The sequence below is a fragment of the Streptomyces cyslabdanicus genome, from assembly GCF_052663305.1.
Genome location: NZ_JBQRUW010000074.1, coordinates 1 through 55,403, shown reverse-complemented (window position 1 = coordinate 55,403; position 55,403 = coordinate 1). Strand labels below are relative to the sequence as shown.

Annotated in this window: 57 protein-coding genes and 6 pseudogenes (1 of these 63 running past the window's edge); 34 read left to right on the top strand and 29 right to left on the bottom strand. The window is 69.9% G+C overall.

Features of this window, described 5'->3' with window-relative positions; all coding sequences use genetic code 11:
- Window positions 1-1,369, top strand: the 3' portion of a protein-coding gene (locus ACTYVM_RS35320) for an amino acid permease (protein ID WP_445529870.1). Its footprint begins 152 nt before the window's first position; the window shows 1,369 of its 1,521 coding nt (coding positions 153-1,521); its start codon lies off the left edge, out of view; the stop codon is at window positions 1,367-1,369.
- A 186-nt stretch (window positions 1,370-1,555) separates the two neighbouring features.
- Here the strand turns inward: ACTYVM_RS35320 and ACTYVM_RS35315 are convergent, their stop codons facing one another.
- Window positions 1,556-2,893, bottom strand: coding sequence for a phosphatase PAP2 family protein (locus tag ACTYVM_RS35315; RefSeq protein ID WP_445529869.1), 1,338 nt, complete (start codon window positions 2,891-2,893; stop codon window positions 1,556-1,558).
- Between the two features lie 504 nt (window positions 2,894-3,397).
- Between ACTYVM_RS35315 and ACTYVM_RS35310 the strand changes: the two genes are divergently transcribed.
- A complete protein-coding gene (locus tag ACTYVM_RS35310; protein ID WP_445529868.1) occupies window positions 3,398-6,385 on the top strand; it encodes an aminotransferase in 2,988 nt (995 codons plus the stop codon).
- A 92-nt stretch (window positions 6,386-6,477) separates the two neighbouring features.
- On the opposite strand, the gene ACTYVM_RS35305 is transcribed toward ACTYVM_RS35310, so the two are convergent.
- Entirely contained in the window at window positions 6,478-6,822 is a 345-nt protein-coding gene (locus ACTYVM_RS35305) for a zinc-binding metallopeptidase family protein (RefSeq protein ID WP_445529867.1), read from the bottom strand.
- A 255-nt stretch (window positions 6,823-7,077) separates the two neighbouring features.
- Between ACTYVM_RS35305 and ACTYVM_RS35300 the strand changes: the two genes are divergently transcribed.
- Together ACTYVM_RS35300 and ACTYVM_RS35295 are read left to right on the top strand one after the other, a co-directional pair.
- Entirely contained in the window at window positions 7,078-7,518 is a 441-nt protein-coding gene (locus ACTYVM_RS35300) for a DUF6010 family protein (RefSeq protein WP_445529866.1), read from the top strand.
- A 167-nt stretch (window positions 7,519-7,685) separates the two neighbouring features.
- Window positions 7,686-8,276, top strand: coding sequence for a TetR/AcrR family transcriptional regulator (locus tag ACTYVM_RS35295; protein ID WP_445529865.1), 591 nt, complete (start codon window positions 7,686-7,688; stop codon window positions 8,274-8,276).
- Between the two features lie 91 nt (window positions 8,277-8,367).
- Here the strand turns inward: ACTYVM_RS35295 and ACTYVM_RS35290 are convergent, their stop codons facing one another.
- Together ACTYVM_RS35290 and ACTYVM_RS35285 are read right to left on the bottom strand one after the other, a co-directional pair.
- A complete protein-coding gene (locus tag ACTYVM_RS35290) occupies window positions 8,368-8,745 on the bottom strand; it encodes a hypothetical protein (RefSeq protein WP_445529864.1) in 378 nt (125 codons plus the stop codon).
- Window positions 8,746-8,903: 158 nt separating this feature from the next.
- Complete coding sequence (locus tag ACTYVM_RS35285) at window positions 8,904-9,806, bottom strand: EamA family transporter (protein WP_445529863.1); 903 nt, start codon at window positions 9,804-9,806, stop codon at window positions 8,904-8,906.
- A gap of 68 nt (window positions 9,807-9,874) precedes the next feature.
- On the opposite strand from ACTYVM_RS35285, the gene ACTYVM_RS35280 reads away from it, so the two are divergent.
- The 4 genes from ACTYVM_RS35280 to ACTYVM_RS35265 all read left to right on the top strand — a co-directional run bounded on the left by ACTYVM_RS35280 (window position 9,875) and on the right by ACTYVM_RS35265 (window position 13,327).
- Entirely contained in the window at window positions 9,875-10,729 is an 855-nt protein-coding gene (locus ACTYVM_RS35280) for a LysR family transcriptional regulator (RefSeq protein ID WP_445529862.1), read from the top strand.
- A 116-nt stretch (window positions 10,730-10,845) separates the two neighbouring features.
- Window positions 10,846-11,694, top strand: a complete 849-nt coding sequence (locus tag ACTYVM_RS35275) for a transporter substrate-binding domain-containing protein (protein ID WP_445529877.1) — start codon at window positions 10,846-10,848, stop codon at window positions 11,692-11,694.
- A complete protein-coding gene (locus ACTYVM_RS35270; protein WP_445529861.1) occupies window positions 11,691-12,545 on the top strand; it encodes an amino acid ABC transporter permease in 855 nt (284 codons plus the stop codon). The genes ACTYVM_RS35275 and ACTYVM_RS35270 overlap by 4 nt, the downstream gene beginning before the upstream one ends.
- The gene (locus ACTYVM_RS35265; RefSeq protein ID WP_445529860.1) at window positions 12,542-13,327 is read left to right on the top strand and encodes an amino acid ABC transporter ATP-binding protein; all 786 of its coding nucleotides are present in this window, start codon (window positions 12,542-12,544) and stop codon (window positions 13,325-13,327) included. Before ACTYVM_RS35270 ends, ACTYVM_RS35265 begins: the two co-directional genes overlap by 4 nt.
- 49 nt (window positions 13,328-13,376) lie before the next feature.
- Here ACTYVM_RS35265 and ACTYVM_RS35260 read toward each other — a convergent pair whose 3' ends face one another.
- Entirely contained in the window at window positions 13,377-13,850 is a 474-nt protein-coding gene (locus ACTYVM_RS35260; protein WP_445529859.1) for a hemerythrin domain-containing protein, read from the bottom strand.
- A 565-nt stretch (window positions 13,851-14,415) separates the two neighbouring features.
- Here ACTYVM_RS35260 and ACTYVM_RS35255 point away from each other — a divergent pair.
- The 4 genes and pseudogenes from ACTYVM_RS35255 to ACTYVM_RS35240 all read left to right on the top strand — a co-directional run bounded on the left by ACTYVM_RS35255 (window position 14,416) and on the right by ACTYVM_RS35240 (window position 16,125).
- A complete protein-coding gene (locus ACTYVM_RS35255; RefSeq protein WP_445529858.1) occupies window positions 14,416-14,898 on the top strand; it encodes a GNAT family N-acetyltransferase in 483 nt (160 codons plus the stop codon).
- Between the two features lie 106 nt (window positions 14,899-15,004).
- Window positions 15,005-15,553 carry a GNAT family N-acetyltransferase gene (locus ACTYVM_RS35250; RefSeq protein WP_445529857.1) on the top strand — a complete coding sequence of 183 codons (549 nt, stop codon included), beginning with the start codon at window positions 15,005-15,007 and terminating at the stop codon, window positions 15,551-15,553.
- A gap of 10 nt (window positions 15,554-15,563) precedes the next feature.
- Window positions 15,564-15,674 (top strand): annotated as a pseudogene (locus tag ACTYVM_RS35245) (helix-turn-helix domain-containing protein); the annotation flags it as partial.
- 157 nt (window positions 15,675-15,831) lie between these two features.
- Window positions 15,832-16,125, top strand: coding sequence for a hypothetical protein (locus ACTYVM_RS35240; RefSeq protein ID WP_445529856.1), 294 nt, complete (start codon window positions 15,832-15,834; stop codon window positions 16,123-16,125).
- An 88-nt stretch (window positions 16,126-16,213) separates the two neighbouring features.
- Here ACTYVM_RS35240 and ACTYVM_RS35235 read toward each other — a convergent pair whose 3' ends face one another.
- The 7 genes from ACTYVM_RS35235 to ACTYVM_RS35205 form a co-directional block, all read right to left on the bottom strand.
- A complete protein-coding gene (locus tag ACTYVM_RS35235; RefSeq protein ID WP_445529855.1) occupies window positions 16,214-16,894 on the bottom strand; it encodes a TetR/AcrR family transcriptional regulator in 681 nt (226 codons plus the stop codon).
- Window positions 16,861-18,873, bottom strand: a complete 2,013-nt coding sequence (locus tag ACTYVM_RS35230) for a CocE/NonD family hydrolase (protein WP_445529854.1) — start codon at window positions 18,871-18,873, stop codon at window positions 16,861-16,863. Before ACTYVM_RS35230 ends, ACTYVM_RS35235 begins: the two co-directional genes overlap by 34 nt.
- Entirely contained in the window at window positions 18,870-20,624 is a 1,755-nt protein-coding gene (locus tag ACTYVM_RS35225; protein WP_445529853.1) for a dipeptide ABC transporter ATP-binding protein, read from the bottom strand. Before ACTYVM_RS35225 ends, ACTYVM_RS35230 begins: the two co-directional genes overlap by 4 nt.
- Entirely contained in the window at window positions 20,624-21,517 is an 894-nt protein-coding gene (locus ACTYVM_RS35220; protein WP_445529852.1) for an ABC transporter permease, read from the bottom strand. Before ACTYVM_RS35220 ends, ACTYVM_RS35225 begins: the two co-directional genes overlap by 1 nt.
- Window positions 21,514-22,470, bottom strand: coding sequence for an ABC transporter permease (locus tag ACTYVM_RS35215; RefSeq protein ID WP_445529851.1), 957 nt, complete (start codon window positions 22,468-22,470; stop codon window positions 21,514-21,516). Before ACTYVM_RS35215 ends, ACTYVM_RS35220 begins: the two co-directional genes overlap by 4 nt.
- A gap of 2 nt (window positions 22,471-22,472) precedes the next feature.
- The gene (locus tag ACTYVM_RS35210; RefSeq protein ID WP_445529850.1) at window positions 22,473-24,047 is read right to left on the bottom strand and encodes an ABC transporter substrate-binding protein; all 1,575 of its coding nucleotides are present in this window, start codon (window positions 24,045-24,047) and stop codon (window positions 22,473-22,475) included.
- A 233-nt stretch (window positions 24,048-24,280) separates the two neighbouring features.
- Entirely contained in the window at window positions 24,281-25,693 is a 1,413-nt protein-coding gene (locus tag ACTYVM_RS35205; RefSeq protein ID WP_445529849.1) for an aminopeptidase P family protein, read from the bottom strand.
- A 145-nt stretch (window positions 25,694-25,838) separates the two neighbouring features.
- Here ACTYVM_RS35205 and ACTYVM_RS35200 point away from each other — a divergent pair, with 145 nt between their 5' ends.
- Window positions 25,839-26,822 (top strand): LuxR family transcriptional regulator, encoded by a 984-nt coding sequence (locus ACTYVM_RS35200; RefSeq protein WP_445529848.1) that lies wholly within the window; start codon window positions 25,839-25,841, stop codon window positions 26,820-26,822.
- A gap of 55 nt (window positions 26,823-26,877) precedes the next feature.
- Here ACTYVM_RS35200 and ACTYVM_RS35195 read toward each other — a convergent pair whose 3' ends face one another.
- From ACTYVM_RS35195 to ACTYVM_RS35180, 4 genes are all read right to left on the bottom strand, one after another.
- Window positions 26,878-28,200, bottom strand: a complete 1,323-nt coding sequence (locus tag ACTYVM_RS35195; RefSeq protein WP_445529847.1) for an MFS transporter — start codon at window positions 28,198-28,200, stop codon at window positions 26,878-26,880.
- 262 nt (window positions 28,201-28,462) lie between these two features.
- Window positions 28,463-28,840, bottom strand: a complete 378-nt coding sequence (locus ACTYVM_RS35190) for a fic family toxin-antitoxin system, toxin component (RefSeq protein ID WP_445529846.1) — start codon at window positions 28,838-28,840, stop codon at window positions 28,463-28,465.
- Window positions 28,840-29,079 (bottom strand): hypothetical protein, encoded by a 240-nt coding sequence (locus ACTYVM_RS35185; RefSeq protein WP_400036762.1) that lies wholly within the window; start codon window positions 29,077-29,079, stop codon window positions 28,840-28,842. Before ACTYVM_RS35185 ends, ACTYVM_RS35190 begins: the two co-directional genes overlap by 1 nt.
- Window positions 29,080-29,134: 55 nt before the next feature.
- Entirely contained in the window at window positions 29,135-30,427 is a 1,293-nt protein-coding gene (locus tag ACTYVM_RS35180) for a PP2C family protein-serine/threonine phosphatase (protein WP_445529845.1), read from the bottom strand.
- A gap of 262 nt (window positions 30,428-30,689) precedes the next feature.
- Between ACTYVM_RS35180 and ACTYVM_RS35175 the strand changes: the two genes are divergently transcribed.
- The 4 genes from ACTYVM_RS35175 to ACTYVM_RS35160 all read left to right on the top strand — a co-directional run bounded on the left by ACTYVM_RS35175 (window position 30,690) and on the right by ACTYVM_RS35160 (window position 33,160).
- Window positions 30,690-31,346, top strand: coding sequence for a class I SAM-dependent methyltransferase (locus tag ACTYVM_RS35175; RefSeq protein WP_445529844.1), 657 nt, complete (start codon window positions 30,690-30,692; stop codon window positions 31,344-31,346).
- The gene (locus tag ACTYVM_RS35170) at window positions 31,343-31,513 is read left to right on the top strand and encodes a hypothetical protein (RefSeq protein WP_445529878.1); all 171 of its coding nucleotides are present in this window, start codon (window positions 31,343-31,345) and stop codon (window positions 31,511-31,513) included. The genes ACTYVM_RS35175 and ACTYVM_RS35170 overlap by 4 nt, the downstream gene beginning before the upstream one ends.
- Before the next feature lie 345 nt (window positions 31,514-31,858).
- A complete protein-coding gene (locus ACTYVM_RS35165) occupies window positions 31,859-32,386 on the top strand; it encodes a DinB family protein (RefSeq protein ID WP_445529843.1) in 528 nt (175 codons plus the stop codon).
- Between the two features lie 234 nt (window positions 32,387-32,620).
- The gene (locus tag ACTYVM_RS35160) at window positions 32,621-33,160 is read left to right on the top strand and encodes a 2'-5' RNA ligase family protein (RefSeq protein ID WP_445529842.1); all 540 of its coding nucleotides are present in this window, start codon (window positions 32,621-32,623) and stop codon (window positions 33,158-33,160) included.
- A gap of 60 nt (window positions 33,161-33,220) precedes the next feature.
- Here ACTYVM_RS35160 and ACTYVM_RS35155 read toward each other — a convergent pair.
- Window positions 33,221-33,364, bottom strand: a pseudogene (locus ACTYVM_RS35155) (IS21-like element helper ATPase IstB); the annotation flags it as partial.
- A 49-nt stretch (window positions 33,365-33,413) separates the two neighbouring features.
- Window positions 33,414-33,509: pseudogene (locus ACTYVM_RS35150) on the bottom strand (transposase); the annotation flags it as partial.
- Between the two features lie 207 nt (window positions 33,510-33,716).
- Here ACTYVM_RS35150 and ACTYVM_RS35145 point away from each other — a divergent pair.
- The 3 genes and pseudogenes from ACTYVM_RS35145 to ACTYVM_RS35135 form a co-directional block, all read left to right on the top strand.
- Window positions 33,717-34,250 carry a VOC family protein gene (locus ACTYVM_RS35145; protein ID WP_445529876.1) on the top strand — a complete coding sequence of 178 codons (534 nt, stop codon included), beginning with the start codon at window positions 33,717-33,719 and terminating at the stop codon, window positions 34,248-34,250.
- Window positions 34,251-34,403: 153 nt separating this feature from the next.
- Window positions 34,404-34,601 (top strand): helix-turn-helix domain-containing protein, encoded by a 198-nt coding sequence (locus ACTYVM_RS35140; protein ID WP_445529841.1) that lies wholly within the window; start codon window positions 34,404-34,406, stop codon window positions 34,599-34,601.
- A gap of 114 nt (window positions 34,602-34,715) precedes the next feature.
- A pseudogene (locus ACTYVM_RS35135) lies at window positions 34,716-34,898 on the top strand (IS5/IS1182 family transposase); the annotation flags it as partial.
- 171 nt (window positions 34,899-35,069) lie between these two features.
- Here the strand turns inward: ACTYVM_RS35135 and ACTYVM_RS35130 are convergent.
- The gene (locus tag ACTYVM_RS35130) at window positions 35,070-35,603 is read right to left on the bottom strand and encodes a GNAT family N-acetyltransferase (RefSeq protein ID WP_445529840.1); all 534 of its coding nucleotides are present in this window, start codon (window positions 35,601-35,603) and stop codon (window positions 35,070-35,072) included.
- An 815-nt stretch (window positions 35,604-36,418) separates the two neighbouring features.
- On the opposite strand from ACTYVM_RS35130, the pseudogene ACTYVM_RS35125 reads away from it, so the two are divergent.
- Window positions 36,419-36,625 (top strand): annotated as a pseudogene (locus ACTYVM_RS35125) (IS5/IS1182 family transposase); the annotation flags it as partial.
- 22 nt (window positions 36,626-36,647) lie between these two features.
- Here the strand turns inward: ACTYVM_RS35125 and ACTYVM_RS35120 are convergent.
- The 3 genes from ACTYVM_RS35120 to ACTYVM_RS35110 all read right to left on the bottom strand — a co-directional run bounded on the left by ACTYVM_RS35120 (window position 36,648) and on the right by ACTYVM_RS35110 (window position 38,036).
- The gene (locus ACTYVM_RS35120; protein ID WP_445529839.1) at window positions 36,648-37,043 is read right to left on the bottom strand and encodes a VOC family protein; all 396 of its coding nucleotides are present in this window, start codon (window positions 37,041-37,043) and stop codon (window positions 36,648-36,650) included.
- 50 nt (window positions 37,044-37,093) lie between these two features.
- Entirely contained in the window at window positions 37,094-37,279 is a 186-nt protein-coding gene (locus tag ACTYVM_RS35115) for a hypothetical protein (protein WP_445529838.1), read from the bottom strand.
- 190 nt (window positions 37,280-37,469) lie between these two features.
- Window positions 37,470-38,036: a GNAT family N-acetyltransferase gene (locus ACTYVM_RS35110; protein ID WP_445529837.1), complete on the bottom strand. Its 567-nt coding sequence runs from the start codon at window positions 38,034-38,036 to the stop codon at window positions 37,470-37,472.
- Window positions 38,037-38,365: 329 nt separating this feature from the next.
- Between ACTYVM_RS35110 and ACTYVM_RS35105 the strand changes: the two genes are divergently transcribed.
- Window positions 38,366-38,968: a sugar O-acetyltransferase gene (locus tag ACTYVM_RS35105; protein WP_445529836.1), complete on the top strand. Its 603-nt coding sequence runs from the start codon at window positions 38,366-38,368 to the stop codon at window positions 38,966-38,968.
- Between the two features lie 117 nt (window positions 38,969-39,085).
- Here ACTYVM_RS35105 and ACTYVM_RS35100 read toward each other — a convergent pair whose 3' ends face one another.
- From ACTYVM_RS35100 to ACTYVM_RS35090, 3 genes are all read right to left on the bottom strand, one after another.
- Complete coding sequence (locus tag ACTYVM_RS35100) at window positions 39,086-39,871, bottom strand: 3-oxoacyl-ACP reductase (RefSeq protein ID WP_445529835.1); 786 nt, start codon at window positions 39,869-39,871, stop codon at window positions 39,086-39,088.
- Between the two features lie 6 nt (window positions 39,872-39,877).
- The gene (locus tag ACTYVM_RS35095; RefSeq protein ID WP_445529875.1) at window positions 39,878-41,275 is read right to left on the bottom strand and encodes an aldehyde dehydrogenase family protein; all 1,398 of its coding nucleotides are present in this window, start codon (window positions 41,273-41,275) and stop codon (window positions 39,878-39,880) included.
- A gap of 64 nt (window positions 41,276-41,339) precedes the next feature.
- A complete protein-coding gene (locus ACTYVM_RS35090; RefSeq protein WP_445529834.1) occupies window positions 41,340-42,704 on the bottom strand; it encodes a glutamine synthetase family protein in 1,365 nt (454 codons plus the stop codon).
- A gap of 75 nt (window positions 42,705-42,779) precedes the next feature.
- Between ACTYVM_RS35090 and ACTYVM_RS35085 the strand changes: the two genes are divergently transcribed.
- Window positions 42,780-43,523, top strand: coding sequence for a FadR/GntR family transcriptional regulator (locus ACTYVM_RS35085; protein ID WP_445529833.1), 744 nt, complete (start codon window positions 42,780-42,782; stop codon window positions 43,521-43,523).
- Window positions 43,524-43,674: 151 nt separating this feature from the next.
- Window positions 43,675-44,361, top strand: a complete 687-nt coding sequence (locus ACTYVM_RS35080) for a gamma-glutamyl-gamma-aminobutyrate hydrolase family protein (protein ID WP_445529832.1) — start codon at window positions 43,675-43,677, stop codon at window positions 44,359-44,361.
- Window positions 44,362-44,537: 176 nt separating this feature from the next.
- Here ACTYVM_RS35080 and ACTYVM_RS35075 read toward each other — a convergent pair whose 3' ends face one another.
- The gene (locus ACTYVM_RS35075; protein ID WP_445529831.1) at window positions 44,538-44,888 is read right to left on the bottom strand and encodes a DoxX family protein; all 351 of its coding nucleotides are present in this window, start codon (window positions 44,886-44,888) and stop codon (window positions 44,538-44,540) included.
- 34 nt (window positions 44,889-44,922) lie between these two features.
- Complete coding sequence (locus ACTYVM_RS35070) at window positions 44,923-45,177, bottom strand: SDR family oxidoreductase (protein WP_445529874.1); 255 nt, start codon at window positions 45,175-45,177, stop codon at window positions 44,923-44,925.
- A gap of 39 nt (window positions 45,178-45,216) precedes the next feature.
- Between ACTYVM_RS35070 and eno the strand changes: the two are divergent.
- A pseudogene (gene eno, locus ACTYVM_RS35065) lies at window positions 45,217-45,471 on the top strand (phosphopyruvate hydratase); the annotation flags it as partial.
- Between the two features lie 233 nt (window positions 45,472-45,704).
- The gene (locus ACTYVM_RS35060; protein WP_445529830.1) at window positions 45,705-45,965 is read left to right on the top strand and encodes a hypothetical protein; all 261 of its coding nucleotides are present in this window, start codon (window positions 45,705-45,707) and stop codon (window positions 45,963-45,965) included.
- 106 nt (window positions 45,966-46,071) lie between these two features.
- Here the strand turns inward: ACTYVM_RS35060 and ACTYVM_RS35055 are convergent, their stop codons facing one another.
- On the bottom strand, window positions 46,072-46,710 hold the full coding sequence (locus ACTYVM_RS35055) for a TetR/AcrR family transcriptional regulator (protein WP_445529829.1): 639 nt from the start codon (window positions 46,708-46,710) through the stop codon (window positions 46,072-46,074).
- A 92-nt stretch (window positions 46,711-46,802) separates the two neighbouring features.
- On the opposite strand from ACTYVM_RS35055, the gene ACTYVM_RS35050 reads away from it, so the two are divergent.
- A complete protein-coding gene (locus ACTYVM_RS35050) occupies window positions 46,803-47,216 on the top strand; it encodes a DUF4345 domain-containing protein (RefSeq protein ID WP_445529828.1) in 414 nt (137 codons plus the stop codon).
- 37 nt (window positions 47,217-47,253) lie between these two features.
- On the opposite strand, the gene ACTYVM_RS35045 is transcribed toward ACTYVM_RS35050, so the two are convergent.
- On the bottom strand, window positions 47,254-48,000 hold the full coding sequence (locus tag ACTYVM_RS35045; RefSeq protein WP_445529827.1) for an isocitrate lyase/PEP mutase family protein: 747 nt from the start codon (window positions 47,998-48,000) through the stop codon (window positions 47,254-47,256).
- 234 nt (window positions 48,001-48,234) lie between these two features.
- Here ACTYVM_RS35045 and ACTYVM_RS35040 point away from each other — a divergent pair, with 234 nt between their 5' ends.
- From ACTYVM_RS35040 to ACTYVM_RS35010, 7 genes are all read left to right on the top strand, one after another.
- Window positions 48,235-49,278 (top strand): zinc-dependent alcohol dehydrogenase family protein, encoded by a 1,044-nt coding sequence (locus ACTYVM_RS35040; protein ID WP_445529873.1) that lies wholly within the window; start codon window positions 48,235-48,237, stop codon window positions 49,276-49,278.
- Between the two features lie 257 nt (window positions 49,279-49,535).
- A complete protein-coding gene (locus ACTYVM_RS35035) occupies window positions 49,536-50,738 on the top strand; it encodes a sodium:calcium antiporter (protein ID WP_445529826.1) in 1,203 nt (400 codons plus the stop codon).
- Window positions 50,739-50,807: 69 nt separating this feature from the next.
- Window positions 50,808-51,359, top strand: coding sequence for an EF-hand domain-containing protein (locus tag ACTYVM_RS35030; RefSeq protein WP_510187053.1), 552 nt, complete (start codon window positions 50,808-50,810; stop codon window positions 51,357-51,359).
- A gap of 96 nt (window positions 51,360-51,455) precedes the next feature.
- A complete protein-coding gene (locus ACTYVM_RS35025; protein ID WP_445529824.1) occupies window positions 51,456-52,106 on the top strand; it encodes an HAD family hydrolase in 651 nt (216 codons plus the stop codon).
- A 725-nt stretch (window positions 52,107-52,831) separates the two neighbouring features.
- The gene (locus ACTYVM_RS35020) at window positions 52,832-53,395 is read left to right on the top strand and encodes a hypothetical protein (RefSeq protein WP_445529823.1); all 564 of its coding nucleotides are present in this window, start codon (window positions 52,832-52,834) and stop codon (window positions 53,393-53,395) included.
- A 762-nt stretch (window positions 53,396-54,157) separates the two neighbouring features.
- Complete coding sequence (locus ACTYVM_RS35015) at window positions 54,158-54,733, top strand: hypothetical protein (protein WP_445529822.1); 576 nt, start codon at window positions 54,158-54,160, stop codon at window positions 54,731-54,733.
- 249 nt (window positions 54,734-54,982) lie between these two features.
- Window positions 54,983-55,403 (top strand): hypothetical protein (locus ACTYVM_RS35010; RefSeq protein ID WP_445529821.1); only part of this gene is annotated, 421 nt, incomplete at its 3' end.

Here is a 55,403-nt window from a genome sequence, read left to right as displayed (position 1 = left end):
CTGCATCACGTCGTACGGGATCGCGCTGAAGTCGGGTGGTCCGTCGACCATCGTGCTCGGCTGGGCGGTGGTCGGTGTCTTCGTGACATGTGTGGCGCTGGCCATGGCCGAGGTGTGTTCGCGCTACCCCACTGCGGGAGGTCTCTACTTCTGGGCCGGTGAGCTTGCCAGGAACAACAAGCGTGCCTGGGCCTGGTTCGTGGGCTGGTTCAACTTCATGGGCGAGGTCGCCGTGACCGCCGCGATCGACTTCGGGTGCGCCACGACCTGGATGGCGTTCATGAACCTCGTCTGGGGCACCGAGGTCACTGCCGGCGGTACTTTCCTACTGTTCCTCGCGATCATTCTTCTGCACGCGCTGCTCAACACGTTCGGCGTGAAGCTCGTCGCGTTCCTGTCGAACGTCTCCGCCTGGTGGCACGTGGTGGGCGTCCTGGTCATCGTCGCCGTGCTGTGGGCGCTGCCCGAGCACCACCAGTCCGCCGGGTGGACGCTGACCGGCTGGCACAACGCCACCGGCTGGACCTCCGGCATCTACGTCTTCCTCATGGGCCTGCTGATGGCGCAGTACACCTACACCGGGTACGACGCGTCGGCCCATGTGGCGGAGGAGACCAGGGGAGCGGCCCGCAGCGCGCCGCGCGGGATCGTGATGAGCGTGGTGATCTCGGTCATCGGCGGTTTCATCCTGCTCTACTCCATCACCGCCTCGATCCAGGACAAGAGCTCCGCGGGGCTGGACAAGCTGGCCGCGTCGAGTACCGGGCTGCCGCCGGCGCAGGTCTTCCTGGACTCGCTGAACAGTCCGGCCACGGCGAAGTTCCTGCTGTTCATCGTGTGTGCCGCGCAGTTCTTCTGCGGGATGGCCTCGGTGACCGCCAACTCCCGGATGAGCTATGCGTTCTCGCGCGACAACGCCCTTCCGGGGTCGAGGATCTGGGCGAAGGTCAACCCGCGTACCGGGACGCCCACGAACTCGATCTGGTTCTGCGTGACGCTCTCGGCGATCCTGACGCTGCCGGCGCTGTTCAACACCACGGCATACCTGGCGGTGACCTCGATCGCGGTGATCGGCCTGTACATCGCCTATGTCACGCCGGTGCTGCTGCGTCGTCTGCGCGGCGACGAGTTCGTTCCGGGACCGTGGCACCTGGGCAAGTGGAGCGGCGTGATCGGCTGGGTCGCGGTCGTGTGGGTGGTGGTCATCTGCGTGCTGTTCGTGCTGCCGCCGACCCGCCCGGTCAACGTCGACAGCTTCAACTACGCGCCGATCGCGGTCGCCGTGGTCGGTCTGTTCGCGCTGGTGTCGTGGTACGCGGGCGGCCGCAAGCACTTCATGACCAGCCGTGACAACCTGGACGAGCTATGACGTCGTGACACCTGCGGCCCCCGTTGGTCGAGCGGGTGGTCGGTGGCATCCACAGGTGGCCTCCGGATCGGGCCGCCCATGCGCCGACCGGCCGGTGGGCCGGAGGCGGTCGGCCCGGTCCACCCGGTCGACCCGGAACGTCCGCCGCCGGCCCCGCGCCACGCTCGGCGCCGCCTGTGGGGGCCGTCAAACCCGGGTTCCAGCCGCAGACCGAACGCCGGCGGGTGCTGCTGGACCCCGCGGGGTGGCCCTCGGTTCCCACGCCGTGGTGGTCCGTACGTAGCCGTAGACCACTGAGGTCATCGCCAGCAGGAGCAGTGGTCCGTACACCCACGGATGCTCGGCCATCTCCAACGGCAGGAAGCGGTAGGACACCAGGAGCGCGGCGAAGACCGCTGCCCCGTAGGCGACCAGCCGGATCCCTGATCGATCCCAGCCGCGGTCGAACGACCGCAGAGCCGCCTCGACGGTGAGCGCGAACACCACACCGGCGATGAGGTCCACGCCGTAGTGGTAGCCGAATCCCAGCGTCGCGACGAGGGTGGCGACCAGCCAGAACGTGCCCGCGTAGCGCAGAACGCGTGGGCCCTTGCGGGAATGGACGAAGAGCGCGACAGCCCACGCCGTGTGCAGGCTGGGCATGCAGTTGCGCGGAGTGATCTCGTCGAAGGCCATGGGGAGCGGGACGTCGATCGGCGACGGCGTCTGTGGCCACAGGTCGGCCACCGCCCAGTGCCCGCTGGACGGAATGTCCGGCGACCACAGGCTGACCGTCGCCCAGTAGTCGGTACCGGTGCCGTAGGCGAAGATCGGTCCGACCACCGGGAAGACCATGTAGAAGGCCGGGCCGAGAAGGCCGATCACCAGGAAGGTGCGCACCAGGTGATGGCCCGGGAAGCGGCGCTCGACCGCCACGCCACGCAGTTGGTACAGCGCGACGACGACTGCGGCCACCGCGAGCTGGCCGTAGACGACGTCGAGGACGTTGAAGCCGACGGATCCGGTGGCCGTGACCGCGCGGCCCACCAGCCACGACGGATTGCCCAGCGCGTGATCGGCTGTCGCCACGTACTGGTCGAGCACCGCGGGGCGGGTCTTCGAGGTGATGAGCAGCCAGGTGTCGCCGGTCTTGCGGCCGGTCACCAGCAGCAGGCCCAGTCCGACGCCCTTCAGCAGCAGGACACGTTCCGGGCCGGTGCGGCGGGTGACGGCGATGACCGCGTAGCCCAGGATCACCCACAACGCACCGTTGCCGAAGGGGTGGCCGCCGGTCGTCTCGGCGCCCACCGCCCACCGGACCAGCGAGAAGGCGAGGTCGATGCCTATCGCGGCGGCCGCCGCGACGCATCGTTGCCGCCAGGTGAGGACGACCATCATCAACGCCATGGCGGCGTACAACAGGCCGCCCGACTTGGGAGCGAACACCACCTCGCGCACCTGGTTGGTGATCGGCCCCGGCAGGCCGTAGCGACGCGCGGCGAACTCCAGCACGACGAGGAATCCGAGGGCCGCGACAGCCGCCACGGCCCAGAGTCTCGCCCGTGGTCGGGGCAGGTCCGGTCGGGGTCTGCGCTGGGACGGAGCGTTCGCTTCGTCCATCATCCCGATGCGTCTGCCCATGCCCCGAGACACCTCGTACCCCCTCGGTCCGCCCCTGCACGCCACCCGTGCCCTTGGTGTGCCCTTCAGAGCGGACAGCCACAGTCGACAGCGGTGCCCCCCAGGCCCTCACGGGGAGGGAAGCACATGGGATCTACGCAGGTCAATAGGCGTGTTGGACACACAGGCATCGCCGCTTCCCCACCTGAGAGCCCAGGCACCGTCGCCACGGGGCGGCCGTCGCGACTGCGCGCGGAGATGCGCCCACCGCCCGGGGTCTGCCGTCAGGCGCCGTGGAGCACTCACGACAGCCCAGACCCTGCGGCGCGCTCGATTCGATCGTTGGCACAGTTGATTCGATCGTATCGATCCGGCATCATGCCTGGAACAGCTGCACGGCTTGCCGTTCACGCAGGAGAGAGATACTTCATGGACGCGATCGACCCGGCCATGCTGCGGATGCCGCACGCCGAGCACCGCACGATCGACTTCTTCACCGAGGACGCCCTTCCCGCACCTCGGATGGCGCCGGCCGAGGCCGAGCGCGTCGCCGCTCAACACCTCGGGATCGACGCGCGTGCTCAGGCGCTGGGAAGCCAGCAGGACGCCAACTTCCTGCTGCGATCCGAGGACGGCACGGCCTCAGCGATTCTGAAGATCGCCAACCCGGCCTTCGGCGCCATGGAGGTCGAAGCCCAGGACACGGCGGCCGACCTGATCGCCTCGGCCCACCCGGAACTGCGCGTCGCCACCGTCCTGCGCCGCCCCGACGGCTCCCCGCGCTGCGCGACGGTGGACACCGAGAGCGGGTCGGCCGTCGCGCGGCTGCTGCGCTACCTGCCCGGTGGCCCACTGTCGGGACCACGGCACCTGTCCCCGGGCACGGTGGCGGCCATGGGCACGATCGCCGGAAAGGTCAGCACCGCCCTGCGCGACTTCCGGCACCCGGGGCTCGAGCGCGTTCTCCAGTGGGACCTGCGGCATGCCGACCGCGTCGTCGCCAAGCTCGCCGCGTACATCGACGAGCCCGACCGGCGCGCCGCCGTCCGGGCCGCGACCGCCGACGCCTGGGCACGCGTCCAGAAGCTTGCCGCCGTGCTGCCGTCGCAGGCGGTGCACCTGGACCTCACCGACGACAATCTGATCCGCTGCCCCGACGGCCGCCTGCCCATGCCCGACGGCGTCATCGACTTCGGTGACCTGACCATGACCTGGGCGGTCGGCGAACTCGCCGTGTCGCTCTCCTCGATGCTCCACCACGACGGGGTCGAGCCCCATCACGTGCTGCCCGCCGTCCGCGCCTTCCACGCCGTGCGGCCGCTGTCCCGGGACGAGGCGGAGGCGTTGTGGCCGCTCGTGGTCCTGCGCGCCGCCGGCCTGGTCGCCAGCGGGCGGCACCAGGCCGCCGTCGACGAGGACAACGCCTACGCCAAGGCCGCGCTCGACCGGGAATGGCGCATCTTCGAGCAGGCCACCCACCTGCCCCTTCCGGTGATGATCCACCTCGTCAAGGACGCGACCGGCCTCGCCGACGCGCCTGCTCGGGCCGACGCACCGGCGCACGGCCTGCTGCGCGATCTCGCGGGCGACGACATCACCGTCCTCGACCTGTCCGCCGACGCCGACTCCCTGGACCACGGGGCCTGGCTCGAAGCCGCCGCCGAGGACCGGCTGGCGGCCTCCGCGCTCACGGGCGGGGCAGCCGCGGTCGCCACCCGGTACGCCCAGGCACGGCTCACTCGGGCGCAGGCGTTGTCCGCCGTCTCCCCCGCCACGGTGCCCACCGGCGTCGACCTGCGGCTCGGCCGGGCCGCGCTGATGCAGGCCCCCGCCGCCGGGAAGGTCCTCGCCGCGGCACCGGGCCGTGTGGAGATCACCTGCGGCCCGCAGGTGCTGACGCTGTCCTTCCCCCACGCGGTCCACCCGGTGGTCACCACCGGGGCGACGGTCCAGGCGGGCCAGGACATCGCCCACCTCCCCTCCGGAGTCTCGGTCCACATCGCACTGCACACCGCCGACAGCCCCGCCGTGCCTCCCCTGGTCCGCCCCGAGTACGCCGCCGGATGGCTCGCGCTCACCGCCGACCCCGCTCCGCTCCTCGGCCTCCCGGCCTCCGGCCGTACACCTCACGGGAACCTGCTCGACCGGCGTGACGCCGTGTTCGCGACCGTGCAGGAGCACTACTACGCCGACCCTCCCCGCATCGAGCGCGGTTGGCGTCACCATCTCCTGTCCACCGACGGTCGTTCGTACCTCGACATCGTCAACAACGTCACCCCGTTGGGACACGCCCACCCCCGCGTCGAGCAGGCGGTCTCCCGGCAGTTGCGGCGGCTCAACACCAACTCGCGGTTCCACTACGCCTCGGTGGTGGAGTTCACCGAGCGCCTCGCCGCCCTCCTTCCCGAGCCTCTGGACACGGTGTTCCTGGTCAACTCCGGCTCCGAGGCGGTGGATCTGGGCCTCCGGCTGGCCATCGGGGCCTCCGGCCGGCATGACGTCGTCGCACTGCGCGAGGCGTACCACGGCTGGACGTACGCCTCCGACGCGGTCTCCACCTCGCTCCAGGACAACCCGAACGCCCTGGCGACCCGGCCGGGTTGGGTGCACACCGTGGACTCGCCCAACTCCTATCGCGGCCGGCACCGCGGCGCGGATGCCGCGCGCTATGCGCCCGAGGCCGTCGCCGTGATCGACGAACTGGCCGCCTCCGGCCGACCGGCCGGAGCGTTCATCGGCGAGACCTTCTACGGGAACGCCGGAGGAATCGCCCTGCCCGACGGCTATCTCGCCGAGGTGTACGCGGCGGTCCGCCGCCACGGCGGTCTGGCCGTCGCCGACGAGGTCCAGGTCGGCTACGGCCGCCTGGGACACTGGTTCTGGGGCTTCGAGCAGCAGCAGGTCGTCCCTGACGTCGTCTGTGTCGCCAAGGCCATGGGCAACGGTCACCCCCTCGGCGCCGTCATCACGTCCAAGTCGGTGGCGGACCGGTACCGCGACCAGGGCTACTTCTTCTCCTCCACCGGCGGCAGCCCGGTCTCCAGCGTCGTGGGCCTCACCGTCCTGGACACCCTGCGCGACGAGGACCTCCAGGGCAACGCGGTGCGCGTCGGTGGCCGTCTGAAGAGCCGACTCGAAGCGCTGGCCGACCGCTACGGCATCGTCGGCGCCGTCCACGGCTCGGGCCTCTACCTCGGCCTGGAACTCGTCCGGGACCACGTCAGCCTGGAACCCGCCACGGAAGAGACCGCCGAACTCTGCGACCGCATGCTCGACCTCGGCGTCATCGTCCAGCCCACCGGAGACCACCTCAACATCCTGAAGATCAAGCCGCCGTTGTGCCTCGACGCCAGCGCGGCCGACTTCTTCGTCGACATGCTGGACCGCGCCCTCGGCCAACTCGGCCACTGCCGCTGACGTCGGGCATCCGAAGGCCGGGGACGACGGCGTGCGCGGCATCCGTCCGAGCCGCTGCACGCCGGCGCCCAGGCCCGCCGGTGACCGACCCGTCATGCGAGGAAGCGGGAGAACATCCGGTACATGAACGCGGTTCCCCGCCGCAGCGCCTCGACGTAGATCCGTTCGTTGTTTCCGTGCATCGTGATGAGCTGGTCGTTGTCGAGTACGTACGGGTAGACCCCGTATCCGGGGATGCCGCGCTCGCGCCACGGCGCCAGGCTGGTGCCCGCCTCGAACAGGGCCGGCGTGAACACGGCGCCGGGGTAGGTCTCGCCGGCGGCGCCGGCCAGAGCGCGGAACAGTGAAGTGTCGATGGCGGCCGGCGGCGTCGCCCAGACCTTGTCGAGCTCGTCGAGGTACTGCTGCTCGGTCTCTGGTTGACATTCGAGCCTCACGATCACGCCGGTACAGGGTCAATCAGCAAGGGGCGTCGCAGTCGACGAGCGGTATCCACTCTGCGGCGAACGGTGCTCGCCGGACTTCATCTCCGCTCAGTTTCGGCTCGCCCACCGCCTTCCGCGACCGCTTCAAGAGGACCACCGGGTCAGCATTCGCACCGGCCGTCGCACCTTCGGCTCTGGCGGGATCCCGTCGACGCCTGGCACTGCAGCCGCTGTCACGGCCGCGAACAGCGCATTAGCGTCTGGCCCGTGACTGTTCTCGCTCCGATACTGATCGGCACCGTGTACGCGTTCCTCATGTCGCTGCTCCGGGAACCCGCCAGGCGGCGACTCAACGCCGTCATGGTCGCCGGGGCCGGTGCCGCCTATCTCAGCAGCGGCAGCTTCGGGCCCTGGGAGTTCGTCTTCACCGCCGCGATCACCTACTGCGCCTACCGCGGCCTCGACTCGTACGGCTGGATCGGCATCGCCTGGCTGCTCCACGCGGCCTGGGACGTCCTGCACCATCTGCGAGGCGCTCCGATCATCCCGTTCGCGTCGCACTCGTCGCTCGGCTGCGCGATCTGCGACCCGGTGATCGCCCTCTGGTGTCTGCGGGGCGGGCCTTCCCTGCCGGGCCTGATCAGTTCCTGCTTCTCGCAGGGTCCCCCGTCCACGACGGCGGCCGGATCCGACGCCACGGGGGCTTAGGCGGGCGCAGGGCGGTGGCCGCCGCCAGGTGGTACCGCAGGCCGGGGTGGCGACGCGCGGCTTGGTCGCCGGTTCCCTGGTCTGCCATCATGAGCGAAGCGGAACCTCGCTCCGCCAATGGTGCGGAACGACGTTCCGCTGGTGAGCCTCAGGGAAGGAGCGTCGCAGTGAACGACCGCGACCGGAGCACGGAAAGCCCGGACGGACCCAAGCGCAAGGACGCCCGACGCAACCAGCAGACCCTGCTGGACGCGGCCGCCACGGTCTTCGCCACCTCGGGCGTGGAAGCACCGGTGCGCGACATCGCGGCGAAGGCCGGCGTCGGGATGGGCACGGTCTACCGCCACTTCCCCACCAGGGCGGACCTCGTCATCGCCGTCTTCCGCCACCAGGTCGACGCTTGCGCCGAAGCCGGGCCGGCCTTGCTGACGACCAGCCCGACCCCTCACGCCGCCCTCGAACGATGGGTCGACCTCTTCGTCGACTTCCTGGTCACCAAGCACGGCCTCGCGGGCGCGCTGCAGACGGACAACGCCGGCTTCGAGACGCTGCACGCCTACTTCCTCGACCGCCTCCTGCCGGTGTGCACCCAACTCCTCGATGCTGCCGCCGCCTCCGGTGAGATCCACTCCGGCCTCGACGCCTACCAGTTCATGCGCGGCATCGGAAACCTCTGCATAGGCGCCGACAGCGATCCTCGCTACGACGCGCGTCGACTGGTCGCGCTCCTCGTCGCGGGACTGCGCCGGCCGTGCTGACCGTGGAACCCGCGGAGAGCGTGGAGGGCAGGGTCCTCGCCTGAACGACCCTTTCCCCGCGGCCCCGCGGCCCCGCGGCACGGAGTGGAACTCACTGGCCCGCGCCGGTCGGTCTTCCGGGAACGTCGATCCAGCGGGCGGCCGCGGCGAAGGTGTCGGCCGCGGTGCTGTTGAACGCGATCGCCGCGTCGGGAGCGTGTCGTCGAATCAGATTGAGCACCTGCTCGAACAGCTCGAGTTGGTCCTCCGGCTTTCGCACACCGCCGCCGACGACGACGCACTCCCAAGGTCGCGCAGCCAAGGCGGCGCTGACGACCGCCTCCACGTCGTCGCTGCCGTCGAGGCCGAACAGACACGTCTCCACGCCGACGCCGTGCTCGGCGAATCCGGCGATTCCCACCTGGATCGCGTCGGCTACCGGCTGGGGGTCCCAAGGCCCGGGAACCCGATACGGGTCGAGTCCGATCACGAGGACGCGAGGTGTCAGGGCCGTTGTGTCCACGCCTGGACCCTACGTCGCAGTGGCCGCAAGGCATAGTCAGGACCTGGATCCGTGTGTCACGCGGTGTGAGCGCCACCTCCTGATGCGCGTGCTGCTCGGGTCGCTCACCTGGATCCCTCTTCGTATCAGCCGCGCCCTGCGAGGACGCTGAGGGTGTTGGCGGCCACGATGGCACCGATGCTCGTCCATTCCGTCCAGCCCAGGTTCTGGCCCAGACCGATCCAGCCGACGAGGGCGGCCAGGAGCGGGTTGACGCTCATGAAGAGCCCGAACGCCTGGGCGGGTACGCGGCGCAGGGTGAACAGGTCGGCGAGGTAGGGCACCGCCGAGGACAGCACGCCGGCCGCGACGGCACACCCGACGGCCGTGGCGGTCGGCGGCCGGTGCAGGACGAGGACGATGCCGACGGGCAGGAACATCAGCGCGGAGATCCCGGTCGCGGTGGCGGAGCCCTGCGCGCCCGGGATGCGGCGGCCGACGGTGCGGTTGAGGAGGATGTACGACGCCCAGCAGCACGCGGCCAGCAGGCCCAGGCCCATTCCCACGTAGTCGGCCGACGGCTGGGGGCGCATCAAGGCGACGACGCCCGTCGCGGCGATCACCGCACAGGCGGCGTCGACGCGGCGGCGTGCGGCGGCCAACGCGATGGTGAGCGGGCCGAGGAACTCCAGGGTGACCGCCAGGCCGAGGCCGATGCGGTCGATGGCCGTGTAGAGGGACAGGTTCATGGTCCCGAACACCGCGGCCAGCCCCAGCACCGGCCACCACTGCGCCCGGCTGAAGTCCTGCGGGCGCGGCCGGCCGACGGCGAAGAGGACGATCGCGGCGACGTACTGGCGGACCGCGACGACACCCACCGGGCCGAGAACGGGGAAGGCATGGGAGCCGATCGCGGCGCCGACCTGGTTCGACAGGCCGCTGCCGGCCATCGTGACCACCCCAGCCAGCCGCTCACCGGACGGCGCAGGGGTCGAGGGACCGGCGGAGGGGGCGGACGACAGGGCCGCCGTGACGGGTGCGTTGCGCATGACGTGATGGTGCGGCTCGGCGGTGCATGCACAAAATGCGTCGACGGCGGGATCCATACGCTTGAGTCATGAATGTGGAGCTGCGACAGTTGCGCTGTCTGGTGGCCATCGTGGACGAGGGCACCTTCACCGATGCCGCCGTGGTCCTGGGTGTCTCGCAGGCGGCGGTTTCCAGGACGCTGGCCTCGCTCGAACGTGCCCTGGGGGTGAGGCTGCTGCGGCGCACCTCGCGCGAAGTGGCACCGACCGCGACCGGGTTGCGGGTGGTCGCGCAGGCCCGGCGGGTGCTCGGTGGGGTGGAGGACCTGGTGCGGGAGGCCACCTCGGGCCACAGCACCCTGCGGATCGGCTACGCCTGGTCGGCGGTCGGCCGCCACACTCCCGCCTTCCAGCGCCGCTGGGCTCGGACGCACCCCGACACGGAGCTGCGCCTGATCCGTGTCAACTCCGCGACCGCCGGCCTGGCGGAGGGCGCCTGCGACCTCTCCGTCGTACGCAATCCCCTGGACGACCGCCGCTTCGACGGAGCCATCGTCGGCCTGGAACGACGCCTGTGTGCCCTGTCCGCCGAGGACCCGTTGGCCGCACGCCGGTCCCTGCGCCTGGCCGACCTCAGTGAGCGCACCCTGCTGATCGACCGGCGCACCGGTACCACCACCCCCGAGTTGTGGCCGCCCGGCTCCCGCCCGGCCACGGAGGAGACCGGTGACATCGACGACTGGCTGACCGTGATCTCCAGTGGCCGCGGCGTCGGCATGACGGCGGAGTCCACCGCGCACCAGTACCCCCGGCCGGGCATCGTCTACCGGCCGGTCCGCGATGCCGAGCCGATCGCCGTACGCCTCGCCTGGTGGCGGGACGACCCGCATCCGGCGGCCCAGGCGGCGATCGAACTGCTCACCGCCCTCTACCGAGGCGACTGATCCGTCACGTCGGAAAGGGTACGGGCCCGGAATCACGTGCGTCTCAGGTTTGTTTTGAGGGAGTCAAAGATCTTCTTATAATCTGCATCCGCATGTCCCCCACAGAGAGGTCCCCCGTGAACACGCTCCTCGGACGCCGGGTCCGCTTCCTGGCCGCCATCACCGCGACGGCCGGGGCGGTGCTCGTGGCAGGTTGCACGTCGAGCGGCAGCGGCGGCACGGTCAAGTCAGCCGACGGCGGGGTCGACCTCGTCAAGGCGGGCCGGCTCACGACCTGCACCCATCTGCCGTACCCGCCCTTCCAGTCGGAGATCGACGGCAAGGTCCAGGGCTTCGACGTCTCCCTGATCGACCTGGCCGCCAAGGACCTCGGGGTGAAGCAGCAGATCCTCGACACGCCCTTCGAGAACTTCAAGACCGGCGCGTTCCTCAACTCCGGCCAGTGCGATCTGGCCGCCGCGGGCATGACCATCACCGCCGAGCGCAAGAAGAACGTCGACTTCTCCGACCCGTACTTCGACGCCACCCAGGCCGTGCTGGTCGACAAGAAAAGCGGCATCACGTCCCTGGACGAGGTGAAGGCCAAGGGCAGGAAGCTCGGTGCCCAGGCGCAGACCACCGGGGAGGACTACGTGCGGGGTCAGGGCTTCGACCCCGTCTCCTTCGAGTCCTCCGACGCCGTCCTCAACGGCCTGCGCACCGGACAGGTCCAGGCGGTCGTCATCGACTACCCGGTGGTCCAGGGCTGGCTCAAGGACAAGGCCAACGCCGACGCCTTCAAGGTGGTCGGCAACCTCGACACCGGTGAGCAGTACGGCTTCACGGTGAAGAAGGGCAACTCCGAGCTCCTCGCCGCGGTCGACAAGGCGATCAAGGAAGCGAAGGCCGACGGCACCTACCAGAAGCTGTACGAGCAGTGGATCGGCCCGTACACCCCGTCCGCCGCCTCGCCGTCCGCCTCATGAGCGACACCACCGGTACCGCCGACACCACCGGCGCCGAAGTCCGGCCCCACGGAAGGCGTCTGACGCGGAGCCGGCGGCGCGCGCTCTCGCGCGGCGTCCAGTACGCCGTCTTCGTCGCCGCCGTGCTCGCCTTCGCGGCCACGGCCGACTGGGGCCGGCTGCGAAACCAGTTCGCGCAGGCGGACATCGCGCGGCAGATGTTCCCGGACGTCATCACCCTGGCATTGAAGAACACCGTGCTGTTCACCGTGACCGGCTTCGTCGTCGGCCTGGTCCTCGGCATGGTCATCGCGCTGATGCGGCTGTCGTCGGTGGGCCCCTACCGCTGGGTCGCCGGGATCTACATCGAGATCTTCCGCGGTCTGCCTGCCCTGCTGATCTTCATCTTCGTCGGTGTGGCCGTGCCGCTGGCCTTCCCCGGCACGGAGATCATCGGGGGAACGTACGGCAAGGTGGCCCTCGCGCTCGGACTGGTCTCGGCCGCGTACATGGCGGAGACGATCCGCGCGGGCATCCAGGCCGTGCCCAGGGGACAGATGGAGGCGGCCCGTTCGCTGGGCTTCTCGCCCGCCCGGGCCATGATCTCCATCATCGTTCCACAGGCGTTCCGGATCATCCTCCCGCCGCTCACCAACGAACTGGTCCTGCTCTTCAAGGACTCCTCGCTGGTGCTGTTCCTCGGCGTCACGCTTCAGGAGCGCGAACTGTCCAAGTTCGGCCGGGACCTGGCCAGCCAGACCGCCAACTCGACCCCGATCCTGGTCGCGGGCCTGTGCTATCTGCTGGTCACGATCCCGCTCGGATTCGTGGTCCGCCGTATGGAGGCCAAGGCCCAGGGAGCCGTCAAGTGAGCACTGTCCCCGAGATACTCGTCCGCGGCCTGCACAAGTCCTTCGGGGACAACAAGGTGCTGCGCGGCATCGACCTGGAGATCGCCCAGGGCGAGGTGGTCTGTGTCATCGGCCCCTCCGGCTCCGGCAAGTCGACCCTGCTGCGCTGTGTGAACCTCCTGGAGGAGCCCACCGAGGGACAGGTCTTCGTCGGCGGCACCGAGGTGACCGACCCCGATGTGGACATCGACGCCGTACGCCGCCGTATCGGCATGGTGTTCCAGCAGTTCAACCTCTTCCCGCACCTCACGGTGACCGAGAACCTCACCCTGCCGCAGCGCCGGGTCCTCGGTCGGGGCAAGGCGCGGGCCGCGGAGATCGCCGCGGAGAACCTGGAGCGCGTCGGCCTGTCCGAGAAGGCGGGCGCCCATCCCTCCTCCCTCTCCGGCGGTCAGCAGCAGCGCGTCGCCATCGCCCGCGCGCTCGCCATGGGCCCCGAGGTGATGCTCTTCGACGAGCCGACCTCCGCGCTCGACCCCGAACTGGTGGGCGACGTCCTCGCCGTGATGCGCATGCTCGCCGACGAGGGTATGACGATGATGGTCGTCACCCATGAGATGAGCTTCGCGCGGGAGGTCGCCGACCGGGTCGTCTTCATGGACGGCGGGGTGATCGTCGAGGACGGCACACCGGACCGGGTCATCGGCAACCCCGCCCATGAACGCACCCGGCACTTTCTGTCCCGGCTCCTGAACCCCGCGAAAGCGCAGGTCGAGGAGGAGAGGGCGAGCCGGAGCGGGTAGCACCGGACCGAGGTGCGGTGCCTGAACGAGCGCGCGGTGCCGCACCAGGTCAGGGGGACGGGGACGACATACGGGTGCCTGTGCGGGCGCGGAGCGCCTCCACGGCCTCCCACTGCTCGGTGGTCAGGTAGGCCAGGGCGGCCGGGAAGACGCCGTCCTGCTCCTTGAGGATGTGCTGACGCAGCAGGTCAAGCGTCTCGATCAGCCGCCGCGGCCAGGTGGGATCGGCCAGGAACGGTCCGTCCGCCTCCGCCAGCACGGCGTCAACGCTCCGGTGCTCGCTTCGGAGTTCGGCCATCTGCTCGGGAAAGTCGGCGGCCAGGGCCGGGAACAGGCCCTGCTCCTCGACCTGGGTGTGCGGGCCGAGCAGGGCGGCGATCTCGCGGGCGACCTCCGCCATGCGGGCGATGTTGCCGCCGGCGTGGGCGTCGCGGACATGGCTGATGAGCGTCACGACCCTGTCATGTTCCCGGGTCAGCTCGTCGATCGCTTCCAGCGCCTGGCAGCCACAGTACTCACACATGTTGCCTCCGTCCTTCCTACTCGGTTCGCACGGGCCGCGGGAACCCGGGGAGTGGTGCTGCCGACGGATCACTTGCACACCGCTCATCGCGGCCTGCGTACCGGATACGTACGGATCGTGCGTCCGACCGCCCGGGAGTCAGGGCAGACGTGACGGGCGGTCGGACGGTGACCGGTCCGGTCCGCGCGCGGCGCCCGCCGCGGGGGACGGGGGTGGAAACGGCCGTGCGGGCGCCTTGTTCGGTCGTACACGGGATACCTCCGGATCGGTCGGAAGCCAGCATTCGGCATCGGGCGGTCCTGGTGCAGCGGCCGAAGAGCCCACGGACTTGGGCCGAGAGTCCCTCTCCGTCAAGGGAATTCTTCCTCGCCGTGTTCGTCGTCGGGCACGTGTGGCGCTACCGCCAGGACCAGTTCGGCTGGACCTCCCGCAAGGGGGACGGCGCTTGCCATCGCGGCCGGGCGTGCCGGTCACGCTCCAGGTCGCCTGTGTCGAATACGCTGCGGCGGCAGCTCTTCACGTCGGCCCGGATGGCGCGGTTGCCTGAACCAGGAAGGGGCGCGGCATGAGGTCCCCAGACGTGCGCCTGAGAGAAATCACCGACGGCAACCGGGAGGCCGTTCGCGCCCTCCGCGTCCGCCGGGACCAGAAGCGATTCGTGGCCTCCGTGTCCAGGTCGCTCGAGGACGCGGCGAAGACGGCGGAGGCCAATCCCTGGCTTCGGGCCGTGTATCGCGGCGACGAGCCGGTCGGCTTCGTGATGCTGTCCTGGAAGCCGCCGACCGGGCCTTTCAAAGGGCGGCACTTCCTCTGGCGCCTCCTCGTCGACAAGCGGTACCAGGGTCGAGGGATCGGCCGGGACGCACTCACGCAGATCGCCGACCTGGTTCGCGCGGACGGCGGTACCGAGCTGCTGACCAGCTACGAAACCGGAGAGGGCGAACCGCTGCCGTTCTATCGGAAGTTCGGGTTCGAGCCCACCGGGGAGATCTACGACGGCGAGATCGTCCTGCGGCTCACCTTGCCCACGGACGCCGGGGAGGGGTGAGGCCAAGGATGCTGGTCCGGTGTGCGACCGAGTGGTCGCCGGCCGCGTGTCCTTCCTGCTCCAAAACCGTGTGCGAGCTACCCGGAGGGGTCTCTACCCTCCGTGCATGGACCTTCGCGAAGAACTTCCGAGCGACAGACAGGCCGTGCGGGATGTTCACCTGCAGGCGTTCGGTGACCATGGCCTTGTCGTGGCCGACCTGGTCGATACTCTGCGGGACACCATCGCACCCGAGGACGGTCTCTCGCTGGTCGCCGAGCACGACAGGCAGGTCGTCGGGCATGTCATGTTCACCCGCAGTCTGCTCGATGCCCCTCGGCGGCTCGTTGAGGTGCAAGTCCTCAGTCCGTTGGCCGTGATGCCTGAGTTCCATCAGCGCGGCATCGGCTCGGCCCTGGTCCGACACGGGCTGGGTGTCCTCGCCGAGCGGGCTGTTCCCCTCGTCTTCCTGGAGGGCGATCCGGGCTATTACTCGCGTTTCGGTTTCACGCCCGGTGGTGGCCTGGGCTTCCGAAAGCCGTCCCTGCGTATTCCGGACGCTGCCTTCCAGGCCGTCGGACTCCCGGGGTACGAGCCGTGGATGACGGGGACGCTGGTCTATGCAGAGCCGTTCTGGCGGCATGACGCCGTCGGCCTCCGTGACCCCAACGCGTAGTCACGCGAGCCGGGAGATCAAGAAGATCGCCAAGTCCAGGCCGGCCGAGCACGGCCTGCCGTGCTCGACCTGGAGCCTGTCCAGGCCGGCGGATTTCCTGGTCGCCGAGGGGGTGGTCGACCATGATCGGCCGCTCCGTCATCCGGCGGAACGAACACGCCGCCGACAAACGCCTCCGCGAGGTCGTCACCAGGGCAGACGTTGGCTGATGCGGCACTGGGGTCGGGCCAGGGTCCGATGCGGCGCGCGGTGCTCCTCGCAGTGACAGGATCGGTGCCATGGGCACCGAGACGGACTGGACGTACCGGGTGTTCGAACCGCACGGCTCGGAGGGATGGCGCCCCTACGGCGGCGACCCCGAACGGTGGCGGGGCACGATCACCGTCGACGACGTGAGCGAGGGCCCCCAGTACGCCCTCTCTCTCGTCGTCGCCGACCTGATGTCCGAGTGGAAAGCGCGCGGCCTTCACCGGGCGAACCACGTGCGGGTCTACCTCTGGCGCGACGAGGAGGGCGATCAGGAGGACGCCGACGCCATCGTGGAGATCCGGCCGAGCATCCACGCGGAGTGACCGACCAGTGACCGGTGAGTGACCGGATGCCCGCACCTGAATCGGGTGTGCCGTCGGCCGTGCCAGGTCGCCGTCATCGGCTCGGGCGTCATCGGTTGCTCGGCGTTCGCGCGAGTTCCGTCTCGACGAGACGGTTCAGATGCCGGCGGGCGTCCTCCGTCGTCAGCGGGGGTGTCTGCCGCAGGTGCTGCAGGGCCAGGCCGTCGGCGAGGGCGGCGAAGCGCACCGTGACGCCGTCGAGGTCCTCGCAGGTGAACTCGCCCTCGTCGACGCCCCGTTCGATCAGATGACGGATCTGCTGGTGCCAGGCCTCGTAGCGTTGGGCCTGGCCGCGGGCAAAGGTTTCGTCGCCGCCCTGCTCCCCCGCGTTCCAGTAGTCGAACCACATGTGCCAATGCCGGTCGGTGTCCTCGGTGAACAGGGCGTCGACCATCAGCCGCAGACCCTCGGCACCGCTGGTGGCCCGCTCCGCCGCCTCGCTGAGCGCCGCGTAGTACCGCTCGATGTGCAGGATCATCGCCTCGGAGAGGATCTCCTGGACACTGCCGAAGTGGTACGTGACGGTGCCGACCGACACCCCGGCCGCGGCGGCGACGTCGCGCACCCCCACCGACGCGTAACCCCGTTCGGCGATCAGCGGGACCGCCGCCTCGACGATGAGGCGGCGGCGCACTTCGGTGGGCTGACGGGTGCGGTCCGCGGCGGCGACGGCACGGCGCGGGCTCTTCGCCGCCGTCATCCCGACGTCCTCGGCGTGGTGTGGTGCCATGCGCGTGTGGCCACTGTCTCTCCGTTCGCCCGTGCTTCGATGCGGCTGTCCATGACGAAGTCCGCGGCCGTGACCCGCAGCTCCGTGCGCGCCATGATCTCAGCGTCCCAGTCGTCCCCGCGACGCAACCGGATGTGCCACTCGGAGACGGCCCGTGCGGACAGCGGGTCGTCGTGACGGATGCGGTACGTCTCGCGCGCGCTCTCCTCGTAGCGCAGTCCGTCCGGGTACGTGCGCGATCCCCCGTAGTTGGGGTCGACCTCCAGGGTCCACTCCCCGTTCGCCACGTCGTGCGTGACCAGCCGCTCGGGGCGCGGCTCGGCGGGGGCGTCGTAGGTCACCGGCAGCGGTGGCGCCTGCTCGGGCTCCTCGAAGCGGATCTCCGGCTCGTCCCCGGGCTCGCGCACGGGCAGCAACAGGGCGCTGTCGGCGGGGAGGACGGTCAGTTCGCCGCGTTCGCCGTGCGGCCAGACCCACGGCCAGTACGCGTCGGAGACGGCGACCCGGATGCGGTGGCCGGGCGGGAAGGCGTAGCCGATACCGGTCAGCTCGAACTCGACGTCCTCGTACGTGCCCGGCGTCCACTCGGCCACCCGGTCCCGTCCGTGCCTGCTGAGCAGGTTGAGCACCCCTCGGGTCACGAGCGTCGACGAGCCGTCGGGCGCGACGTCGCAGAGGCGGGCGATCACGTTGGCGCGCGGGGTCGCGCTGTCGAGCCGCAGCCTCAGCCGCGGACGGCCGAGTATCTCGACCCGCTCCTGGAGCACCTCCGAGTCGAAGCAGACGGACCGTCCGTCCTCCTCTCGCTGGTCGGGCGGCAGGTCGCTCGCGTTGCCGAAGGGGAAGAAGCGGCCGGCGTCCACGCCGGTGTGCTGCGGGGAGCGTACGACAACGGGGCCGGGGCCGCTGTCCGTGCCCAGCGGGCGCTCGCTCCAGGCGATCGTCCGCGACGGCCGGTCCGTGTCCCCCACCCAGCGGCCGGGCATGACGTCGTACGAAGTGGCGGGCGGGACCGGGTCGTTGACCCAGGCCCTCAGCAGGGGCTCCGCCATGACACCGGTGTCCTCGTCCTTCAGCCAGTGGTCCCACCAGCGGAGGGTCTCCTGGAGGAAGCCGATCGCGGGGCCGGGCGGCAGTCCGCGATCGGGGTACTGGTGGGACCAGGGACCGACGATGCCGCGGACGCGGTCGGTCGGCAGGTGCTCGACGAGCCGCAGCACGGTGTCGCGGTACGGGTCGTGCCAGCCGCCCACCGCCAGCACCGCCGCCCGCACGGCCCCGTAGTCCTCGCACACGCTCCCGTGCCGCCAGTAGGCGTCCCGCTGCTGGTGGTCCAGCCAGGTGTGCAGGAAGGGTTCGAGGGAGCCGAGGCGTTCGCGCCACATCGGCAGCCAGCGGTCGTCCCCGACGACCTGCGGGTCCGGCGGTCGTGAGGCGAAGGCGAGCATGGTGCCGGCCCAGGCGAGCATGTCGATGCCGAGGACGGCGCCGCCGGTGTAGTGGACGTCGTTGTCGTAGCGGTCGTCGGTCGAGCAGACGGTGACGATCGCCTTGAGGGGTTCGGGGGCGAGGGCCGCGATCTGCAGGGAGTTGAAACCGCCCCAGGAGATGCCGAACATGCCGACCCGGCCGGTGCACCAGGGCTGTGCGGCGAGCCAGTTGACCACGTCGACGCCGTCCGCCAGCTCCCGCGCGTCGTACTCGTCGCCGGGCGTGCCCTCGCTGTCGCCGTGGCCTCGGATGTCGACGCGGACGGAGGCGTAGCCGTGGCCCGCGTACCAGGGGTGGCGCTGGGCGTCACGGGGCGCGGTCCAGTCACTCTTGCGGTAGGGCAGGTATTCGAGCAGCGCGGGGACGGGGTCCGCCTCCGCGTCGGCGGGGCGCCAGATGCGGGCGTGCAGACGGGTGCTTCCGTCGCCCACCGGGATCCAGACGTCCTCGCGCACGACCTGGCGCTCGAACTGCTCGCGGTACCTCACGCGGCTCCTTCCGTGGTCGCCGTGCGCTCCGTCGGCACGGGTCCGTCCGTCGTCACCGGGCGCCAGCGGCGCACCCGGTGACCGTGTCCGTGGTCTGTCCAGACGTTGTCCGGTTCGGCGGCGTCCGCCCAGTGGGCGACGCCCGCGGCGAGCGGCTGTGCGTCCGGGTCGGGCTCGAGGGCGGCTGCCATCAGCTGTCTGGTGTAGGGGTGGCCGGGCTCCGTGAACACGGCCTCCGTCGGGCCTTCCTCCACCACGACTCCGTGCCGCAGGACGACCACCCGGTCCGCGATGCCGCGGACGACGGCCAGGTCGTGGCTGATGAACAGGCAGGCAAGGTCGCGCTCGCGGCGCAGGTCGTCCAGCAGCCGCAGGACGTCGGCCTGGACGGACACGTCGAGGGCGGTGGTGATCTCGTCGGCGATCAGCACGTCCGGTCCGCCCGCGAGCGCGCGGGCGATGCCGATGCGCTGGCGCTGGCCGCCCGAGAGCTGGGCGGGCAGCCGGTCGGCCAGGGCGGGGTCGAGCCGTACGTCGGAGATCAGTTCACGGGCGCGGGCCGCGGCCTCGGTACGCCCCGGGACCGTGCCGAAGAAGCGCAGCGGCCGGCGGACGGCGTCGCCGACCGAGCGGCGCGGGTTGAGGGAGGTGTCGGCGTTCTGGAAGACGAGCTGGACGCGGCGCCGCAGATCGAGGGGGCGTCTGCCCGCCGGGCGCGCGAGGTCGCCGCTCTCGTGGGTCATCGTTCCGCCGGAGGGGGTGCGCAGCCCGGCGAGCGTCCAGGCGAGTGTGGACTTGCCGCTGCCCGACTCCCCGACCAGGGCGAGGACTTCGCCACGCCGGACGTCGAAGGAGACACCGTGCACCGCCCGGGAGGAGCCGTAGTCGATCGTCACGTCCCGCGCGCAGACGGCGACCTCGGCCTCGGGGGACAGCGCCGCCCTGGGCCTGATCTCCCGCTCCCCCGTCTCCCCCACCAGGGCGAGACCCGCGTCGTCCAGGCGCGGCACGCTCGCCAGCAACCTTCTGGTGTACGGGTCCTGGGGCGCGGTGAAGAGCCGTCGGGTCGGCGCCGACTCCACGATCCGGCCCGCGCGCAGCACGGTCACCTCGTCGGCCATGTGCGCGACCACGCCGAGGTCGTGGCTCACCAGCACGGCGGCCAGGCCGAGTTCGTCGCGCAGCGCGCCGATCAGGTCGAGGACGCTGCGCTGGGTGACGACGTCCAGGCCGGTCGTGGGCTCGTCCAGGACGAGGACCTTGGGGCGGGCGGCCATGGCCATGGCGATGGCGACGCGCTGCTGCTGACCGCCGGAGAGTTCGTGCGGGTAGCGGCGGGCGAGTTCGGCCGGGCGGGGCAGCCGGACCTGTTCGAGCAGGTCGTGGACCGGGACGTCGCCGCCCGCCTCCTCGATCTGCCGTCCGATGCGCATGGAGGGTGTCAGCGCGTGGCCGGCGTTCTGCGCGACCATGGCGACGGTGCCGCCGCGCAGCCGCCTGAGCTCCCGTGCGGGAAGGGCGAAGACGTCCTTGCCGTCCACGTGCACCGAGCCGCCCGTGATCCGCGACCCGTGCCGCAGATGGCCGAGCAGCGCGGCCGCGACGGTCGACTTGCCGCTGCCGGACTCGCCGACGAGGGCGAGCGTGTGTCCCTCGGCGACCTCCCAGGACACCTCGTGCACGACGGGTACGTCCCGGCCGCCCGAACGATAGGAGACGGAAAGGGAGTTCACGGAAACGATCGAGGTCATCAGGAGCCCTCCCTGATCCGGTCCACGCCCCACGCCTTGGACAGGCCGTCGGCCGCGAGGTTGAGTCCGACCACCAGCGTGGCCAGGGCGATGATGGGCGCGAGGCTCGCCATCGGGACGACGGTGATGGCGGTGCGGTTCTCGGCGACCATCAGGCCCCAGTCGGGGGTGGGCGGGTCGGCGCCGAAGCCGAGGAAGGACAGCGAGGAGATGAGCAGGACGACCCAGGAGGCCCGCATGGCGAACTCCACGCACACCACGTCGGTGATGTTGGGCAGGATCTCCCGCCGCAGGATCGACCAGGTCCCCTCGCCCCGGGCACGGGCCGCGGTCACATAGTCGGCGGGGACGACGGCGAGCGCCGCACCCCGCACCACCCGGACGACCTGGGGCACGTACACCACGGCGATCGCGAGGACGATGACCGCCGGGCCCGTGCCCAGCGCCGTCACGATGACGAGCAGCGCGAGGATCGACGGCACGGACAGCACCGCGTCGAGCACGCGGCCCAGGACGTCGTCGAACCAGCCTCCGCGCAGTGCGGCCGCGCATCCGACGACGGTGCCCAGCGCGACGGTCAGGACGGTCGCGGCCACCGAGACGCCGAGTGCGTAGCGGCCGCCGTACAGGACGCGGGCGAGGACGTCGCGCCCGTACTGGTCCGTGCCCGCCCAGTGCGCCCAGCTCGGGCCGAGCAGCGCGTGCGAGGCATCGCCCGCGACGGGGTCGTACGAGGTGAGGAGCGGGGCGAGCAGAGCGATCAGCACATGCACGGCGACGATCGTCAGGCCGGCGAGGGCCGTGCGCGAGGAGCGCAGCGTGCGCCAGGCGCGGGCCACCCGCGTCGCGGAGGCGGCCGGCGCGGCCACCGGCGCGGTGTCGAGCGTGGTCATCGGGTCCTCCCTCCGGTACGGAGCTTGGGGTTGAGGGCCATGGCGCCGAGGTCGGCTGCGAGGTTGCAGACGACGTAGACGACGGCGCTGATCAGTGCGATGGCCTGGATGACGGGCAGGTCGCGGTTCTGCACCGAGGAGAGCATCAGCTTGCCGATGCCCGGATAGTTGAAGACGTTCTCGACGACCGCGACGCCTCCGGCGAGCCAGGCGACGTTCAGCGCGATCACATGCAGCGTCGGCAGCAGGGCGCCGGGCAGGGCGTGCCGGGTGACGACCCGCCAGGTGGACAGGCCCTTGAGCCGGGCCGTGGTGACGTATTCGCTCGCCATCACGTCGATGACGGACGTACGGGTCATGCGCACGATGTAGGCGGCCATGACCACGGCGAGCGCGAGCGCCGGGAGCCAGACGGCGGGCAGCAGTTGGCCTACGCTCGCCTCGGGGCCGTACAGAACGACGGCGGGGAACCACGGCAGCGCGATCGAGAAGCAGAGCACCAGCACGGTGGCGACCACGAACTCGGGGACGCTCATGCCGACCAGGCTGACGGTCGAGATCAGGTGGTCGGGCCAGCGGTCCCGGTACAGGCCCGCGAGGATGCCGAGCACGATCGACCCGGTGACGGCGAAGAGCACCGTGACCAGGGCGATGAGCGCCGAGTTGCCGAGGTACGCGGCGACCTCGCCGCCGACGGGCCGGCCGGAGACGAGGGAGGTGCCGAAGTCTCCGTGCAGCGCCCCGCGCATCCAGTGCGCGTACCGCTCCCAGGCGGGCTGGTCGAGTCCGAGCTTTCCGCGCAGGGCGGCGACGGCGTCCGGGGTGGCGTCCTTGCCGAGGATCTGGGTGGCGACGTCGCCGGGCAGGGCCTGGACGGCGAGGAAGACGATCACGGAGGACAGGACGAGCGTGCCGACGGCCGACCCCACGCGACGGGCGACGAACGAGAGCATGGTCAGGCTCCCTTCAGGCCGATGCCGAGGTAGTCGAACTCGAAGCCGTGCTCGTCGTAGCCGCGCACCTGGCGGGAGATGCCGACGAGCCGGTCGGCGAACATCGGGGTCATCGCCCCGCCCCTCTCGATCACCATCGTCTGCGCCTCGCCGTACAGGTCGTGGCGCAACGCGTCGTCGGTCTCGCGTCTGGCCCGGTCGAGGAGCGCGTCGAAGTCCTTGTCGGACCAGGCGGTCTCGTTGTAGGAGGAGCCGCTGCGGAAGATCTGGGTGAAGAGCTGGTCGACGGGCCGGCCGGTGAACCAGTAGGTGGCCATGAGGGGCTTCTTCATCCAGATCTGCGTGTAGTACGAGTCCGCGGACGCGGTCTTGACCCGGACGCGGATGCCGGCCCGCGCGGCCGAGTCCCGGTAGGCGAGGGCCATGGGCGTGAACAGCGGGTCGTACGCGGAGGTGTAGAGATCGACCGCGAGTCCCTCGTGACCCGCCTGCTTCAGCAGATGCCGCGCCTTCTCCGGATCGTGCGCGGGATGCGCGGAGATGTGGACCGGGTCGGAGGGCGGCACCGGGTTGTCCCAGCCGGCGCTGCCCGCGCCCTGCAGTGCCACCTTCACCACGTGCTCGGGGTCGTAGGCGAGCTTCATCGCCTGCCGCACGCGGACGTCGGTGAAGGGCTTCTCCGTGGTCAGCATCGGGAGCACGTACCACTGGGCGTCCTTCACCCGGGCGACGGTGGCCCGGTCGGAGGCGGCGACCACTCGGGCGGTCGCGAAGTCGAGGTTGGTCTGGGAGAGCAGGTCGACCTGGCCCGCCAGCAGGGCGTTCGAGCGGGCCGACATGTCGGCGACCGAGTAGAAGGCGATGGCGTCGAGGACGGGGCGGCCCGCCCAGTGGTCCTGGTACGCGGTGATGCGCCCTGGTCCCGCCGGCGCGAACGACTCCAGCTTGAAGGGGCCCGTGCCGATGCCCGTGCGCCCGATGGACTTCGCGCTGCCGTCGGGGACGACGTAGCAGTTGTAGTGCGTCAGCAGGCTCGGGAACTCCGCGTTCGGGGTCTTCAGCGGGACCACGAGCGTGTGGGGGTCCGGGGTGCGCAGCGTCTCGGGGTCGATGAGCGGGGCGAGGACCGCGGCCTGCGGGGACGCCGTCGCCTTGTCCAGGATGTGGCGCAGGGTGTAGGCCGCGTCGGCGGCGGTGAAGGCGCGCCCGTCGTGGAACGTGACGCCCTTGCGGAGGCGGAAGGTCCAGGTGGCGGCCTTGTCGTCGGGCTCCCAGGACTCGGCGAGGTCGGGGGCGAGCGTGCCGTCCGCGCCGATCCGCACGAGCCGGTTGTAGAGGGCGCCCAGGTATTCGTAGGCCGACAGGGAACTGGCCGGATCCAGCGTCTCGGCATCGGATGCGGGCGGCCGGGCGATCCGCAGCGTGCCGCCGCGGGCGGGCGCGCCCTGGTGCGCGGCGGTGGGCAGGACGGGGGTGGACGCGGCCCCCGAACAGCCGGTCAGCAGCCAGGACGCGCCCAGGGACGCGACGCCCGCGGCGAGGACCGACCGCCGTCCAGGGTGATGGGTGTCGGGCATGAACCGACCGTCCTTCTCGCTATTCGTTCGGCGGAACGATTGAGTGAAGTGCGTGAACGATAACGAGTGGACAGTTTCACGCCAACCCTTGGAGTGCGGAAATTTACTTCGGAGACTCAGTCGTTACGCATCCCCGGGCCGCCGCGCAGCAGCGTGCGCAGCGGCCCGGCCGGTACATACGAGGACAGGGCCGCCCGACGGCGGCCCTGTCCTCGGCTCGGTTCCCTGTGCGCTCAGCCCGCGAAGCGGGCCATCCACGCCTCGACCTCGTCCGCCGACCTCGGCAGGCCCGCCGACAGGTTCTCGTGGCCGTCGGCGGTGACGAGCAGGTCGTCCTCGATGCGTACGCCGATGCCGCGCCATTCCTCAGGCACGGTCAGATCGTCCGGCTGGAAGTACAGGCCGGGCTCGACGGTGAGCACCATGCCCGGCTCCAGTACGCCGTCGACGTACTCCTCGGTCCGTGCCTGCGCGCAGTCGTGGACGTCCAGGCCGAGCATGTGACCCGTACCGGCCATCGTGAATCGGCGCTGGAGGCCCAGCTCGTACGCGCGGTCGGCAGGCCCTTCGATGAAACCCCACTCGACCAGCCGTGCCGCCAGGGAACGCTGGGCCGCCTCGTGGAAGTCCCGATACGCGGCGCCCGGCTTGACGGCCGCCATGCCCGCCTCCTGGGCCTCGTACACCGCGTCGTAGACCCGGCGCTGGACGGGGGTGAAGGTGCCGCTGATCGGCAGAGTGCGCGTGACGTCGGCGGTGTACAGGGTGCGCGACTCCACGCCCGCGTCGAGCAGGAGCAGCTCCCCGGGGCGCACCGGTCCGTCGTTGTCGGTCCAGTGCATGATCGTGGCGTGGTCGCCCGCGGCGCAGATCGTGCCATAGCCGACGGCGTTGCCCTCCAGGCGAGCGCGACGGAAGAAGGTGCCCTCGATCCACCGCTCGGACGACGCGATCGCCCGCGACAGCTCACCGACGACGTCCGTGAATCCGCGCACCGTGGAGTCCACGGCCGAGCGGACCTCCTTGATCTCCCACTCGTCCTTCACGACGCGCAGATCGCTGAGGGCCTCTTCCAGCTCCGCGTCGCGTTCCGCGTCGGTGGTGACGGCGGCCTCCAGGGACGGGTCGACACCGCGGACGACGCGGGTCGGTGTGCCTGCGGCGGCCGCCAGCTCGCCGGCCGCCGTGCGGACGTCCCGGCACGCCAGGCCGAGCACGCGCTCCGCCTCGGCGAGGGAGCGGCGCCGGCCCATCCACAGCTCTGCTGTGGCACCGGTCCAGAACTCGTTGTCGTCCCTGCTGTCCCGCGGAAGTTGGTAGCAGTAGGCGTCGTGGCCGCCGTCCGCACGGGGTTCGAGGACAAGGGCGCCGTCCCGGGCCTGGTCGCCGGTCATGTGCACATAGCCCGAGTACGGCCGGAACGGGTAGGTGTCGTCGTTCGAACGGACCTTGAGGTTCCCCGAGGGGATCACGAGCCGTTCGCCCGGGAAGCGCGCGGAGAGCGCGGCCCGGCGCGCCGCCGCGTACGGGGCCTGCTCATCGAGCGTCAGCTCGCGCCTCTCGGTGTCCGCCCACCCCGTCCGCATCAACGCGGACAGTTCCTCGGAGATCCCTGAGTACACGCCGTTCTTGCGGCCTTCCGCCACTGCGTCCGCCTTCCTGGGGGTCGAGCGCCGCCGCGTGCCGACGGCTCGGCGACGTTATCCCGCGGTGCCCCCGTATGGCGCCCAGTGGTGCCACTGGCACAGATCGGCCACACCTGGCCGGCCGCGGCCGTCGATAATGCGGTTCATGACGAACGCGAGTCTCGGCGACGCACTGCGGCTCCTGGGCATCGGTCACGTGGCGACCCAGGTCTATCTCACCCTGCTGGAACTGGCTCCTGCGCCGATGAGCGAGATCGCCGCCGCGGCCGGCCTGGACGGTCCGGGCCTGGCCACCGCGTACGGCGAACTCGTCGACGCCGGCCTCGCCGGTGCCGCCGAGAGGGACGAGGACGTGGTGGCGCCGGTGGTTCCGGCGGCCGGGCTCGAGATCCTCGCCCGGCGCCGGGCGGCGGAGGTCGAGAAATCCCGCATCGCGGTCGCGGGCGCCTTCGACGCGTTCCGGCGCCGGCGGCTCGCGGCCCCCGACGACCACCTCGTCGAGATCGTCACCGGCGACGCCGTCGGCCCGAGGATGCGGCAGGCCTGGGCCAGCGCCCGCGACCAGATCCGGCAGTTCGAGTCGCCCCCCTACTTCCCTGTGGCGGGTGCCGTCGACGACGCCCTGGCCACGCTGGCCCGCGGGGTCACACAACGCGTCGTGTACTCCCGCGAGTCGCTGGAACGCCCGGACCACCTCAGACAAGTCGTCGAACCGTGTGTCAACGCCGGTGAGCAGGCCAGAGTGCTGCCGTCCGTCCCCGTCAAACTCCTGATCATCGACGAGGCGTACGCCCTGGTGTCCCTGTCGATCAAAGAGGCCGACGTGCACAACACCATGCTGGTCGTGCAGCCGTGCGGTCTGCTCTCCGCCCTGATCGCGCTGTTCGAGCAGTCGTGGCAGCACGCTCTGCCCTTCCACGGCGACACGACCCGCCCGGGCGGTCTGCACCCCGCCGACCGTCGTCTGCTGTGGCTCCTGGCCGGCGGCACGAGCGACGACGTCGTCGCCCGCGAGCTGGGAATCAGCCGCCGCACGCTGTTCCGCCGTCTGCAGGTCCTGATGGCCCGGCTGGGCGCCACGAACCGCTTCCAGCTGGCCCTGCAGGCCCAGCGCAACGGATGGTTGTGACGGCCGGCCCCGGCCCGAGCCCACGCGGACCACCTGTTCGCGGCGACAGAAGCCGTCACGCGGACGGGAACGCAGTCTCCGGCGGGGCGGGAAGCGTCCGTCCCAGGCGGGCGAGTGGGGACAGGGCCATCAGCGCCGGCGACAGCAGCATGCCCGCGGCTGTCGCCAGGAGGGTGGTGCGTGTCCCCCACACGTCCGCGAGGAAGCCGCCGAGCAGCGAGCCGAGCGGGGTCAGGCCCATGCCGACAAAGGTGATCGTCGCGGCCGCGCGGCCTTGCATCCCGGCCGGAGTGACGGTCTGCCGGACGGCCATGACCGTGACGTTCACCAGTTGGCTGAAGGTCCCGAAGACGAAGTTGACCGTGAGGAGCGCGGGAATCGTCACCGCAGCAGTGCCGCGCAGTGCGGGCACGAGCAGGAACACGCCGTCGCCGAGTACTGCCGCGGACACGAGCACAGCGCCGTGTCCGAAACGGCTCGGTAGGCGGGCGGCCAGCAGCGAGCCCAGGAGCGCGCCCGGTCCCGTCGCCGCGAGGGCCAGCCCCACGGCGGTGCCCGACAGGTGCAGGTCCCGTGGCAGGAACAGCAGATAGACGGTCATCACCGCCGCGAAGAAGAACTGGAAGGCAGCCGAGGCGAGACACACAGTCCGCAGCGAGGTGTCGCCGACGACATGGCGGACGCCTTCGTGGATCCGCCGCCAGACCCGAGGAGGACGTTCCGAGCATGGCGAGGCCTGCGAGCGTTCCGGGACGGATTCGCCGTGACCGATCCGTCGGATCGACAGGAACGACAGCGCGAAGAACGCCGCGCCGGAGGCGACGGCGATCGGCGCCGACAGCACGGACACCAGGGCACCGCCGAGGGCGGGGCCGCCGATCTGCGCGGCGGACCGACTGCCCTCGAGCGCACTGTTGCCCCGCACCAACTGATCCTGCCTCACCAGCCGTACGAGGGACGCCTGGTAGGCCACGTCGAAGAACACGGACAGAGCCCCGACGGCGAAGGCAACCACAAGCAGCGCCGGCAGGCCGAGCGCGCCGAGGAGGCCGGCCACCGCGGCGGCGCCCAGTGCCAGGGCCCGACCGGCGTCCGTCAGCACCATCAGCGTGCGGGTCCGCCACCTGTCCACCCACGCGCCGGCGAAGAGCGACAGCAGCAGGATCGGCGCCTGTCCCACCGCGCGCAGGGCACCCAACTGCCCGGCACCGGCGTTGAGCGTCAGGACGGCGAAGAGCGGCAGAACCACCAGACTTGTATGTTCGCCCAGTTGGGAGGCCGTCTGGCCCACCCAGAGCCTGCGGAAGTCGCCGTCCCGCCACAGGCTCGACGGAACAGGCCGACCGGAATCGGATACAGCGGAGGAAGAGGACGGCACGGGGATCCCTCGAATGACCGAAGACGAGACCCGCCAACAGGCGCCATCAGGCGCACAACAGGTGCGCCTGCCAGGTCAGGCAGCGGGAAAGGAAGGCTCGCTGTGCCGCGCGTCAAGGGCAGCACGCGATGACAGGCCGCTCACGGCCTCGAACGTCAACGCGTGCTCGGACGACCGACCATGTCTTCGCTCCTCGTGAGTCACTCGCTGCGCGAATGCTGGCTCGCACTCGGCAGGGCGCGGGCCCGTGGGGCCTCGCCGTTCAGGTGGTGTGCGGCCAGGCGCGCAGCAGGGCGGCGATCTCCTTGGCAGTGCAGCCGGGATCCCTGAGCAGGTCGCGCAGGGCGATGGCGTCCTCACGGGTGGGCTTGACCGCGATGCCGGAGGCCTCCAGGTACATCACGCCCGTCGCGGCGGCCACGGCCATGTTGGAGCGCTCCAGCCAGCGGCAGCGGCCGAGTATGTGCACGAGGGCGGCGGCACGGGCGTAGGGGCCGTCGTAGACGGGCTGCTCGAGCAGTTCGGCGCGGTGGCAGGCGACCGCGGCCACGGGCACCCCGTAGTCGTCGGGGGCAGGGTCTCCTGCCCCTGCGAGTTCGGCGACCTGCAGGATCCAGGGGACGTCGACGTGCAGTTCCATTACGCGGCGTGTGCTCCCCGGTGGTGACGATCGGCCTCTTCCGCCTCGTCGAAGAGACTCTGGTGCTCGTCGAGGAAGCGCCGCGCGGCATCCAGGCCCCGCTGCCGCAGCCCGCTGGTGTCCTCCTGCACAAGGCCGGCGATGTAGTCACCGAGGCTGAGGCCGCGGTCCCTCGCGCGCGCTTCGGCCAGTTCCTTGATCTTCTCATCGACGCGTACGCCCAGCTGTGTCTTCGCCACGGTCCGATGATAACAGCTGTTACCAGACTGGCGCCGTCGAATGGCTGCGTCTCGGTCAGGTGTGGGCCGGGGCGGGTCGCAGGGCGAGCAGGGCGGCGTCGTCGGTGCTGTCGGCGGCCAGTCCACGGAGCAGTTCGTCGCAGAAGATGTCCAGGGGTTCGCGGGACAGCGCGGCGGTGTGCTGGCGCAGCCGGGCGAACCCGCGGTCGAGGGATTCGGCACGGCGCTCGATCAGTCCGTCGGTGTACAGCAGCACGGTCGAGTACGGCGGCAGCTCGTCGACGGCGGTGGGGCGCTGGTGACCGGGGTCGAGGCCGATGAGCAGTCCCGATCCGGTCTCCAGATAGCGGGTGTCGCCGTCGGAGGTGGTCAGCAGCGGTGGCAGGTGTCCGGCGCAGGAGTGATGCAGGCCCCAGGGGCCGTTCTCCGCACGGGGGGCTTTGACGAGGGCGTAGATGCACGTGGCGGTCGCCTCGTGCTGCAGCGTGTGGCTGGCGATGTCCAGGCGGCGCAGGACCTCGCCGGGAGGCTCCTGTCGGTCCACGGCGATTCCGCGCAGCATGTTGCGCAGGGCGCTCATGTCGATGGCCGCTTGCAGGTCGTGGCCGGTGACGTCGCCGATCACCAGGGCGGTGTCCCCCTGCGGCAGGACGAAGGCGTCGTACCAGTCGCCGCCCACCTGTGCGACGGCCTGCGCGGAGGCGTAGCGGGCGGCGATCCGAAGGTCGGGTATGTGCGGCAGCTCGGGCAGCAGGGCGCGCTGGAACCGCTCGGCGATGCGCCTGGTCTGCTGGTACAGCCGGGCGTTGTCCACTTGCACCGCCAGGCCCCGGACGAGGTCCTCGATGAGCGGGAGATCCTCCTCGGTGAACGGATGGTCGGGGTCGGTGCGAGCCACGGTCAAGGCGCCGAGGACCTCCCGTCGGGCCCGTAGCGGGGTGACGACGGCGCTGTGCGCGGCCAGCTGCTCGAACAGTTCCAGCTGCCGCGCGTGCAGCGGGTTCACCGCCCGCTCCGGCGGGGACATGTCGGCGATCAGCAGCGGACCCGCCCCGCGCAGTACGCGCGGCAGCGGCCCGCCCGCATCCTGCGGCACCGCCGGAAGCGGCCCTTCGTAGCCGCCCGGAGCCAGCGCCTCAGGTGTGCGGTGGACGACGACGGCCCGCTCCAGCCGTCCGCATTCGTCGAGCAGGTCGACCACGCACCAGTCGCCCAGCCGTCCGGTCAGCACGCGGCACGCCCGCCGCAGCCCGTCCAGCAGGTTCAGCGTGCTGGCCAGTGCCGCCTCCGCGTCGGCCAGCAACGTCAGACGGTCCAGCCGCGCCTTGCCGTCCTCGTCCTTGCTCATGTCCTACGTCTTCCCCGCCCTCGGCCTGCCACGACAGGAAGCCGTCCCCGGGCGCGAGCACGCTGGTGACCTCGGTGACGGTCTCCGAGGACGGAATGAAGCAGCGCGGACCCATGCGAGCCGGGTTGCGCAGGGTGAGGGGGCGATCCGGTCCCGGTCGGCCCCGCGTTCTGTCTCCACCGCGACAGGACATCCCCTCGGTGAACCCTGTCGTTCGGCCATTGGGATGACAGGGGCACCAAGATCTTGGTGGGGTGACGGTATGACGACACTGCCGCACCGCGTCCTCGGGGCTCTTGAAGAGTTCAATGCCGCCCACCCCTGGGACCACAACGCCCACTACCACCCCTGGATCCTGCGGCACCTCCCCCGCCGCTTCGACAGCGCCCTGGACGTCGGCTCCGGCAGCGGCGACCTGGCCAGGCTCTTGGCCAGGCGCGCAAGCACGGTGCACGGCATCGACTCCGATCCGGGGATCGTCGCCCAGGCACGCGCGCTGACGCCTCCGGCATCTCCTGTCACCTTCACCACCGCGGACGCGCTGACCGGGATCCCGGCTGACTCCTACGACGTCATCACGTGCGTCGCCGCGATCCACCATCTGCCGTTCACCGATGCTCTCACCGTCTTCCGCCGGCACCTGGCGCCCGGAGGAACCCTCGTGGTTCTTGGGCTGTCGCGTCCGACGACCCCAGGCGACCACCTGCTCGGAGCCGCAGCCATCCCCCTCAACGCCGCCACGGGATGGCTCAAGAACAGCGGCCGCACGGCACCTCGTCCCGTCTCGATGACAGCCTTGACCCGACCAGCGGAAATGAGCTTTCCCGACATCGTCCGCGAGGCCCGTTCGATCCTGCCCGGGGCACGACTCCGCCGTCGGCTGTTCTGGCGCTACACGCTCGTATGGAATCGCCGTTGATCGCCTCCCCGGTGCCCGAAGTACAGGGCGTGACGGACACCTGGTGGCGGGGCAGGGACTCGCTCGTCGCCCTGTACCGACGCGAGGCCGTGGGCCTCGGCGCCCCTCAATGCCTTGAAGCTCATGTCTACGGCAGCCTCGACGAGTGGGGCCTCCGCGGCGGCTGACTCGCAGGTGCGCCGGAACGGAGCACCTACCAGGCCGGACGAGCCAACTATCGCGCACAGTCACAGTGGTCGGGGTCGCGACCAGCGCGGTCAGCCTCATGGCCGGGCCTGTGGTCGCCCCCACCACGGCGGTCCGGCCCGGTCCGTGGCGGCACTCGGGCGGGTGATTTTCCTTCGCGTACGCGGGCGCTGTCCTAGCGTTGCGCGTCCAACTTGCCTGTCTCCAGGGGGTACGGAAGACGGGCCCGGCCGACGGCGGCCGGGCCCGTCATGTTCACCGCGCCTTCGGCAGCCTGCCGAGAAGACAGTCGTGCACCGTATATCTGCTCCTGCCAGGGTGGGCTCATGAATACGACACCAGATGGACGACCTATCCCTCCCGCGCATGCGGACGAGCGCGCCATGCTGGAAGCATGGCTGGACTTTCACCGGGCGACTCTCGCCCTGAAGTGTTCGGGCCTCAAAGATGATCAATTGCGGCTTGCTGCAGCGTCACCCTCCTCACTGACACTGCTCGGCCTCGTGCAGCACATGGCTGAGGTGGAACGCAACTGGTTCCAGCATGTTTTCGCAGGTCAAGAATTGCCACCGGTCTTCGGGGAGGGCAACCTCGACGGCTTTGACCTTCAGCCGGAACGGGGGCTTGACGAGGCGGTAACTGCCTGGCAAGGGGAGGTCGCTCGAAGCCGTGAGCTGGTCGCTGAAGCATCGCTGGACGACTCCGGCCGCCTGTCCGAACAGGAAGCGGGTCACGTAGGGGATCAGGGAGTCTCCCTGCGCTGGATCATGGTGCACATGATCGAGGAGTACGCACGTCACAACGGTCATGCCGACCTCATCCGCGAGCAGATCGACGGAGTTACCGGCGCATGAGGTGCTCGCGCGGTCAGAAGGTGACCTGGCTTCGTTCACTCCGACCGACAGCGCTTGTTGACGGGTTTCGGCAGCGCTTGGTGATCGTCGGTCTTCTGGATGTTCACGGGAGATGACGGCAGTCGTGTTCCGGCGCCGTCGGCTTCCCCGCTTGTCCCGTGCGGAGGATCGGTCGTGATCACGGACGCATAATGAGTGCTGCCGTCGGCCTCTGAGGTGGCAGCATGCCGTGTCATGGCAGATGACAGCGCGAGTAGGTTTCAGGCAGGCCAGACGGGACTCATCGTCAGGGTCCCGGATGCGGAGCCGGTCGTCCGCGCATGGCGTGAGTGGTTCGATCCGTCAGCCCAAGCAGGAGTACCAGCGCATGTCACGGTGCTTTTCCCGTTCCTCGACGAGAGCCGAATAGATGCGCGTGTCTGCTCGGCTCTCGCTGACATGCTCGACAGTCATCGTGCCTTTGACCTGCGATTTGAGAGCTGCGGGCGGTTTCCGGGGGTGCTCTATCTCGCTCCTGAGCCCGGCACGCAGTTGCGGCGGCTCACTGAGGCGATCGCTGACCGTTGGCCCGAGGCCCCTCCCTATGGGGGCCAGTTCGCCGAGATTGTGCCCCACCTGACCGTCGCTGACGGTCAGGACGATGCGGTTCTCGATGAGATTGAGGCCGACCTGCTCGGCAGACTCCCCTTCACGTCGCGCATCTCGTCAGTTGACCTCATGGTGCATGACGGTGCGAAGTGGCATGAGCGCGCGTCGTTCGCGCTCCTTGGGTGAACGACCTGTGAGCTGGGCTGGTCCGCCGCAACGGGCAGCGGACCAGTGTGGAGACGTCAGTCAGCTGACTTCGACCTGCTCGGTGCGGGCTCGAGTGCTGGCGAGCCGATAGAAGTCGGTGCCGGTCTCGATGATGGTGCCGTTGAAGGTGAGGCGGTCGACGACTGCCGCGCAGAGTCTGGAATCGGTGAACGTCTTTGTCCAGGTATCTGGGGCTGGCACTTGTTCCCTCGCGGGAGTTGCTGCTGCCCTTGCGATGGTCGCTCCACCGGCCTCCCCGACCGCCCGCAGACGGCAGATGCGGCTCGAGCAGCGACCATTCGCGGTTCGTCAGATCCCCCCGGCCCATGCTCCGACCAACAAGCAACCGGTCGGAAAGCCACATGATCCGCCGGACAGTGAGCCCTTTCCAACCTGGGGCTGGTGTGGTCAGGCCACGCCCTGGAGACGTTCAGTGGGACCGGCCGCGCCCGGCATGCTGATGATCCAGGACGGGATCAGACCTATTTCGTACCTATCCTCGCCGCCGGTAGGCATCATCAGCGAAAGGAACGCCATGCCGGAGCAGACCAACGCCACGCCCGAGGGCTACACCACGATTGCACCCTGGGTCGTGACCGACGACACGGGGGCCTTCCTCGACTTTGTCGCCCAGGCGTTCGACGGAGAGGAGCTCGGGCGGGTGGCGACCGAGGACGGCTTGATCGGTCACGGTGAGACCCGCGTGGGCGACACCGTCGTGTTGGCCTTCGACCGGCGCGCGGACTGGCCCACCATGCCGAGCCTGCTGCGCGTGTTCGTCACCGACGCGGACCAGGCGTTCGCACGGGCCATCGCGGCCGGCGGGCAGGTCGTCACCGCACTGGCGGACAACGCCTTCGGACAACGCGGCGGGCGCATCAAGGACCCCTTCGGCAACATCTGGTGGGTGGTCAGCCACGTGGAGGACGTCGCTGAGGACGAGATGTGGAAGCGGCTGCAGGACCCCGTCTACACCGAGGCCATGCGCGTGGCCCAGGAGACGCTCGACGCTGAACTCAGCGGTCGCCGCCACGGACGCAACAGCGCGCCCGTCAAGACGACCAGCTGATCATTGCCGGTCCGGGCTCCCCTGTGTCAGACCGGTTAGTGATGTGAAGTCCCAAGTGACGCCGGATCGCGGGATCTCGGGTCATGCGCAGAAGTGAAGCTCCTGGTAGACGAGCTCACGACCAAGACCACTTACTCGACGAGGAGCTTCGCCGTGCTTGTCTACCCGTCCGCGATCGACCTGTCCAGCGCGCACCTGCGCCTCCTGACCCGGCGGCTCACGGAGCGCCGCCGACAGGTCGGCACCCGCTCGCGGCGCCTGCCCGCGTCTCGTCAGGCCCTGCTCGTCCTGGCTCACTTGCGCTGCGGTGACACCTACACCCGGGTCGCCGCCCCCTTCGGGTCGACGTAGCCACGGAGCCCATTCCACCCTGCCTCTCGAGTACGGCAGTTGGGCTGACAACGTGGTGAAGCCCCTGGTAGATGGGTTTTCGACCAAGAGAACCGTCTCCACCAGAGGCTTCACGTGCTTGTTTACCCGTCGAGCGTCGACGTGTCCAGCTCTGCCCTCCGTTTCCTCACGCAGCAGTTGCGGCGGCACCGCCGTACGATCGGTTCCCGTTGGCGGCGCCTGAGCGCGGGCCGCCAGGCCCTGCTGACACTCGCCCATCTGCGAGTGGGACACACGTATGCCCAGCTCGCGGCCGGGTGATGAGGATCTCTGAAAATGGCTCTGCCGCAGTTCCGTGAATGCGCAGGTCAGCGAAGGGAAGACACCGTCCACCGTCCTCCCTCTGGGTGTCCGTACCGTCGCGATCAATGCGCTCGGGGACGTGTGGACAGTGCTGGCTGCCTTGTGATGATCGACGGCTTGGCCGGCTCACGCCTGGAACTCGGTGAGATCGATGGCGTGAACGCGCAGCGGGTAGCCGTACACCGGGTGTGTCGTCTCCCGCTCGGGCGCCATGCCGAGCTTGCGGATGACGTTCTCGGAGGCGTTGTCACCCACCCGGTTGATGCTGATGACGCGGTCCAGGCCGCGGTCCTGGAGAGCGAACTCCAGAGTGGCGTGAGCGGCTTCGGACGCGTATCCCTGGCCCCAGAACTGTGAGCCGATCCGCCAGCTGATCGCCACGGCGGGCATCACCTCCGGCAGGAACTCGGGCACGGACAGTCCCGTGAAGCCGATCAGCTCGCCCGAGGCCAGCAACTCGACGGCGAAGAGCCCGAAGCCCTCCTCGTCCCACTCCTCGTCCCACCGCTCGATGTCCTCGGCCGTCTGGTCCAGGTCGCGCACCGAGCCGTCGTCGATCCAGTGCATGACCCGTGGGTCCGCGTTGATGTCCGCCATCGGCGCGAGGTCGTCGTCGTGCCAGGTACGGAGGAGGAGGCGGGGTGTGCGGATCTCGATCATGCGCCCATCCTGCCGAAAGCAAGGGCCTCATCCGTAATCCGGCGCTCGCCCGCGTTGCCGCTGCGAAACCACAAGGCGTCAAGCCGCCTGCACCGCACACCATGACGGGTGAAACATCGGGCCGACGGCCGGGCAGACCACGTGCCACTTCGGCAGCGCGGTCGAGAGGTGAGACCGATTCGGCGGCAGCCTGCCGCAACACCGAGCCAGCATCAACCGGTCCCAGCCTGGCCCGGCGGGCGTAGTAGGTCTCCACCCGCCCCGCGGTGGCCGCGCTCAGCGCACCGCGGGCGCGGGCGAACGCGGCCAGTCGGTCGCCGTGCGCTGCCGCTCCGTCCCGTCGAAGCAGTTGGTCCAGGGCGACGCGGGGAGCGAGGTCTTCCAAGACGAGGAATCGCGCAGCGGTGTCGGCGGCGATGACGCGAGGCGCGAGGTTGATCCCGAGATCCTCGCTGAGGAACTGGAGCGCAGCCAGTTCGTTACGCAGCCGCCGTGGGGAAGTGCGAGCCTCCCGTTGCCCGTCCGGTATCCACTTGACGACGACGGAGCACGGAAGCGCGGAAGTACTTTGGAGCCAGACCCGGGCTACAGCCCACGGCTCCAGTTGCTCCAGGCGGTCGACGGCGACTGGCGAGGCGCAGAGGTCGGCCAAGAGGTTCTGCAGCGCATCGACCCGGAAGATCCCTCTGGGGGCAGCCATCCAATCACCCTACGGCTCGCCCCTTCGCATCGGGCACGCGTGCGAGGAACCAAGACGAGCAAGTCTGGTCGTCCTCCGAGCACCGCCTGGGAATTCCAAGGAGCGCCAACACAGGTTCGGCATCGGAACCACGACGGCCTACCGCTATGCCACTGAGGCTGTCGAGCTCCTGGCCGCTCTCACCCCCAGCCTGGCCGACGCGGTGCGGACCGCGTCGGTGAAGGCATATCTGATCCTGGACGGCACGCTGCTGCCGATCGACCGCATTGCCGCGGACCGGCCGTTCCACTCCGGCAAACACAAAAAGCACGGGATGAACGTGCACCCATGAAAGGGCTCAGTGCCTAGTTCTCCAGCGCCAGGGTGCGAAGGACGCAGAACTCGTTGCCCTCCGGGTCTGCCATGACCACCCAGTTTCGGTCTGAGCCTTGGCCCACATCCGCCTTGGTGGCGCCGAGGCCGAGCAATCTGGTCACCTCGTCCTCGGTGCTGCCGTCGATCGGGCTGACTTCGAGGTGAAGCCGGTTCTTCACAGTCTTGCCCTCGGGCACCTGGATGAACAGCAGGGTGGGCGACATCTGGCGGGCCCGGACATCCTCAACGGTCGGCACCCAGGAGCCGATCTCGACCTTGCCCTCGCTCCGGTCGATCACCTTGAAGCCCAGGACCTCGCACCAGAAGGCCGCGAGTCTCTCCGGATCGCGGCAGTCAACGGCCAACTCGGTGAACCTACTTGTCATGACTCTCCCAGATAGTGCGGACGGGACTCAGAGTATTGGCCGTGAGGCGCTCACGGCGTTGAGATCGCGGAGCAGGTGGAGTAGGAAGCCGGTGCCGTGGTGCGGCCGGTGAACCAGCCGGTCACCCGCCGCACCGTCGGAGGCGGCTGCGGCGGGGCAGCGCGCAGAGAGGCGATGTAGGCGCGAACCATGCCGTACGTGACGGGGGCGTTCTCGGCGAGCAGTTCGCGATGCAACGGGGTGACGCTCGTGCGTCCTGCGGCGAACCGCCGTTACAAGTGGGGCTTGTAGGGGTCCAGCCGGCTGGTCCGGCGACGGGCTCCGTGCTCAACAGGTCGACGGACGGTGCTCATGGCGGCTGGTGTTGATCCCATGGCCGTTCAGCAGCGAACAGAGCTCGCTGCTGAACGGCCATCACGTGACCTGTCAGATCGGCATGGCGAAGCGCCGGTCGACGTGGACCCGGGCGAACTCGCTCCTCAGCCGCTCCTCGTCCGCGAGCGGGGCGTGGCCGAAGACCAGCATGGGCCGCAGACCCGGGCGGGGCTCAGCGATCGCGCGGCCCGGCTCCGCGGGGTCGGTGTAGTAGAAGGCGTAGACGTGCAGGTAGTGGTCGCTTTCGGCGAAGCCCATCGAGCGATACCAGGCAAGGGTGTCCGCGTCGTCCCTGGTCCACGCTTCCAGCGCGATCGCCCCAGCGGAGCAGGCCCACGCGCGGGTCCGCTCCAGCAGCTGCCGTCCCAGCCCCCGCCGCCGGTGGTCGGGGTGGACCGCAACAGTGTCTATGGTCGCCAGCTCGCCCTCGATGCCAGTGTCCATGAGAGCGACCACGGAACCTGTCTCGTCGACCACGACGAGCTCCAGACCGGGCGTAACAGCGGGCTTGGACGGGACGACAGCGTCGTAGAAGGAAGTGTCCAGGAACGCAAGCACCCGGCAGCGCAGCCAGGAGGTCTCGTCAGCCGGCGTGTACTCGCGCATGACGTAGTTCAACGTTGTGATCCTCTGCAGGTTCGAAGGTGTGCGGTCGGCGGCTGCAGAAGGTCGTCATCACAGCGGCGATCATGTCGGCGGCATCGTGGATTGGCAAGCGAGTTTCCGGCGCGGCCTCCGGCTTCATGAACAGCGGCTGTCGGAGCGAGCAAGAGCATCCCCCTGGCTGACATGGGCTGAGGAGAGGCCGCCGCGCCCTTTCGAGCGCCATGTGGCGAGCTGAAAGGGATCACGGCCTCCCCGCGGTGCACCTAGGCTGTGGATGCGTGCGGTCGGCCGGGAGCGCGCCGGGCCTGTGCCCGAGGGGTCGGACGAAGGGGCGTGCCGCTGTGACGCGTGCTCAGGAGGACGAGGTCCTGGCCCGGATCGCCAAGGGGCTCGTCTACACCGAGTCGGAAGCGGCCTTCCAGGGACCTCGGCGCCGCACCGAGCAGATCTTCGAGTACAACCACACACCACCGGGCGAAACGGAGAAGCGTCGATCGCTGCTCGTCTCGATCTTCGGCTCGGTGGGTGAACGCACGGTACTGCTGCCACCGTTCCACGCCGGGTTCGGCAGCAACGTCCACATCGGCGACGACTTCTTCGGGAACGTGAACCTCACGTTCGTCGACGACGTGGACATCCTCATAAGCAACGATGTCATGATCGCGCCCAGCGTGACCCTGACCACGACGGGACACCCGGTGCATCCCTCGCGGCGCGCTGACTTCGGACGGTTCTCGGAACCGATCGTGATCGAGGACAAGGTGTGGATCGGCAGCAACGCGGTGGTCCTGCCCGGCGTTCGCATCGGATACGGGTCGGTCATCGGCGCGGGCAGCGTCGTCAGCCGCAGCATTCCCCCGATGACCGTCGCGGCCGGAACCCCTTGCCGGGTGGTTCGCCCCATCACCGACGAGGACCTCACCACCCGTACCGTCGATCATTAGTGCCGGTGGCGGAGCTCCACCAGGGTGAGGTTCGCGCGGTGGTGGACAGCGTGGCCATGGCCGACGGCCGGGCGCCTTGCGACGCCGGGCGGTCGGGGTGGTGGCCGGAGGGAGGGACTACAGCGGCGTGACGTACGCGCCGGAGATCCCGCCGTCGACGAGGAAGTCGGTGGCGTTGACGAAGGACGAGTCGTCGCTCGCGAGGAACGCGACCGCGGCCGCGATTTCGTCGGCCTCCGCGAACCGCCCCACCGGAATGTGCACGAGGCGTCGCGCCGCGCGCTCCGGGTCCTTCGCGAACAGCTCTTGGAGGAGCGGGGTGTTGACGGGCCCCGGGCAGAGTGCGTTGACGCGGATGCCCTCGCGGGCGAACTGCACGCCCAGCTCGCGCGACATGGCGAGCACGCCGCCCTTGGACGCGGTGTAGGAGATCTGCGAGGTGGCGGCGCCCATGATGGCCACGAACGACGCGGTGTTGATGATGGAACCGCGGCCTTGTCGCCGCATGTAGGGGATGGCGGCCTTGCAGCACAGGTACACCGAGGTCAGGTTGGTCTCCTGGACCCGCTTCCAGGCGTCCAGGCCGGTCTCCAGGATCGAGTCGTCGTCCGGCGGCGAGATGCCCGCGTTGTTGAAGGCGATGTCGACGGAGCCGTAGGTGTCGAACGCGGTCCTGAACAGCGCCTCGACCTGCTCGGCGTCGGTCACGTCCACCTTCACGAAGGTGCCCCCGACCGCCTCGGCGGCGGCCTTGCCCGCGCTGTCGTCGATGTCACCGCAGACGACGTTCGCCCCCTCGGAGGCGAGGCGGCGCGCGGTGGCGAAGCCGATGCCGCTGCCCGCGCCGGTGATGACGGCGCTGCGGCCGACGAGGCGGCGGCAGACGGTGCTGGTGTCGGTCATGAGTGCTCAGCCCTCCGTGGGGGTCGTGCCGGTGGCACCGTTGCTGATGAAGACGTTCTTGGTCTCGGTGAAAGCGGCGAGCGCGTCCGGGCCGAGTTCGCGGCCGAGCCCCGACTGCTTGTAGCCGCCGAACGGGGTCCAGTAGCGAACGCTGGAGTGGGAGTTGACGGAGAGGTTGCCGGCCGCGACGGCGCCGGACACGCGCAGCGCACGGCCCACGTCCCGCGTCCAGATCGACCCGGACAGGCCGTACTCGGTCGCGTTGGCGAGCCGTACCGCGTCGGCCTCGTCCTCGAAGGGCAGAACGACGGCGACCGGGCCGAAGACCTCTTCGGCGGCGACGGACGCGTCCGGGTCGACGTCGGTGACGACGGTCGGGGGGAACCAGAAGCCGGGCCCTTCAGGCGCGTTGCCGCGGATCGTCTTCAGGTCGTCGGAGACATACGACCGTACGCGCTCCAGCTGGACCTTCGAGATCAGTGGGCCCATCTGGGTGCGCTCGTCGTCCGGGTCGCCGACGACGACGGACTCGATGCCGGGCGTGAGCAGGTCCAGGAAGCGGTCGTAGACCGAGCGCTGGACGAGGATGCGGGTGCGGGCGCAGCAGTCCTGCCCCGCGTTGTCGAGGAACGACATGGGCGCGGCAGCGGCGGCGGCCTCGATGTCGGCGTCGGCGAAGACGATGTTGGGGCTCTTACCGCCGAGTTCGAGGGTCACGCGCTTCACGCGCGCGGCACACTTGGTCATGATCGCCTTGCCGACGCGGGTGGATCCCGTGAACACGATCTTGGCGACGCCGGGGTGCTCGACGAGTGCGTCGCCCGCCACGGCGCCCGCGCCGGGCAGCACCTGGAAGAGATGCTCCGGAAGGCCTGACTCCAGGGCGAGTTCGGCGAGCCGGAGGGCGGTCAGCGGGGTCGTCTCCGCGGGTTTGAGGAGGACCGCGTTGCCGGCCGCGAGGGCCGGTGCGGTCCCCCACGCGGCGATCGGCATCGGGAAGTTCCACGGCGCGATGACACCGACCACCCCGAGGGGTTCAAGAATCGTGATGTCGAGTCCGCCGGGGACGGGGATCTGGCGGCCGGACAGACGTTCCACTCCCCCGGCGGCGAAGTCGAGCAGATCGCGGGCGTTTCCCGCCTCCCAGCGCGCGTTGCCGATGACGTGGCCGGCCTCGCGCACCTCCAACCGCGCCAGTTCTTCCAGGTGTTCGTCGACGGTGGCGGCGAAGCGGCGCAGCAGCCTGGCCCGGTCGGCGGGCGCGAGGGCGGCCCAGCGGGTCTGGGCCTGAGCCGCGCGGGTGACGGCCGCGTCGACGTCCTCGCGCGTGGCGGCGGAGACGGTCGCGACGACTTCCTCCGTCGCCGGGTTCAGTACCTGGTGCTCGTGCACGTACGTGTCCATGTCCTCGTGGTCCTCGTGGTCCTCATGGTGCTCGTGGTGCTCGCGCTCGTACGACAAGAGGGCCTCACATGCGCTCGAAGGAGCGGCGGAGCTCCCAGTCGGTCACCGCAGCGTCGAAGGCGTCGAGTTCGACGCGGGCCATGTTGCGGTAGTGCGCGACGACGTCGTCACCGAAGGCGGCCTTGGCGATCGGGCTGTTCTCCCAGAGCTCGGCGGCCTCGCGCAGGGTGGTGGGGACGCGTTCGTAGCGGGAGGCGTAGGCGTTGCCCGCACATGCGTCGGGCAGCTCCAGGCGCTGCTCGACACCGTGGAGACCGGCGGCGATCAGACCCGCGACCGCGAGGTGCGGGTTGACGTCGCCGCCGGGCAGCCGGTTCTCGAAGCGCAGCGAACGGCCGTGGCCGACGACGCGCAGCGCGCAGGTGCGGTTGTCGTATCCCCAGGCGACGGCGGTCGGCGCGAAGGAGCCGGGCTGGAAACGCTTGTAGGAGTTGATGTGGGGGCCGTACAGGAGGGAGAATTCGCGCAGCGCGGCCAACTGGCCGGCGAGGAAGTGCCGCATCACCTGGGACATGCCGCCGGGCCCGTCCCCGGCCATGGCGCTGGCGCCGTCCGCGTCGGCGAGGGAGAGGTGGATGTGGCAGGAGTTCCCCTCGCGCTCGTTGTACTTCGCCATGAAGGTGAGGGCGTAGCCCTCCTGTGCGGCGATCTCCTTGGCGCCGGTCTTGTAGACGGCGTGCTGGTCGCAGGTGACCAGGGCTTCGTCGTAGCGGAACACGATCTCGTGCTGGCCGGGGTTGCACTCGCCCTTCGCGGACTCGACGGTCAGGCCCGCCGCGCTCATCTCGTTGCAGATGCGGTGCAGCAGCGGCTCGATGCGGCCGGTGCCGAGGACCGAGTAGTCGACGTTGTACTGGTTGGCCGGGGTGAGGCCCCGGTACCCGGCGTCCCAGGCCTGTTCGTACGAGTCCTTGAAGACGATGAACTCGAGCTCCGTCCCGACGTGGGCCGTGTAGCCGAGCGCGGCGAGCCGTTCGAGCTGGCGGCGCAGGATCTGCCGGGGCGCGGCCGCGACCGGTGATCCGTCCTCCCATGCGAGGTCCGCCATCACCATCGCGGTGGCCCGGTGCCAGGGCACCCGACGCAGGGTGGCCAGGTCGGGGAGCATGGCGAAATCGCCGTAGCCGCGGTCCCAGGAGGACATCTCGTAGCCTTCGACCGTGTTCATCTCCACGTCGACGGCGAGGAGGTAGTTGCAGCACTCCGTGCCGTGCTGGAGGACTTCGTCAAGGAAGAAGCGCGCGGCGAACCGCTTGCCCTGGAGCCGCCCTTGCATGTCGGGGAAGGCCAGGACAACAGTGTCGATCTCGCCGCTCGCGACGAGGGCGCGAAGCTCCTCGACACTGAGCGGGGGTGTGCGGTCTGCCACGGGATAGCCTCCTTCGGTCAGCCGAGGCCTATAAGGTATTTCTGGAAACCATTGCTTGGGAAGGGGTGCGGCCTGATGTCGCAGACGGACGCGAGCGAGGGTGCCTTCACGGACGACCGGCTCTCTCCGGTGCTGCGGCCGGTGCGGGCGGGGAACGGTTTCGAGGAGGCTCTTGAACAGATACTCCAGGTCGTACGGCTGGGCCTGGTGCCCTGCGGCGAGCGGCTGCCGTCGGAGCGGGAGCTCGCGGACCGGCTCGGCATCAGCCGGGTGACGCTGCGCGAGGTGCTGAAGGTCCTCCAGGACCAGGGTCTGGTGGAGTCCCGGCGCGGCCGCTACGGCGGAACGTTCGTCCTGCCGAGGGCGGCCGCCCCCGACGAGAACGAGCTGCGCCGCCGCATCGACGAGGTCGACGTCGAGGACGTCCTGCGGTTCCGGGAGGTGCTGGAAGTGGGCTCGGCCGGTCTGTGCGCGACGCACGGGCTCTCCGACGAGCAGGCGGAGCGGCTGCGGGACGCGCTCGCCCGCACCCACGACGCGCCGCTCACCGAGTACCGCCGGCTCGACACGCTCCTGCACCTCACACTCGCCGAGCTGTCCGGGTCGCCGACGCTCACCGCGCAGTACGCGGCCGTGCGCGCGACCGTGAACGACCTGCTGGACTGCATCCCGTTGCTGGTGCGGAACCTGGAGCACTCACAGCGCCAGCACACCGCCCTGGTCGAGGCCGTGCTCGACGGGGACGCCGACGGCGCGCGGGAGATGATGCGGGAGCACTGTGCCGGCACGGCCGCGTTGCTGCGCGGCTTCCTGACGTGAGCGGGGCGGTTCACGGCGACGGCGCGCACGGGTCTTGATTTCCTGGCACCGCCGACACAAAGGTATGAATCCGGTCCATGGAGTGCCTCGCAGCGCTCGCCGTGACGGAAGCCGAGTGGGAGCCCGGCCGGGAACCGTGAAGGAGCACACAGTGGGCAAGCCGCTCATCGGCGTCAGCACCTATCTGGAATCCCGGGCGTCCTGGGGAGTCTGGGAACTGCCCGCGGCGCTGCTGCCCGCCGGGTACCCGCGGCTGGTGCAGGCCGCGGGCGGGCTCGCGGCCATGCTGCCGCCGGACGATCCCTCCCACACGGCGTCGGTGATCGCCCGCCTCGACGGGCTGGTCGTCGCGGGCGGCCCGGACGTCGAGCCGGAGCGCTACGGCGTCGTGCGCGAGCCGCGCACCGGGCCGCCCGCGCGGGAGCGTGACGCCTGGGAACTCGCCCTGATCCGGGCGGCGTTGGACTCGGAAACGCCGCTGCTCGGCATCTGCCGGGGCATGCAACTGCTGAACGTCGCGCTCGGCGGCACCCTCGTCCAGCACATCGACGGCCACGCCGAGGACGTCGGCGTCTTCGGCACCCACCCGGTGACCCCCGTGGCGGGCACGCGGTACGCGACCGTGGTGCCGGAGCAGACGTACGTCCCGACGTACCACCACCAGGCGGTGGCCCGCCTGGGCGAGGGTCTGCGCGCCTCGGCCCATGCGGCGGACGGCACGGTGGAGGCGGTCGAACTGCCCGGCGACCCTTTCGCGCTGGGCGTGCAGTGGCACCCGGAGATGGGCGAGGACGTACGGGTGATGGCCGCACTGGTGCGCGCCGCGTCGGGGGGCTGAATCCGGGTGCCGGGGTCAGCCCCTGGTTCCGGCGCGGCGCGGTGGGCACGGGCACGGGCACGCCGGGACGATGTCGGCCCGGCACCCTACGACCTGCTGCGCTGAGGGCGCGGACGGGCTCCCAGTCGGCAGGCGGACGCCGGTTCGGCAGCCGGGTGGGCCGGATTGTGGCGCCTTCACCGCACGACGCCGACGACCTTGGTGGCGGCCGACACGAGCGCGAGCCAGGCCGGGGGGACGAGGGCCCGTGTCGCGTCGCCGGCGCGCCGGTGCGCCAGTACCGCGCCGACGAGCAACGCGACGAGTCCGACGGCCGCGGCCGTGCTCAGCGGGGCCCGGGCGAGCCCGACCAGCAGTCCGGCCGCCGCGGCGACCTCCAGGGAGCCGATGGCCTGGAACGTCGTAACGGTGTAGCCGAGGCGGTCGGCGGCAACGGCCATCCACCGCGCGCGGAGGATCTTGGCCGAGCCGGTGGTGAGGAACACCGCCGCCAGAGCCACCGAGAGACCGACGAATGTGTAGTGCACGACAACTGCCTCCTTGGGGTGGCACGACAGAGGGTCACAGCGAGGCAGCCGCGGACATGCCGCCGTCCACGGTCAGGACGGCGCCGCTGGTGTATGCGGAGCGGCCCGAGGCGAGGAAGGCGATGGTGTCGGCGATCTGGCGGGTGCCGGCGGCGCGGCCGCGCGGGAGTCGGGCGGTGAGTTCGGTGCAGCGGTCGGCATCGCCCAGCCGCGCCTGGGCGAAGCTCCTGAGCAGCGACACGATGCGCTCGGTGTCGACGGGGCCGGGGCTGACGCCGACGACCCGGATGCCGTCGTGCAGGACCGTGCCTGGCGGCGGGCTCGGCCCCTTACCGAGACCCTGGCCACGCGTCGCGACCGCCCACCGCGCCGGCTACACGTCGTCATGTCCCACCGCTCCGGCGAGACCGAGGACACCACGATCGCCGACCTCGCCGTCGCCACCGGCTGCGGCCAGATCAAGTCCGGCTCACTCTCCCGTGTCGACCGCACCGTCAAGTACAACCAACTCGTCCGGATCGAGGAGGAGTTGGGCATGCAGGCCCGATATGCGGGCGCCGCGGACCTGGGACTGCGCCGCTGACACCGAAACAGGCACCGACTCCGGCACCGGCACCACGGAGAGCCAGGTCGGCTGCCAGGACTGACTCATACATATGAATATTTGAGCCAAATGAGAAATCCATTGGCATTTCGTAACAGTCAGTGTTTTTCGGCATGTGCGAGTGTCGCTCGGTGGAGGATCAGTGCGTCTCCGGACGAACCGTCCGGAACGTGGCGGGGCGTCAGCCCCGACTCTCACAGAGAGGCCTGATCATGATCAACGGGTTGAAAAAGGCTGCGGCCCTGGGAGCGGCGACCGTGGCCCTGGCCACCGGCGCGGTCGTCGGCACGGTCGGCACCGCGTCGGCCGCTCCGCAGCACCACCGGCCGCCGGTGGCGTCGCACCACTGCGTGCAGAAGGCGGGCTACTGGTCACGAGTGTGGCACCCGGCATACCGGGACCGTCACCACCACCGGCACGCCGGTTACTGGAGCCGCGTCTGGCACCCCGCCCACCGGGACTGCCGCCGCTGATCCCACAACCGCCGACGCCCACAGACAGGAGCGACGGCGAACCGACCGGCCTCCGGCCACGCCCCACGAAGGCGTGCCGGAGGCCGGCCCGTGACGGGAGATGTCACTACCGCGGTTCTGGCTCGACGCCTGCGAAGTGTGGCGGCCACTCGTGGGTGGGGTCGCCGGCGAGCAAGGGCCGCAGAGCGCCGAGAAGCGCGCCGATGCAGCTGTCGCGGAGTTGCGTGCGGGTGCAGGTCTCGTGGGTGAGCCAGTCGACGCAGAGGACCCGGACAAAGACCAGCCAGCTCTTCAGGACAGCGGAGACGGCCTCGCGGGCGCTGTCGTGTGCGAGCGGGAGTACGGCCAGCAGCCGCGTACGGAGTGCGTCCAGCTCGTTCGTCATGATCGACTGAATCACCGGGTCGCCCGCGAGAACCCGGTTCGCGGCGAGGACGGCGTTGCGGTTGGCCACGAAGTAGTCGAGGTGGACGTCCATACCTTGGACGAGCTGCTCCACCAGGGAGTCGGCCGGGTCGAGCCGGGTGTCGACGAGCAGGTGGTCCGCCGCCTGTTGGTAGACGGCCGCGAAGAGAGCGTGCTTGCTGGGGAAGTGGCGGTAGAGCAGGGCTCGGGAGACGCCGGCCTCCTGGGCGACTTCCTCCATCAACACGTCGTCGTAAGGGTGTTGGGCGAACAGCCGCGCCCCGACGGCAAGGAGCTGGGCATGGCGGTCGGCGGGGCTGAGTCGCTGGCGGGGAGGCACGAACTCAGACTACTTGACATGTGTCCACATACGCGCGGAGTCTAGTAGACGCATGTCAACTAGGGCTCCACCGCAATGGGTTGGGAGGGAGCATGGCAAGGGCGTTGCGCGCGCTCACACAGCTGATGGGCTGGGCCTGCGTGCTGATCGGTGTCTTTCATGTGTTACTCGGCAACGCGGCGATCCCCGGCGCGGGTTCCGCCGGAACCACGGTCGACAGCTGGGGCCGCTTCATGGGGGCGAGCTTCGTCGGCTATGGGCTGGCCTGGCTCTGGGCGGCTCGGCAGCGGCCCGTCCCGGCCCGGGCGGTGCGATGGCTGGCCGGCGTCTTCCTGCTGGGTGGCGCGGGGCGGCTGCTCTCGCTCGCCCTTCACGGCTGGCCGCAATGGTTCCAGATTCCGCTGGCGGCGATCGAACTCGGCCTGCCACCCGTCTTCTTCTGGCTGGCCGACGCGGAGGAACGAGCTCTGCGCGGCAGCCCGGAGACCGTGCCCGCCGGGCGGTGAACGCGATGCCGCGCCATTCCCGCCACTGCCCCGGACGCTACCCGCGGGCGGCTCCCTGGAGCGCCAGTTCCTCCGCCATCCCCCGCACCAGCTCCATCGCGCCGCGCTGCAGCCATGGGCCGAATGTCACTCGGGTCGCGCCGAGTGCGCCCAGTTCGGCGGGGGCGGGGGTGGGGCCGGTGCCTTCGTAGCGGGCGAGGGCGTTGAGAGGGCCCGGAAGCGCGGCGCGCAGGTGAGGCAGGGCGTCGGGCCGGGCGCCGATCGGGTAGACGCAGTCGGCGCCTGCGGCGATGTAGAGGGAGGCGCGTGAGATCGCTTCGGCGGGGTCAAAGACGCCGCGGGCGAAGGTGTCGACCCGCGCGTTGAGGAAGACGGCGCCGCCGGCCGCGTCCCGTACCTCGGCGAGCCAGTCCGCATGCGCACGCGGATCCTTGAGCACGCCGCCCTCGGAGTCCTCGAGGTTGCAGCCGACCGCGCCGGTGTCCAGGAGACGGCCGACGAGTTCGCGGGGCGCGAGTCCGTAGCCGCCCTCCAGGTCCGCGGAGACCGGCACGTCCACGGCCCGTACGATCCGGGCGACCGCGGCGAACATCTCCTGCGCCGGGGTCTCCCCGTCCGCGTAGCCGAGTGAGGCGGCGACGCCGGCACTGGGCACGGCCAGCGCAGGGAACCCGGCCTCCGTGAAGAGGCGAGCGCTCGCCGCGTCCCACGGACCCGGAAGCACGAGCGGATCAGCGGGCGCACGGTCCTGATGGAGCGCGCGGAAGAGAGCAGCCTTGGTCATCGCGCGGCCTCGCACTTCGTTGCGATCATGCCGTCCAGCGTACGGGTGGTGCGCGGCCCCCTTCTCCGAAACCGCTGAAGACTTGCCAGGGCGGAACCAACGGACTGATCACGAGCGGATACGTCTACTGACAGGAGGAGCAGGCCTGCGACGGCTTGAACGATGTCGCTCACGGCGGCCGAGGTGGCGGGCCGGCGCCCCCGCGTGTCGGTTACGCTGCCGAAGGCTACGGGCGTGTGCCGGTCTGCCAGCCCCCCATGTAGTCGAGAACGCGAGGACAGCACGGTGCTGCGAACGATCGTCCGCCGGTTCGGCCGTGCTGCGGAAGTCGTGGAGACCGAGGAGTACGTGCCACCGGCCCCCACAGCGGGGCAGGTCCGGGTAGGGATGCTGCTGGCGAGCGTGAACCCTTCTGACTTGGTGCCGATCGCGGGCGCCTATGCCTCGCGGACCTCGCTGCCCATGGTGCCCGGGTTCGAGGGCGTCGGAGTCGTCGAGCAGGTGGGAGCCGGAGTGGTCGGCCTGGCGCCCGGCCGGCGCGTGCTGCCACTCGGCAGCGCGGGAGCCTGGCAGCAGGTCAAGACCACAGACGCCGCCTGGTGCGTGCCCGTGCCCGACTGGCTGACCGACGAGCAGGCCGCCTGCGCCTACATCAATCCGCTCACCGCCCACAGGATGGTCCAGGCGCATGTTCCCCCGGGTGAGGGGACGACCGTGGTGGTCGACGCGGCGGCATCGGCCATCGGCCTCATGCTGGTACGGATGCTGAACCAGGCGGGCAACCGTGTCGTGGCACTGGTGCGCCACCCACGCGGACGGGAGCAACTCGCCTCTGTTGTACCTGAGTTGGAGCAGGAGGCCGTCCTGTGTACCGCTGACGCGGGGTGGCGAACCCGGCTGCGTGAGCGGACCGGGCCGCGAGGCCACGATGTCGTGCTGGACGCGGTGGGCGGAAGCCTGGGCGCCGAGCTGGCTGCTCTTCTCGCTCCGCAGGGCACGCTCGTCCACTACGGGCTGCTGTCGGGCGAACCCCTGCCGGCCGACCTGCGGACGCGACGCCCGGATGTGAACCTGATCCTGTTCCGGCTTCGCGACTGGGTTCACGCCGTCGACAGGGAGCAGCTCGGCCTCGCCATGCACGGGGCTTTCCGCCTGGTGGCCGACGGGGTGGCGGCCACCGCCGTTGCCGCCGTCCATGATCTGCCCGATGTCCGCCGCGCTCTGGAGGCCGACGCCGCTCGGGGCCGCGCGGGGAAGATCCTCCTGTCCCTGCGCTGAAGAGCACGCCGGTGCCCGGCTGCGCCGCGCCGCCGCTCCGGTCCCCCGGCCGCAGGTGCGCCGGACGCGGACCTCATCGCCGAGGACACCCGCCACACGGTGCGGGCGCAGGGACAGGTGGCGCACTCCCTGGGGCCGGTTTGCTCCAGTGCGCCCCGCTGTGACTCGTCCTGATCCCTGCTAGCTTCCGATTGGCTGTCACTGGCCAGGCCCCGGGGGGCCTGGCCAGTCCGTTCTGCTCAAGGGGGAGCAATCGGATGACGTCCATCCTCATCTTCACCGCCGGAGTGGCGCTGCTGATCTACAGCGCCGAGAAGCTGATCACCTATCTCGTCGGCGCCGCACGCGGCCTGGCGATCTCGCTCTTCCTGCTGGCCATCGTGTTCACCGGGATCGAGTTCGACGACCTTGCCTTCGGTGTGGTGCTCAACGTCGAGGGCCTCGAAGACGTCGCGCTCGGCGTCGTCTTCGGAACCGTCATCTCGCTGTCGGGCCTGGTCCTCGCGATCGCCGCCCTCGTCGCGCCCTGCCGCGTGGAGATCCCGCAGGACTACATCGCGTTGTTCGCGATCGCTCCCTTGGTCCTGATCGGGCCCGCCGTGCTCGGCGAGCTGGGCACCGTCTTCGCGATCGGTCTCGTCCTGCTGTTCGTTCTGTTCGTCGCCTACATCGCCTACCGCGAGTCCCGTCGCGCGGTGCCGACGTTCCGGAGCGCGGAAGTGCTCGAAGCCGTGGAGAGTCCCGACCTCGTCGGCGTCGCCGCCGCCGCCAAGGCCGGGGCCGGTGGGACCGGGGACCGGGACCGTGGCATCGGCGACCTCTACGAGACCGGCCAGGTCGGTGCGGCGAAGTCGAACAACCGGCCGGGGTGGGCACTGTTCCTGCTGGCGGTCCTCGCGTTGATCGGTATCGTCATGGGCGCCTGGATCATGACGAAGGGCACCGAGGGCATCCTGGAGAACTTCGCAGTCAGCGGCACTGTCTTCGGGGCGACGATCGCAACGCTGGTGCTTTCCCTTGAGGACATCTTCCTGACCGCGGAGCCGGCCCGGCGGGGCGCACCAGCGATCGGTGTCGGCAACGTCATCGGCAGCGTCGTGTTCTCGGTGACCGCGAAGGTGGGCATCATCGTCCTGGCCGGCGGCACGCTCGTGATCACCCCGGAGATCTTCAGCTGGCACCTGCCGGCCCTCGTGATGATCAACGGGTTCGCCGCATACGCGCTTCTCACCGGGCACCTGAGGCGCTGGCACGGCGTGGTCCTGCTGGTGGGCTACATCGCCTACTGGGCCATCAGCTTCTCCGTGTTCGGGCTGGTTCCCGTCGACGACGCCCCAGGTTCCGACGACGACGCACGGCGACCGGGCATCCAGGCACCCGCGGTCCCGGGCACCCCCGCGGCAGACCCGAGGGGACACACAGTGACCGACATGTCACGCTCCGGTGTTGAGTCGTTGTAGCGTCTGCACTGACCGGCATACGGCTCGCGCGGCATCCCACTTGAACTCACCACCGGGAAGAACCACACCATGGCCTCTACGGCACCAAAATCGGTCCAGCTCAAGCTTGAACGTGCGTTCGACATGAGGGACGCCGACAAGGACGGCTACGTGGACTGGTCGGACTACCAGGAGCTACTCGACCGATACTTCAGCACCCTCGACCTCGGAAAGAACGATCCACGAGCCGGGGGAATCCACGCCTTCTACCAGATGTACTGGCAGGAACTGCTCCGCCACGCGCAACCAAGCAGGCAGCGACTCTCCAAGGACGAGTTCGTCGAGGCCAACCGCCGTGCGAGCATCGACACCAGCCGACTCAACATCATCGCCGGCTGCGGCCACGCGATCTTCGACTGCATGGATCTCGACGACGACAACGAGGTCAGCAAGGAAGAGTTCGAGAACTTCCTGAAAACAGTCTGGGACACCTCCCAGCCCGACGCGACCGAGATCTTCCACAAGATCGACCTCGACGACGACAACAGCATCTCCCGGCAGGAGTTCATCCGGGCCGCACACGAGTTCTTCTACTCCAACGACCGGAACTCACCCGGAAGCCTCTTCTTCGGGTACGTCTGACCGTCACAGGCAGTCCGCCGCGAACCCGGTCGGCTCATCGCGATCGTCCCGGGAACAGCACAGCAGCACGATCCGGCAAGCACTTATGCTGTCGGAATGATCAAGCCGATTGAACTCGTCATATTCGACTGTGACGGCGTGCTGGTCGACAGCGAACGCATCGCCGTCCGCGTCCAGGTCGCCCTCGGCGCGGAGCTGGGCTGGCCACTCACCGAGGACGAGGTCGTCGACCGGTTCATCGGCCGCTCGCATGCCGCCATCCGCGAGCAGGTTGCCGCCCGGCTCGGCCAGGAGACCGCCGCGATCTGGTCGGAACGGTTCGAGCAGCTGCACCGTGAGGCCGTGGACACCGATCTCGCCGCTGTCGACGGGCTGCCCGAGGCACTCGACGCGATCACCCTGCCGACCTGCGTGGCCTCCAGCGGTTCTCACGACAAGATGCGTCACACCCTGGGCCGCACCGGACTCTTCGACCGGTTCGCGGGCCGCATCTACAGCGCCACCGACGTCGCCCACGGAAAGCCCGCCCCGGACCTGTTCCTGCATGCCGCCCGGCAGATGGGGGTCGATCCCGCCGCCTGCGTGGTGATCGAGGACAGCCAACCCGGTGTCCGGGCCGCCCGCGCAGCCGGCATGCGCGCCTTCGGATACGTCGGCGGACTCACCCCGGCCGAACGGCTTGAAGGCCCTGACACCACCGTCTTCGACGACATGCGCAGACTGCCCACGCTCATCAGCGAGCAGTAACCCGGGCCGACCCCCTCGACCCTGCGGAGACCTTCAACCAGTCCCGTTCTGCGGACACTTCGCGGATGCCCGGCCCAACAGGCCGCGGATGGCGCACCCAACCATCGCCCCCTCATTGCGGAGCGAATCCATACCGCCCGACCCGGCCTCCCAAGCGAAGGCCGGCAAGCGGACTTGAGTCGGAACGCTGATACGGACAGCGGGGCCGGCCCCGCCCGGGCCGTCGGTGCGTCGCCCCCGAATGGGCACGAGCCCGTCGGCCGCGGGGTGAGGGGTCGTCACGGACAGGCCCGGGCTTACGGGCCCTCACCTGCTTGACCACCGCGACGGTGGCCCCGATCCGCGCCGGACCGCGGCCGGCTGACGGCACGGACTCAGCGTCCCGGCGGGTCACGGTTGCCGGGACCCCGTCCGTGACCCGGCCGCACTCGTATCTGATGGGCCCTTCACTCCGGCGCTTTCAGGCGACCCGCTGCCGCACGGGTGAGCACGCGTCAGAGATCACCTTGAAGGCCTAATCCCCCATCAATCTGCCCCAGAAACAAAGAAGTTTGACTTGCCGTCAGCAATTGAGGAGGCGGGCCCACGGGCCTTCCGCGTCCCCCATTCGGCTCCCCCGCACCAGCCCTTCCGATATGCCCGAAATGACAGCCCTGGGGGTGTTCATTACGTTCAATCACACGCCGGCTGTCACAGCCGGCCTCTCAGAGAGAGGAGCAAGGCCCATGATCATGACCCGTTCCACCGCAATCACCGCGGCCATCTCCGCCGCTTCCGCACTGGCCGCGACCGGCATCACCTACGCCGCCGCCGCGCCCGAGACGGCCCCGGCCGTCGTCCAGCAGGTACCCGCCCAGGCGCCGATGGGCGGCGAGGGCGGACAGGGCAAGGGCAACGAGGGCGGCGGCGGTGGCCGCGGCGGCGAAGGCGGCGAAGGCAAGCACGGCAAGCGCCACCACGAGATCGGCCGGATCTACATCAACGAGCGCGAGTACTCCGCCCACCCCGACGGCTGCATCACCGTCGTGAGCGGCCTGGGCTCCACGAGCTTCAACATCCGCAACGACAGCAAGCACAGGGTCGAGTTCTTCCGCGGCGCGACCTGCGACAACGGCGCCCCCGTCGCCACCGTCGGCCCCTGGAGCGACGCCACCAACGTCAGGGTCGAGCACGTCAGGGGCGGCGTCCACGTCAAGCACGGAGTGGTCGGTAGCTTCCGGGTGGTCAAGCGCCACCACGGCGGCGGCGGCGACTTCGACTTCGGCTTCGACAACGACGACGACTTCTGAACCCGGACACATCAACAGCAGCACGCGAACCATCCAGAACCCCGGCCCGCCGCAATCGGGCCGGGGTTCCGGCTGTCACCAAGTGACATACCGTCACTTTATGGCATGGGGGCCGCCATTCATGCCGCGCTGAAGGCGAGAGGCGGGAGGCGAAGAAGGGTGCGGTGAACGGCGAGGGGCTGCCCATGTGAGCCCGCGGCGGCTGCGGGTACTGGAACGAGCGCCCCGTCATCGACCCGGGCCCTGCCCGCCCGCGCCTCGTGCGAGCACGCCCGCTGCCGAAGGTCGACGTCGGCGGGGTGAGGGGGCGTCATGGGCCCGAGTTTCGACTCTCACCCCTGCCCCTGCCCCAGCCCCCTGCGGGACGGTGGCCCAGTCCGCGCCGGACTGCGGACGGCACAGGCAACGGTGTCCTCACGGGGCAGGACTGCCGGGATCCGGCCCGTAGCCACAGCCCTCCCCATCCCGGAATTCGATGAGTCCTTCGTGCCGCATTTCCAGGCGACCCGCTGCCGCACGGGTGATCAGGCATCAGAGATCACCTTGAAGGCCTAATCCCTCATCAATCTGCCCAGCGTTTGCGACAGATTGACGTGCCGTCAGCACACGAGAAAACGGGTCTGAGGGTGTTTCGGGTCCCCCATTCGGCTCCCTGACCCAGGCCCTTCCCATACGCCCGAAATGACAGCCCTGGGGGTGGTCATTACGTTCAATCACACACCGGCTGTCAAAGCCGGCCTCTCTGAGAAGGAGCAAGACGCCATGATCATGACCCGTTCCAAGGCCGTCACCGCGGCCACCGCCGCAGCCGCCGCGCTCGTCGTGACCGGCATCACCTACGCCACCGCCGCACCCGCGCCCGAGGCGGCCCCGGCCGTCGTCAAGCAGGCCCCCGCTCCCGCCTACGCCCCGATGGGCGGCGAGGGCGGACAGGGCGGACAGGGCGGACAGGGCAAGGGCAACGAGGGCGGCGGCGGTGGCCGCGGCGGCGAAGGCGGCGAAGGCGGCTACGGCAAGCGCCACCACGAGATCGGCCGGATCTACATCAACGAGCGCGAGTACTCCGCCCACCCCGACGGCTGCATCACCGTCGTGAGCGGCCTCGGCTCCACGAGCTTCAACATCCGCAACGACAGCAGGCACAGGGTCGAGTTCTTCCGCGGCGCGACCTGCGACAACGGCTCCCCCGCCGCCACCGTCGGCCCCTGGAGCGACGCCACCAACATCAGGGTCGAGCACGTCAGGGGCGGCGTCCACGTCAAGCACGGAGTGGTCGGTAGCTTCCGGGTGGTCAAGCGCCACCACGGCGGCGGCGGCGACTACGACGACGACTTCTAAACCCAGACGCGCCATGCGACCCATATAGAACCCCGGCCCGCCGTAATCGGGCCGGGGTTCTGGCCTCGAACCCCCGAGCACTCAGGCACCCGGGCACGCGGCACTCGCACCTGACCGGTACCGACGGTGCACGTGCCTCGCACACCATCCTAAAACGGCCGGAAGGCGCCAAGGGACTGCCCACGCTGACGCCCTCCTGCTTCACCGGTTCACCTCAAAGGGACCCCAAGACAGCACGGGACGACTGATATGAACAATCGCCTGGTGGAGGACGCGAGCGACGACAACTACGTCATGGACATCCTCGACATCACCTGCACCCCCGCGCTACCGCGCCTCGGACACCCGGTCCGCTGGGAAATGGACAGCTACCTCAAAGAGACCGTCGACCTGACCCAGGTCACCTGCAGGGTCATCATGAAGATCGGCCCCATGAAAATACTGGACAAGAGCTACAAGCTGCCCGACCTGCTCGCACACATGGGCACACACCTCTCCGGCGACACCCACCCACCCGCCGGCCCCTGGAAACAGACCTGGGACCTGCAGATCCCCAGGACAGTACCCGTGGCCAGACACCGACTCCACCTACGCGCCCGGACAGAAGACGGGAAGAACTTCCTCGCCCTCGACATCCCCGTCGCCTTCACCCACAGCTGGACCACCACCA

Coding starts and splice junctions, on each gene's coding strand:
- ACTYVM_RS35225 (WP_445529853.1), bottom strand. CDS start 20,624: ATGACCTCGATCGTTTCCGTGAACTCCCTTTCCGTCTCCTATCGTTCG.
- ACTYVM_RS35145 (WP_445529876.1), top strand. CDS start 33,717: ATGCCGGAGCAGACCAACGCCACGCCCGAGGGCTACACCACGATTGCA.
- ACTYVM_RS35310 (WP_445529868.1), top strand. CDS start 3,398: ATGGACGCGATCGACCCGGCCATGCTGCGGATGCCGCACGCCGAGCAC.
- ACTYVM_RS35255 (WP_445529858.1), top strand. CDS start 14,416: ATGAGGTCCCCAGACGTGCGCCTGAGAGAAATCACCGACGGCAACCGG.
- ACTYVM_RS35085 (WP_445529833.1), top strand. CDS start 42,780: ATGTCGCAGACGGACGCGAGCGAGGGTGCCTTCACGGACGACCGGCTC.
- ACTYVM_RS35285 (WP_445529863.1), bottom strand. CDS start 9,806: ATGCGCAACGCACCCGTCACGGCGGCCCTGTCGTCCGCCCCCTCCGCC.
- ACTYVM_RS35100 (WP_445529835.1), bottom strand. CDS start 39,871: ATGACCGACACCAGCACCGTCTGCCGCCGCCTCGTCGGCCGCAGCGCC.
- ACTYVM_RS35175 (WP_445529844.1), top strand. CDS start 30,690: ATGACGACACTGCCGCACCGCGTCCTCGGGGCTCTTGAAGAGTTCAAT.
- ACTYVM_RS35240 (WP_445529856.1), top strand. CDS start 15,832: ATGGGCACCGAGACGGACTGGACGTACCGGGTGTTCGAACCGCACGGC.
- ACTYVM_RS35030 (WP_510187053.1), top strand. CDS start 50,808: ATGGCCTCTACGGCACCAAAATCGGTCCAGCTCAAGCTTGAACGTGCG.
- ACTYVM_RS35020 (WP_445529823.1), top strand. CDS start 52,832: ATGATCATGACCCGTTCCACCGCAATCACCGCGGCCATCTCCGCCGCT.
- ACTYVM_RS35235 (WP_445529855.1), bottom strand. CDS start 16,894: ATGGCACCACACCACGCCGAGGACGTCGGGATGACGGCGGCGAAGAGC.
- ACTYVM_RS35210 (WP_445529850.1), bottom strand. CDS start 24,047: ATGCCCGACACCCATCACCCTGGACGGCGGTCGGTCCTCGCCGCGGGC.
- ACTYVM_RS35120 (WP_445529839.1), bottom strand. CDS start 37,043: ATGACAAGTAGGTTCACCGAGTTGGCCGTTGACTGCCGCGATCCGGAG.
- ACTYVM_RS35160 (WP_445529842.1), top strand. CDS start 32,621: ATGGCAGATGACAGCGCGAGTAGGTTTCAGGCAGGCCAGACGGGACTC.
- ACTYVM_RS35165 (WP_445529843.1), top strand. CDS start 31,859: ATGAATACGACACCAGATGGACGACCTATCCCTCCCGCGCATGCGGAC.
- ACTYVM_RS35250 (WP_445529857.1), top strand. CDS start 15,005: ATGGACCTTCGCGAAGAACTTCCGAGCGACAGACAGGCCGTGCGGGAT.
- ACTYVM_RS35220 (WP_445529852.1), bottom strand. CDS start 21,517: ATGACCACGCTCGACACCGCGCCGGTGGCCGCGCCGGCCGCCTCCGCG.
- ACTYVM_RS35060 (WP_445529830.1), top strand. CDS start 45,705: ATGATCAACGGGTTGAAAAAGGCTGCGGCCCTGGGAGCGGCGACCGTG.
- ACTYVM_RS35190 (WP_445529846.1), bottom strand. CDS start 28,840: ATGGAACTGCACGTCGACGTCCCCTGGATCCTGCAGGTCGCCGAACTC.
- ACTYVM_RS35035 (WP_445529826.1), top strand. CDS start 49,536: ATGACGTCCATCCTCATCTTCACCGCCGGAGTGGCGCTGCTGATCTAC.
- ACTYVM_RS35215 (WP_445529851.1), bottom strand. CDS start 22,470: ATGCTCTCGTTCGTCGCCCGTCGCGTGGGGTCGGCCGTCGGCACGCTC.
- ACTYVM_RS35260 (WP_445529859.1), bottom strand. CDS start 13,850: ATGTGTGAGTACTGTGGCTGCCAGGCGCTGGAAGCGATCGACGAGCTG.
- ACTYVM_RS35200 (WP_445529848.1), top strand. CDS start 25,839: ATGACGAACGCGAGTCTCGGCGACGCACTGCGGCTCCTGGGCATCGGT.
- ACTYVM_RS35095 (WP_445529875.1), bottom strand. CDS start 41,275: ATGGACACGTACGTGCACGAGCACCAGGTACTGAACCCGGCGACGGAG.
- ACTYVM_RS35015 (WP_445529822.1), top strand. CDS start 54,158: ATGATCATGACCCGTTCCAAGGCCGTCACCGCGGCCACCGCCGCAGCC.
- ACTYVM_RS35270 (WP_445529861.1), top strand. CDS start 11,691: ATGAGCGACACCACCGGTACCGCCGACACCACCGGCGCCGAAGTCCGG.
- ACTYVM_RS35050 (WP_445529828.1), top strand. CDS start 46,803: ATGGCAAGGGCGTTGCGCGCGCTCACACAGCTGATGGGCTGGGCCTGC.
- ACTYVM_RS35130 (WP_445529840.1), bottom strand. CDS start 35,603: ATGATCGAGATCCGCACACCCCGCCTCCTCCTCCGTACCTGGCACGAC.
- ACTYVM_RS35280 (WP_445529862.1), top strand. CDS start 9,875: ATGAATGTGGAGCTGCGACAGTTGCGCTGTCTGGTGGCCATCGTGGAC.
- ACTYVM_RS35045 (WP_445529827.1), bottom strand. CDS start 48,000: ATGACCAAGGCTGCTCTCTTCCGCGCGCTCCATCAGGACCGTGCGCCC.
- ACTYVM_RS35180 (WP_445529845.1), bottom strand. CDS start 30,427: ATGAGCAAGGACGAGGACGGCAAGGCGCGGCTGGACCGTCTGACGTTG.
- ACTYVM_RS35025 (WP_445529824.1), top strand. CDS start 51,456: ATGATCAAGCCGATTGAACTCGTCATATTCGACTGTGACGGCGTGCTG.